The 56,704-nt window shown below is 43.4% G+C and carries 59 protein-coding genes and 2 riboswitches; of the genes, 37 read left to right on the forward strand and 22 right to left on the reverse strand.

Annotated features, from left to right (window positions below):
• From BM232_RS14975 to BM232_RS10485, 10 genes are all read left to right on the forward strand, one after another.
• Positions 1–197: hypothetical protein (locus tag BM232_RS14975; protein ID WP_218153331.1), on the forward strand; the 197-nt coding region annotated here is incomplete at its 5' end.
• A gap of 264 nt (positions 198–461) precedes the next feature.
• Positions 462–1,721 (forward strand): transcription termination factor Rho, encoded by a 1,260-nt coding sequence (gene rho / locus BM232_RS10445; RefSeq protein ID WP_091714373.1) that lies wholly within the window; start codon positions 462–464, stop codon positions 1,719–1,721.
• A gap of 33 nt (positions 1,722–1,754) precedes the next feature.
• A complete protein-coding gene (gene miaA / locus BM232_RS10450; RefSeq protein WP_218153332.1) occupies positions 1,755–2,675 on the forward strand; it encodes a tRNA (adenosine(37)-N6)-dimethylallyltransferase MiaA in 921 nt (306 codons plus the stop codon).
• A 70-nt stretch (positions 2,676–2,745) separates the two neighbouring features.
• The gene (hfq, locus tag BM232_RS10455; RefSeq protein ID WP_007144701.1) at positions 2,746–2,970 is read left to right on the forward strand and encodes an RNA chaperone Hfq; all 225 of its coding nucleotides are present in this window, start codon (positions 2,746–2,748) and stop codon (positions 2,968–2,970) included.
• A 10-nt stretch (positions 2,971–2,980) separates the two neighbouring features.
• Entirely contained in the window at positions 2,981–4,126 is a 1,146-nt protein-coding gene (gene hflX / locus BM232_RS10460; protein WP_091714375.1) for a ribosome rescue GTPase HflX, read from the forward strand.
• Between the two features lie 87 nt (positions 4,127–4,213).
• The gene (hflK, locus tag BM232_RS10465) at positions 4,214–5,410 is read left to right on the forward strand and encodes an FtsH protease activity modulator HflK (protein WP_091714376.1); all 1,197 of its coding nucleotides are present in this window, start codon (positions 4,214–4,216) and stop codon (positions 5,408–5,410) included.
• Positions 5,411–6,283 (forward strand): protease modulator HflC, encoded by an 873-nt coding sequence (gene hflC / locus BM232_RS10470; protein ID WP_091714377.1) that lies wholly within the window; start codon positions 5,411–5,413, stop codon positions 6,281–6,283.
• Positions 6,280–6,477, forward strand: coding sequence for a DUF2065 domain-containing protein (locus BM232_RS10475; protein WP_091714379.1), 198 nt, complete (start codon positions 6,280–6,282; stop codon positions 6,475–6,477). The genes hflC and BM232_RS10475 overlap by 4 nt, the downstream gene beginning before the upstream one ends.
• A gap of 6 nt (positions 6,478–6,483) precedes the next feature.
• A complete protein-coding gene (locus tag BM232_RS10480; protein WP_091714382.1) occupies positions 6,484–7,674 on the forward strand; it encodes an ATP phosphoribosyltransferase regulatory subunit in 1,191 nt (396 codons plus the stop codon).
• Positions 7,667–8,962 (forward strand): adenylosuccinate synthase, encoded by a 1,296-nt coding sequence (locus BM232_RS10485; RefSeq protein ID WP_091714385.1) that lies wholly within the window; start codon positions 7,667–7,669, stop codon positions 8,960–8,962. The genes BM232_RS10480 and BM232_RS10485 overlap by 8 nt, the downstream gene beginning before the upstream one ends.
• Positions 8,963–8,997: 35 nt before the next feature.
• Here BM232_RS10485 and BM232_RS10490 read toward each other — a convergent pair whose 3' ends face one another.
• Positions 8,998–9,861, reverse strand: coding sequence for an NAD(P)-dependent oxidoreductase (locus BM232_RS10490; protein ID WP_091714387.1), 864 nt, complete (start codon positions 9,859–9,861; stop codon positions 8,998–9,000).
• A 109-nt stretch (positions 9,862–9,970) separates the two neighbouring features.
• On the opposite strand from BM232_RS10490, the gene glyA reads away from it, so the two are divergent.
• From glyA to olsF, 15 genes are all read left to right on the forward strand, one after another.
• Complete coding sequence (glyA, locus tag BM232_RS10495; RefSeq protein WP_218153333.1) at positions 9,971–11,224, forward strand: serine hydroxymethyltransferase; 1,254 nt, start codon at positions 9,971–9,973, stop codon at positions 11,222–11,224.
• Positions 11,225–11,238: 14 nt separating this feature from the next.
• Positions 11,239–11,709, forward strand: coding sequence for a transcriptional regulator NrdR (nrdR, locus tag BM232_RS10500; protein ID WP_091714393.1), 471 nt, complete (start codon positions 11,239–11,241; stop codon positions 11,707–11,709).
• A 108-nt stretch (positions 11,710–11,817) separates the two neighbouring features.
• Positions 11,818–12,924 (forward strand): bifunctional diaminohydroxyphosphoribosylaminopyrimidine deaminase/5-amino-6-(5-phosphoribosylamino)uracil reductase RibD, encoded by a 1,107-nt coding sequence (gene ribD, locus BM232_RS10505; protein WP_091714395.1) that lies wholly within the window; start codon positions 11,818–11,820, stop codon positions 12,922–12,924.
• A gap of 3 nt (positions 12,925–12,927) precedes the next feature.
• Positions 12,928–13,548: a riboflavin synthase gene (locus tag BM232_RS10510; protein ID WP_091714398.1), complete on the forward strand. Its 621-nt coding sequence runs from the start codon at positions 12,928–12,930 to the stop codon at positions 13,546–13,548.
• 20 nt (positions 13,549–13,568) lie between these two features.
• On the forward strand, positions 13,569–14,690 hold the full coding sequence (ribBA, locus tag BM232_RS10515) for a bifunctional 3,4-dihydroxy-2-butanone-4-phosphate synthase/GTP cyclohydrolase II (RefSeq protein ID WP_091714400.1): 1,122 nt from the start codon (positions 13,569–13,571) through the stop codon (positions 14,688–14,690).
• Positions 14,691–14,692: 2 nt separating this feature from the next.
• On the forward strand, positions 14,693–15,835 hold the full coding sequence (lpxB, locus tag BM232_RS10520; RefSeq protein ID WP_091714402.1) for a lipid-A-disaccharide synthase: 1,143 nt from the start codon (positions 14,693–14,695) through the stop codon (positions 15,833–15,835).
• On the forward strand, positions 15,832–16,407 hold the full coding sequence (gene rnhB / locus BM232_RS10525) for a ribonuclease HII (RefSeq protein WP_091714405.1): 576 nt from the start codon (positions 15,832–15,834) through the stop codon (positions 16,405–16,407). The genes lpxB and rnhB overlap by 4 nt, the downstream gene beginning before the upstream one ends.
• Positions 16,408–16,462: 55 nt before the next feature.
• Positions 16,463–17,827, forward strand: coding sequence for a polynucleotide adenylyltransferase PcnB (gene pcnB, locus BM232_RS10530; RefSeq protein ID WP_091714407.1), 1,365 nt, complete (start codon positions 16,463–16,465; stop codon positions 17,825–17,827).
• A complete protein-coding gene (gene folK / locus BM232_RS10535; RefSeq protein WP_091714410.1) occupies positions 17,827–18,312 on the forward strand; it encodes a 2-amino-4-hydroxy-6-hydroxymethyldihydropteridine diphosphokinase in 486 nt (161 codons plus the stop codon). The genes pcnB and folK overlap by 1 nt, the downstream gene beginning before the upstream one ends.
• Positions 18,312–18,971, forward strand: a complete 660-nt coding sequence (locus BM232_RS10540) for a deoxynucleoside kinase (RefSeq protein WP_091714413.1) — start codon at positions 18,312–18,314, stop codon at positions 18,969–18,971. The genes folK and BM232_RS10540 overlap by 1 nt, the downstream gene beginning before the upstream one ends.
• Positions 18,972–18,973: 2 nt before the next feature.
• Positions 18,974–19,768: a 3-methyl-2-oxobutanoate hydroxymethyltransferase gene (gene panB / locus BM232_RS10545; RefSeq protein ID WP_091714415.1), complete on the forward strand. Its 795-nt coding sequence runs from the start codon at positions 18,974–18,976 to the stop codon at positions 19,766–19,768.
• Positions 19,768–20,622, forward strand: coding sequence for a pantoate--beta-alanine ligase (gene panC, locus BM232_RS10550; protein ID WP_091714417.1), 855 nt, complete (start codon positions 19,768–19,770; stop codon positions 20,620–20,622). The genes panB and panC overlap by 1 nt, the downstream gene beginning before the upstream one ends.
• Before the next feature lie 51 nt (positions 20,623–20,673).
• A complete protein-coding gene (gene panD, locus BM232_RS10555) occupies positions 20,674–21,054 on the forward strand; it encodes an aspartate 1-decarboxylase (RefSeq protein WP_091714420.1) in 381 nt (126 codons plus the stop codon).
• A gap of 21 nt (positions 21,055–21,075) precedes the next feature.
• Positions 21,076–21,588, forward strand: coding sequence for a YqhA family protein (locus tag BM232_RS10560; RefSeq protein WP_091714422.1), 513 nt, complete (start codon positions 21,076–21,078; stop codon positions 21,586–21,588).
• A gap of 87 nt (positions 21,589–21,675) precedes the next feature.
• Positions 21,676–23,394, forward strand: coding sequence for a bifunctional ornithine lipid synthase OlsF (gene olsF / locus BM232_RS10565; protein WP_091714424.1), 1,719 nt, complete (start codon positions 21,676–21,678; stop codon positions 23,392–23,394).
• On the opposite strand, the gene BM232_RS10570 is transcribed toward olsF, so the two are convergent.
• The gene (locus tag BM232_RS10570; protein WP_091714427.1) at positions 23,391–23,849 is read right to left on the reverse strand and encodes a YchJ family protein; all 459 of its coding nucleotides are present in this window, start codon (positions 23,847–23,849) and stop codon (positions 23,391–23,393) included. The two genes, olsF and BM232_RS10570, sit on opposite strands and share 4 nt — an antisense overlap.
• Complete coding sequence (locus tag BM232_RS10575; RefSeq protein WP_245752917.1) at positions 23,842–24,627, reverse strand: NAD(P)H-binding protein; 786 nt, start codon at positions 24,625–24,627, stop codon at positions 23,842–23,844. Before BM232_RS10575 ends, BM232_RS10570 begins: the two co-directional genes overlap by 8 nt.
• 107 nt (positions 24,628–24,734) lie before the next feature.
• Between BM232_RS10575 and BM232_RS10580 the strand changes: the two genes are divergently transcribed.
• A complete protein-coding gene (locus BM232_RS10580; protein ID WP_091714431.1) occupies positions 24,735–25,259 on the forward strand; it encodes a retropepsin-like aspartic protease family protein in 525 nt (174 codons plus the stop codon).
• On the opposite strand, the gene BM232_RS10585 is transcribed toward BM232_RS10580, so the two are convergent.
• From BM232_RS10585 to BM232_RS10615, 7 genes are all read right to left on the reverse strand, one after another.
• Entirely contained in the window at positions 25,251–25,529 is a 279-nt protein-coding gene (locus tag BM232_RS10585) for a hypothetical protein (RefSeq protein WP_091714433.1), read from the reverse strand. The two genes, BM232_RS10580 and BM232_RS10585, sit on opposite strands and share 9 nt — an antisense overlap.
• Positions 25,519–26,193, reverse strand: coding sequence for a lytic transglycosylase domain-containing protein (locus tag BM232_RS10590; RefSeq protein ID WP_091714435.1), 675 nt, complete (start codon positions 26,191–26,193; stop codon positions 25,519–25,521). The genes BM232_RS10585 and BM232_RS10590 overlap by 11 nt, the downstream gene beginning before the upstream one ends.
• A 5-nt stretch (positions 26,194–26,198) precedes the next feature.
• The gene (locus tag BM232_RS10595) at positions 26,199–26,657 is read right to left on the reverse strand and encodes a CopD family protein (protein ID WP_091714438.1); all 459 of its coding nucleotides are present in this window, start codon (positions 26,655–26,657) and stop codon (positions 26,199–26,201) included.
• 26 nt (positions 26,658–26,683) lie between these two features.
• Entirely contained in the window at positions 26,684–28,207 is a 1,524-nt protein-coding gene (locus BM232_RS10600) for a fumarate hydratase (RefSeq protein WP_091714441.1), read from the reverse strand.
• A gap of 10 nt (positions 28,208–28,217) precedes the next feature.
• The gene (locus BM232_RS10605; protein ID WP_091714443.1) at positions 28,218–29,927 is read right to left on the reverse strand and encodes a proline--tRNA ligase; all 1,710 of its coding nucleotides are present in this window, start codon (positions 29,925–29,927) and stop codon (positions 28,218–28,220) included.
• A 62-nt stretch (positions 29,928–29,989) separates the two neighbouring features.
• Complete coding sequence (locus tag BM232_RS10610; RefSeq protein WP_091714446.1) at positions 29,990–30,325, reverse strand: phenylpyruvate tautomerase MIF-related protein; 336 nt, start codon at positions 30,323–30,325, stop codon at positions 29,990–29,992.
• 11 nt (positions 30,326–30,336) lie between these two features.
• Positions 30,337–30,792 carry a DUF4124 domain-containing protein gene (locus BM232_RS10615; RefSeq protein WP_091714448.1) on the reverse strand — a complete coding sequence of 152 codons (456 nt, stop codon included), beginning with the start codon at positions 30,790–30,792 and terminating at the stop codon, positions 30,337–30,339.
• 57 nt (positions 30,793–30,849) lie between these two features.
• On the opposite strand from BM232_RS10615, the gene BM232_RS10620 reads away from it, so the two are divergent.
• Positions 30,850–31,689: an RluA family pseudouridine synthase gene (locus BM232_RS10620; protein ID WP_091714451.1), complete on the forward strand. Its 840-nt coding sequence runs from the start codon at positions 30,850–30,852 to the stop codon at positions 31,687–31,689.
• Here the strand turns inward: BM232_RS10620 and BM232_RS10625 are convergent.
• Entirely contained in the window at positions 31,670–33,043 is a 1,374-nt protein-coding gene (locus BM232_RS10625) for an MATE family efflux transporter (protein WP_245752914.1), read from the reverse strand. The two genes, BM232_RS10620 and BM232_RS10625, sit on opposite strands and share 20 nt — an antisense overlap.
• A 34-nt stretch (positions 33,044–33,077) precedes the next feature.
• Positions 33,078–35,087, reverse strand: coding sequence for a sodium-translocating pyrophosphatase (locus BM232_RS10630; protein WP_091714453.1), 2,010 nt, complete (start codon positions 35,085–35,087; stop codon positions 33,078–33,080).
• A 151-nt stretch (positions 35,088–35,238) separates the two neighbouring features.
• On the opposite strand from BM232_RS10630, the gene BM232_RS10635 reads away from it, so the two are divergent.
• The 6 genes from BM232_RS10635 to clpA all read left to right on the forward strand — a co-directional run bounded on the left by BM232_RS10635 (position 35,239) and on the right by clpA (position 40,675).
• Positions 35,239–36,027 (forward strand): sulfite exporter TauE/SafE family protein, encoded by a 789-nt coding sequence (locus tag BM232_RS10635; protein WP_245752915.1) that lies wholly within the window; start codon positions 35,239–35,241, stop codon positions 36,025–36,027.
• A gap of 165 nt (positions 36,028–36,192) precedes the next feature.
• Positions 36,193–36,732, forward strand: coding sequence for an inorganic diphosphatase (ppa, locus tag BM232_RS10640; RefSeq protein WP_091714458.1), 540 nt, complete (start codon positions 36,193–36,195; stop codon positions 36,730–36,732).
• Positions 36,733–36,805: 73 nt separating this feature from the next.
• Positions 36,806–37,651 (forward strand): phosphoserine phosphatase SerB, encoded by an 846-nt coding sequence (gene serB / locus BM232_RS10645; protein ID WP_091714461.1) that lies wholly within the window; start codon positions 36,806–36,808, stop codon positions 37,649–37,651.
• 75 nt (positions 37,652–37,726) lie between these two features.
• Positions 37,727–38,038: a Grx4 family monothiol glutaredoxin gene (gene grxD, locus BM232_RS10650; RefSeq protein WP_091714463.1), complete on the forward strand. Its 312-nt coding sequence runs from the start codon at positions 37,727–37,729 to the stop codon at positions 38,036–38,038.
• 8 nt (positions 38,039–38,046) lie between these two features.
• Positions 38,047–38,373 (forward strand): ATP-dependent Clp protease adapter ClpS, encoded by a 327-nt coding sequence (gene clpS, locus BM232_RS10655; protein ID WP_091714466.1) that lies wholly within the window; start codon positions 38,047–38,049, stop codon positions 38,371–38,373.
• Positions 38,374–38,410: 37 nt separating this feature from the next.
• Positions 38,411–40,675 (forward strand): ATP-dependent Clp protease ATP-binding subunit ClpA, encoded by a 2,265-nt coding sequence (gene clpA / locus BM232_RS10660; RefSeq protein ID WP_091714469.1) that lies wholly within the window; start codon positions 38,411–38,413, stop codon positions 40,673–40,675.
• A 344-nt stretch (positions 40,676–41,019) separates the two neighbouring features.
• Here the strand turns inward: clpA and cobO are convergent, their stop codons facing one another.
• From cobO to BM232_RS10710, 10 genes are read right to left on the reverse strand one after another with little or no spacing between them, the layout of a single operon-like run.
• On the reverse strand, positions 41,020–41,628 hold the full coding sequence (gene cobO, locus BM232_RS10665; RefSeq protein ID WP_091714472.1) for a cob(I)yrinic acid a,c-diamide adenosyltransferase: 609 nt from the start codon (positions 41,626–41,628) through the stop codon (positions 41,020–41,022).
• 9 nt (positions 41,629–41,637) lie between these two features.
• Positions 41,638–42,360, reverse strand: coding sequence for an adenosylcobinamide-GDP ribazoletransferase (locus BM232_RS10670; protein WP_091714474.1), 723 nt, complete (start codon positions 42,358–42,360; stop codon positions 41,638–41,640).
• Positions 42,360–43,421, reverse strand: a complete 1,062-nt coding sequence (gene cobT, locus BM232_RS10675; RefSeq protein WP_091714477.1) for a nicotinate-nucleotide--dimethylbenzimidazole phosphoribosyltransferase — start codon at positions 43,419–43,421, stop codon at positions 42,360–42,362. The genes BM232_RS10670 and cobT overlap by 1 nt, the downstream gene beginning before the upstream one ends.
• The gene (gene cobU / locus BM232_RS10680; protein ID WP_091714576.1) at positions 43,405–43,932 is read right to left on the reverse strand and encodes a bifunctional adenosylcobinamide kinase/adenosylcobinamide-phosphate guanylyltransferase; all 528 of its coding nucleotides are present in this window, start codon (positions 43,930–43,932) and stop codon (positions 43,405–43,407) included. Before cobU ends, cobT begins: the two co-directional genes overlap by 17 nt.
• A complete protein-coding gene (locus BM232_RS10685; RefSeq protein WP_091714479.1) occupies positions 43,932–45,395 on the reverse strand; it encodes a cobyric acid synthase in 1,464 nt (487 codons plus the stop codon). Before BM232_RS10685 ends, cobU begins: the two co-directional genes overlap by 1 nt.
• The gene (gene cobD / locus BM232_RS10690; protein WP_091714481.1) at positions 45,392–46,381 is read right to left on the reverse strand and encodes a threonine-phosphate decarboxylase CobD; all 990 of its coding nucleotides are present in this window, start codon (positions 46,379–46,381) and stop codon (positions 45,392–45,394) included. The genes BM232_RS10685 and cobD overlap by 4 nt, the downstream gene beginning before the upstream one ends.
• Complete coding sequence (gene cbiB / locus BM232_RS10695; RefSeq protein ID WP_091714483.1) at positions 46,374–47,282, reverse strand: adenosylcobinamide-phosphate synthase CbiB; 909 nt, start codon at positions 47,280–47,282, stop codon at positions 46,374–46,376. The genes cobD and cbiB overlap by 8 nt, the downstream gene beginning before the upstream one ends.
• Entirely contained in the window at positions 47,279–47,941 is a 663-nt protein-coding gene (gene bluB / locus BM232_RS10700) for a 5,6-dimethylbenzimidazole synthase (protein WP_091714486.1), read from the reverse strand. Before bluB ends, cbiB begins: the two co-directional genes overlap by 4 nt.
• Positions 47,938–49,227 (reverse strand): cobyrinic acid a,c-diamide synthase CobB, encoded by a 1,290-nt coding sequence (locus tag BM232_RS10705; RefSeq protein WP_091714489.1) that lies wholly within the window; start codon positions 49,225–49,227, stop codon positions 47,938–47,940. The genes bluB and BM232_RS10705 overlap by 4 nt, the downstream gene beginning before the upstream one ends.
• Positions 49,228–49,232: 5 nt before the next feature.
• Positions 49,233–49,814, reverse strand: coding sequence for a hypothetical protein (locus BM232_RS10710; protein WP_091714492.1), 582 nt, complete (start codon positions 49,812–49,814; stop codon positions 49,233–49,235).
• A gap of 55 nt (positions 49,815–49,869) precedes the next feature.
• A riboswitch (cobalamin riboswitch) is annotated at positions 49,870–50,064 on the reverse strand.
• Positions 50,065–50,165: 101 nt separating this feature from the next.
• Positions 50,166–50,358: riboswitch (cobalamin riboswitch) on the forward strand.
• Positions 50,359–50,419: 61 nt separating this feature from the next.
• On the opposite strand from BM232_RS10710, the gene BM232_RS10715 reads away from it, so the two are divergent.
• The 4 genes from BM232_RS10715 to BM232_RS14805 all read left to right on the forward strand — a co-directional run.
• Positions 50,420–52,246, forward strand: coding sequence for a TonB-dependent receptor domain-containing protein (locus BM232_RS10715; RefSeq protein ID WP_091714495.1), 1,827 nt, complete (start codon positions 50,420–50,422; stop codon positions 52,244–52,246).
• A gap of 128 nt (positions 52,247–52,374) precedes the next feature.
• A complete protein-coding gene (locus tag BM232_RS10720) occupies positions 52,375–53,565 on the forward strand; it encodes an O-succinylhomoserine sulfhydrylase (protein ID WP_091714497.1) in 1,191 nt (396 codons plus the stop codon).
• Between the two features lie 108 nt (positions 53,566–53,673).
• The gene (locus BM232_RS10725; protein ID WP_091714499.1) at positions 53,674–55,473 is read left to right on the forward strand and encodes a VWA domain-containing protein; all 1,800 of its coding nucleotides are present in this window, start codon (positions 53,674–53,676) and stop codon (positions 55,471–55,473) included.
• Positions 55,470–56,704 (forward strand): hypothetical protein (locus BM232_RS14805; protein ID WP_218153334.1); only part of this gene is annotated, 1,235 nt, incomplete at its 3' end. The genes BM232_RS10725 and BM232_RS14805, both read left to right, overlap by 4 nt.

Raw genomic sequence — 56,704 nt, forward strand, 5'->3', positions numbered from 1 at the left:
GGGAGTTCCCATGTGAAAGTAGGTCACTGCCAGGCTTTAATATAATAGAAAAGCCCGATTCGAATGAGTCGGGCTTTTTTATTGCCTGTCAGGTTTATACAGAGACTTTTTTGAGCGTGTTAACACCCCATATGACCGCCAATGGCTCCTGCATTGATGGCATCCGTCCATCCTTGAGCAGAAAAAGCACTTCTTAATATCACCTTAAGCTAAGTCCATTATTGTGGCGGCCTGTATTTATGGACCGGTATTATGCTTAATTACGCACTTGCTTTAGCTGATTTATACAAAACAATCTTTGAGCCAATAGAATATTTTATATATAAAACTAGACGCGACGGTTTATAGCTGTTATTCTTGGTTCCAGTTTTTAAAACCCCCTCCAAAATTAAGACAATTCAACTCATCAATCGATGTGTTTCAAGGCATTTCTATATAAAAATCCCATTCTTAGGTAATACATGAATCTGACAGAACTGAAAAAGCAGTCAGCTGCTGAATTAATGGAACTCGCTCTCTCCATGAATCTTGAGGGCTTAGCAAGAAACCGAAAACAAGAACTTATATTCGCGATAGTCAAAGCTCATTCTAAACAGGGCGAAGATGTTGTCACGACCGGTGTATTAGAACTGTTACCAGACGGTTTCGGTTTTCTAAGGTCACCGGAAGATTCTTATGTAGCTGGACCTGACGATGTTTACGTATCACCAAGTCAGATTCGACGATTTCACTTAAGAACCGGCGATACGATTAAAGGTAAAATCCGACCACCGAAAGATAGCGAGCGTTATTTTGCTTTAGTCAAAGTCGAAGAAATCAATTACGAAAAGCCTGATAAGTCCCGCAATAAAGTCCCTTTTGAAAATCTAACACCATTATTTCCGAACGAGCGTTTTACTTTAGAGCGCGGTAACGGCAGTACCGAAGACCTAACTGCACGTGTCATTGATCTTGCATCACCACTTGGTAAAGGACAACGTGGACTTATCGTGGCCCCACCAAAGTCCGGTAAGACTATGATCATGCAATCAATTGCACAATCAATTGCAACAAACTATCCAGATAGTGACTTAATTGTTCTATTAATTGATGAGCGACCTGAAGAAGTAACTGAAATGCAGCGCTCAGTCCGTGGTGAAGTGGTTTCAAGTACTTTCGATGAACCTGCCACACGCCATGTACAAGTTGCTGAGATGGTTATCGAAAAGGCAAAACGTCTTGTTGAACATAAACACGATGTTGTCATCTTGCTTGATTCAATTACCCGTCTTGCCAGAGCCTACAATACTGTAGCTCCATCGTCCGGTAAAGTCTTGACAGGTGGTGTTGATGCCAATGCTCTACAAAGACCAAAACGCTTTTTTGGTGCGGCTAGAAACATTGAAGAGGGCGGCAGCCTGACAATTATTGCTACTGCCTTGATAGAAACTGGCTCACGTATGGATGAAGTCATTTTCGAGGAGTTCAAAGGTACTGGTAATATGGAAGTATTACTTGAACGTAAATTGGCTGATCGTCGTATGTACCCAGCTATTAATGTCACACGTTCAGGTACACGTCGCGAAGAGTTGCTGACAACCGAAGAAGATCTGCAAAAACTGTGGATTCTGAGAAAGATCATTGCTCAAATGGAACCGGTAGAAGCAATGGAATTCTTAATGGATAGATTAAAATCAACAAAAACAAATGTTGAATTTTTCGATTCAATGAAACAGGGGTAAACGCTCTCTGTGCTTCCACCTGCCATATTTATCATGGGGCCTACTGCAGCAGGGAAAACTGACCTTGCTCTAGAGCTTGCAACGAGATATCCAGTTGAAATTATCAGTGTGGACTCAGCCCTTGTCTATAGAGGAATGGATATCGGAACAGCCAAACCGAATGCAGAGATATTAAAAAAATATCCTCATTATTTGGTTGATATCGCAGAGCCATCAGATACATACTCTGCAGGTCAGTTCCGAGATGATGCACTTCGTATTATGGCGGATATAACCTCAAGAGGAAAGGTGCCATTACTTGTTGGTGGCACAATGCTATATTTTAAAACGCTTCAGTATGGCATTGCTGATTTGCCGCCTGCTAATAGTCAGGTCAGAGAAAAACTAGATATTGAAATGCGCGAGCTGGGCCGTGAAGCTTTGCATGATAGGTTAAAAAAAATAGATCCTGTTTCTGCTGAGCGAATTCACATTAATGATCCGCAACGTTTGCAACGAGCACTTGAGGTTTTCGAGTTATCAGGTAAAACGTTAACTGAGCTAACGCAAAATGAACATGACAGCCTAGCTTACAATATTTCTAAAGTCATTATTTCACCATTCAAAAGATCGGTCTTGCATAATCGAATCGCAGAGCGTTATCAGAAGATGGTGGCTAATGGATTTATTGATGAAGTAAAGAAATTGTATCAGCGTGATGACTGTCATATGAACTTACCGTCAATACGTGCGGTCGGTTATCGTCAGGCATGGTCTTATTTAGACGGAAACTACGAGTACGATGAGTTTATTTTTCGTGCTATTGTCGCTACACGTCAGATGGCTAAACGACAACTCACGTGGTTGCGCGCTCAAAATGATGGTGTCTGGTTTGACAGTAGTGATGGATTACCTGTTGATGAAGTCAATCAATATCTTATCGAGCAGGTTCCACAGTTGATGAATAATGCTTGACGATTCTGTTAAGGCTTTTAGAATGAGTCATTCAGGCAGTTTAAAATAATAACAATATATGGAGTGAATGATGGCAAAAGCACAGACTCTTCAAGATCCTTTCTTGAATGCGTTACGGAAAGAAAATATTCCTGTTTCTATTTATTTAGTTAACGGTATTAAATTACAAGGTCAGATTGATTCGTTTGATCAGTTTGTCATCTTACTCAAAAACTCGGTCAATCAAATGGTGTATAAACACGCTATTTCAACGATTGTTCCGGCTCGTAATGTTAATATTAATCACGAAGAATAGGAGCTTTTGATTGTTTGATCGGCCGGATATTCAAACAGCTTTTGATGATTCATCAGAAAAAGAAGCTGTTGTCTTGGTTCATCTGAATTTTAATGATTCTGACTATGATGACTCTCAACAAGAGTTTATAGAATTAGTTGGGTCAACAGGTGCAAAGATTGCTGCAATAATTCAAGGTAAACGTCATCGTCCGGATCCCAAGTTCTTCGCTGGTAGCGGAAAGGTGGATGAGATCGCTGAACACGTTATGGCTGCCGATGCAGCCTTAGTGATCTTTAATCATGAATTATCACCTAGTCAGGAACGTAATCTTGAACAAAAATTAAAATGTCGGGTATTAGGACGTACAGGCTTAATTCTTGATATTTTTGCAAGAAGAGCGCGTTCACATGAAGGTAAGCTACAAGTTGAGCTCGCTCAACTTCAACACTTGTCAACACGACTAGTACGAGGTTGGACTCACCTTGAAAGACAAAAAGGTGGGATTGGTTTACGTGGGCCAGGTGAAACGCAGCTGGAAACGGATCGTCGTTTATTAGGGCAGCGAATAAAGTCGCTAAAAAAACGATTAGGAAAAGTTCAGTCTCAACGTGAACAAGGTCGGCGTTCTCGCCAACGTGGAGGCGTACCAGTTGTTTCTCTCGTCGGTTATACAAACATGGGTAAATCGACGTTGTTCAACAAAATAACGTCTGCAAAAGTCTATGCTGATGACAGGTTATTCGCTACGCTTGATCCTACTTTGCGTCGAGTTAAATTACATGATACTGAACTGCTTATCTTGGCTGATACAGTTGGGTTTATCCGTGATTTACCGCATGATCTTGTTGAATCATTCAGCTCAACTCTCGAAGAAACCCGTGATGCGGAGTTATTGCTACACGTAGTTGATTGTGGCGCTAATGATCGTGATGATCTTATTCATCACGTAAATGAAGTTTTAAAACAAATCGAAGCGGATGAAGTAAGACAGTTAATTGTCTATAACAAAATAGACAATGTTGAAGATATTTCACCGCGAATTGAAAGAGATGATGAGGGAAATATTCATCGCATTTGGTTATCTGCAAAAACGGGTGAAGGATTAGATCTGTTGCGAGAAGCCTTACAAGAATATTTTCCAGAAGAATCATTTTCAGAATATGTCGAAGCTTAGATACGGTTTTGGTTGCTTATAGTTACCATGTCCGTAAAATAGGCTTGTTTGAAGTAAATTCTCTGTTTTATCAATTTGGAGAGCTACATGGCTTGGAATGAACCCGGAAACGGTGATAAAGACCCGTGGGGTAATCGTGGCAATGATGGGCCACCTGATTTAGACGAAGTTATCCGAAATATGCAACGTAAATTAGGTGGCATTTTTGGTGGTAACGGAAATAATAACAATGGGAATAATTCTTCAGGCCGAGGTGGTTTTTTCGGTTTTGGACTAATTGCCGTAATCGCCATACTCGTTTGGATTGCATCAGGTATTTATATCGTTGATCCGGCAGAACGTGGTGTCGTTCTTCGCTTTGGTCAATACGAGACAACGACAATGCCTGGTCCTCACTGGCATTTACCTAGCCCGATTGAGAAAGTTGAAGTGGTGAATGTTGAAGAAATTCGTACTGCTGAAATTGGCTATCGCAGTGGTGGAAGCCGAGGTGGTGGCACCATTCATTCTGAATCATTAATGTTGACGAAAGATGAAAACATTATCGATTTGAAAATTGCTGTGCAATATCGTGTTCAGGATGCGCCTAAGTATCTTTTCAATGTTAGAAATCCTGATGTGATTCTTCGTCAGATGATGGAGAGTGCTGTTCGTGAAACAGTAGGCCGTTCTAATATGGATTTCGTTTTAACTGAAGGCCGTAGCGCGATTGCCAATAGTACTGAGCAGTTATTGCAAACAATGTTAGATGCCCATGAAATGGGGTTATTAGTCACTAGTGTGAATATGCAAGACGTGCAACCACCTGAGCAAGTTCAAGCAGCCTTTGCTGATGTTGTTAAAGCTCGTGAAGATGAAGTGCGTCAGAAAAATCAGGCGGAAGCATACTCAAATGATGTGCTGCCAAAAGCACGTGGTAAAGCATTTAGAATTGTGCAGGAAGCGGAAGCATACAAGAGTCAAATCATTGCAAAAGCTGAAGGTGATGCAAGTCGCTTTAGCCAAGTCGTGACTGAATACGATAAAGCGCCGGATATCACTGCAGAAAGACTCTATCTGGATACTATGGAATCAGTTTACTCAAAAAGCCAAAAAGTTATGGTTGATGTGAAAAATGGTGGCAGTAATGTGCTGTATCTACCATTGGATAGAATGAGTCGACGTGGTAACCCAACACAATTAGATTTGGATAGTTTTAATTATCCGTCTTCAACCTCAACTTCTAGTTCATCTTCTAATAAAAGTTCATCAAGCGATGACGCTCGTAGCAGAGGAGGTCGCTAAATGAGTTCTCGGTTAACATTGATTTTAATTTTGCTCGCCGTTGTGGTTGTTACTCTTTCATCATCTGTCTTTGTTGTTGATGAACGCCAAAAAGTACTGCTATTACGCTTAGGGCAAATTGAGAAGGCTGATTTTAAGCCTGGTATTCATTTTAAAGCGCCTTTTATCACGGAAGTACGTAAATTTGATGGACGTGAAATGGCACTTGATGCACCACCAGCCAGATATCTGACTGGTGAGAAAAAGAATGTAATCGTCGATTCATTCATCATTTGGCGGATAAGTGATGTTGCAACTTATTTCAGATCAATGGGTGGTGACGAAGACCGTGCTGCATCAAGACTTTCTCAAATCATCAAAGATGGCTTAAGAGCCGAGTTTGGTCGCAAAACGATTCAGCAAGTGGTATCTGGTGATCGTGTTGCAATGGTTCAAGATATTTTGAAAGAAGCTAATCGGGTTGCTGAGGGCTTTGGTATCTCAATTTCCAATGTTCGTATTAAACGTATCGACTTACCTCCAGAAGTCAGTTCCTCTGTGTATACCCGTATGGAAGCTGAGCGTGAACGTGTAGCAAAAGAACTACGTTCTCAGGGTGCAGAAGAAGCCGAAAAGATTCGTTCTGATGCTGACCGTCAACGCGCCGTAATCATTGCTGAAGCTAAACGCCAGGCAGAAGAATTACGTGGTGAAGGTGATGCAAAAGCGACTGACATTTATGCGAAAGCATATGGCAAAAATGAAGCGTTTTATTCTCTTTATCGCCGCTTATCAGCCTATAAAAACATCTTTAATAGTGATGATATGCTGGTTATTGAACCTAAAGGTGATTTTTTCAAGCGATTTAACGACGTTGAATTGCCTGAGAAGTGAACCAAGAATTCATTCATAGTTTATTGATTGCAACGGCATTAGTCCTCATTATTGAGGGCATAATGCCGTTTCTTAATCCAACTATGTTTAAACGTGCGTTATTACAAACTGTAAGCATGAATGATAGACAAATTCGTATGATTGGCTTGATAAGTATGTTTACAGGTTTGATTTTTTTGTACTGGATAAATTAACTCATAATGACTATCAAAGAGAGTTGGCTGTTACCCGAAGGTATCGATGAACTCATGCCTCAAGAAGCGGCACAACTTGAGAAAATGCACCGAACCCTGGTTGACTTCATGCGAAGTTGGGGCTACCAGTTAGTTGTTCCACCACTAGTAGAGTATCTGGACTCTTTACTAACGGGTACCGCTAAAACACTCGATATACAAACCTTCAAACTAACAGATCAAATGTCTGGAAGAATGTTGGGTATTCGTGCTGATATGACACCTCAAGTTGCCAGAATTGCAGCACATAAACTGCGTAATGAAGCTGATATTCTCAGACTGTGCTATATCGGAAGCGTGCTCCACACCTTACCAACTGGATTGGATGGCGCCAGGAATCCTATCCAACTTGGCGCTGAAATATATGGACATGCCGGACCTGAAAGCGATATTGAAAGTATTGAACTGATGGTGGCATTACTCAATGTTTCCGGTGCTGTTTCAAAGATGGCATTAGATATCGGTCATGTTGGTGTTTATAGAGGTTTAGCTGAGTTTGCCCAGTTAACAGATAGTCAGGAGCAAGAATTATTTTCTGCGTTACAGCGAAAAGCTTCAGCAGAAATAAACGCCTTGCTGCAAGCTTATGACATCAGCGCAGATGCAAAGCAGATGTTACAAGAACTCTCTGAACTCAATGGTGATCAATCTGTACTAGAGCGTGCTAAGAAAGTATTAAATAAAGCACCACAATCGGTTCAAGATGCCTTAACGACACTTGAACAAATAGCAAACGCGCTGACTCAAAGACTTCCAGATATTGCTATTAATTTTGATCTAGCTGAATTACGCGGCTATCACTATCACACAGGTGTTGTTTTTGCAGCCTATAAACCTAACTCATCGCATGCGATAGCAGCAGGTGGGCGTTATGATGATATCGGCGAAGCTTTTGGTTTGGCGCAACCAGCCACCGGCTTTAGTCTTGATTTGAAAAAGTTGGTCACTGAACTTCCAACTCAAAAACTTCACCAAGAAACAATTGGTGTGCAATGGTCTGAAGATACAAGCCTGCATACTGCTGTCAAAACATTACGTGAATCAGGTAAAGTGGTTATTTATCAATTCCCTGGTTCTGAAACTCCAACTACACACACATTGGTAAAACTAGATGGTCACTGGCAAGTGACTGAAACAGGAACACAAACTCGTGGCTAAAAATATTGTTGTAATTGGCTCCCAGTGGGGCGATGAAGGTAAAGGTAAATTAGTTGATTTACTGACGGATAATGTTTCCGCTGTTGTTCGTTTTCAAGGTGGCCATAATGCGGGTCATACCTTGGTGATTGACGGTAAAAAAACAGTCTTACACCTTATTCCATCAGGCATTCTTCGTGAGAACGTTCAATGTTTGATCGGTAATGGTGTAGTCGTCTGTCCTGAAGCTCTTCTGAAAGAAATGAATGAGTTAGAGTCAAACGGTATCCCTGTTCGCGAACGTCTGAAAATCAGCGCTGCCTGCCCACTTATCCTGCCTTACCATATTGCGCTAGACCAAGCGCGTGAACTGCGCCTAGGAAAAGCGGCTATCGGTACGACTGGCCGTGGTATTGGTCCAGCATACGAAGACAAAGTGGGCCGTCGTGGTCTGCGTGTCGGTGATTTGATGAATGAAAAATCCTTTGCTGAGAAGTTAAAGGAAGTCATGGAATTTCATAATTTCTCACTGATTAATTACTATCAGGTTGAACCTGTCAGTTATGAAAAAGTACTAAAAGATACATTAGCCATGCGTGATGTATTAATCCCGCTAATTGCTGATATCCCCGCAATGCTGCAGGCATATCATAAAGCAGGTGACAATGTGATGTTTGAGGGTGCACAGGGTGCATTACTTGATATTGATCATGGTACATACCCTTATGTGACTTCTTCTAATACCACAGCCGGAGGCAGTGCAACCGGTTCTGGTGTAGGTCCTTGTCACATTGATTATGTTTTGGGCATCACAAAAGCCTATGCAACACGTGTTGGCGGCGGCCCATTTCCTTCTGAGCTTTTTGATGAAACGGGTAAATACCTGGCAGAAAAAGGTATGGAAAAAGGTGCGACAACGGGGCGTGATCGCCGTTGTGGTTGGTTAGATATGGTGGCATTAAACCGCGCTAGCTGGATCAACAGTATAACGGGATTATGCCTGACCAAATTAGATGTTCTGGATGGCATTGAAACGATTCGTTTGTGTGTTGCTTATGAAAAAAATGGGCAACCAGTCGATATCCTGCCTTTAAGTGCAGATGAGTTTGACGGTTGTAAACCTGTCTATATCGACATGCCAGGCTGGAAAGAATCTACCTTGGGCATCACTCAATATGAAGAACTGCCTGAAAATGCACGTGCCTATATTGAAAAGGTTGAGAGCCTTGCCGGGGTACCGATTGATATAATTTCAACCGGCCCTGACCGCCGGGAAACAATTATCAGACGAGATTTATTCGAAGTCTAGATGTAAAAAAAGCCCTCAAACGAGGGCTTTTTTTATTATGATTCTTTGGGCGAAACAGCTGCCATCAATGCTGAATAATCTGTATTGTCCAGCCCCATATCCAGTGTCTTTTGTAGAAGTGACTCAATACCTTTGAGTGCACTTGTGTCCAAGCCAAGTTCGTTAGCCACAGACAAGAAAAGACGCGTGTCTTTTGCCAGATGTTTGGTTGGGAAGTTAGGTTCGGAGAAATCTCGATCAACCATACGTGTCAGTTTCTTATCGAAAGTCGGTGCGTAGAGCGCACTGTCACGAACGATTTTCATAAACTGCTCAGTGGCAATGCCTTCTTTTTCCACTAAGGCTAAACTCAATGCAAAACTGGCTGTCAGTCCGGCAATTAACTGATTCATAGCAAGTTTGACAGTAGCACCTTGTCCAATATCACCTATGTATTGTGGTTCATGGCCAATGAGCTCAAGTAAGGGTAATGCAGTATTAAAGTCAGATTTTTCACCTGCAGCCATTAAAATTAATTTGCCACTGCCTGCTTCTGGTAGGCTGCCTAGCACTGGACATTCAAGATATCGACCTCCTGTTGCCCTCACTTGATTGGCAAGTGTGCGCGACTCTTCAGGTGCAATTGTGGCCATTTGAATGATGAGACAGTCTTCAAAGGCTGAGTTATCAATATCATCCAGGACAGAGCTAATAGCTTTTGCATCACTTAAGAAAAGCAAACAAATATCAGATTGCTCAATCAGTGCTTGCGCAGATGTCGCTACAGCGGCACCTCTGGCTTTTAACTCATCACACTTTTCTAAGCTGCGATTGAAGACGACGAGGGGTTGATTCTCTGCTAATAAGTGATGTGATAGGGCTTGCCCCATCAGGCCTGTTCCTATTAATCCTATTTTCATAAGCTATGATTTAATCCTTATGCGAATAAAACTGTCACTATGCCATAGATGCCAGCGACGTTGTGAGATAGAATAATGTCCCATTTTACAGTAGATACAGGGGAATACTGTGTACAAGAAAAACATGACCATCGCTGGCTTTGACGATGACGTGTTCAATGCAATCGCTGCGGAAGATAAACGTCAAGAAGATCATATTGAACTGATCGCTTCAGAAAATTATACAAGCCCTCGTGTAATGGAAGCTCAGGGCTCATCTTTAACTAATAAATATGCTGAAGGTTATCCGGGCAAACGTTATTACGGTGGTTGTGAACATGTTGACACAGTAGAAGCCATTGCTATCGAACGTGCTAAAGAATTATTTGGTGCGGATTATGCCAATGTGCAACCACATTCTGGTTCCCAAGCTAACGCAGCGGTTTATCTCGCTTTACTACAAGCTGGTGACACCATTTTAGGCATGAGTCTGGCTCATGGTGGCCATCTGACACACGGTGCTAAAGTCAGTGCTTCAGGAAAAATCTATAACTCAGTTTCATATGGTTTGAATGCTGAAACCGGTGAAATTGATTATGACGAAGTAGAGCGTCTAGCTAAAGAACATCAGCCAAAAATGATTGTGGCTGGTTTTTCAGCTTATTCTCGCGTAGTTGATTGGCAACGTTTTCGTGATATAGCTGATGCGGTCGGTGCTTATTTACTGGTTGATATGGCCCACGTAGCAGGGCTGGTTGCCGCAGGACTATATCCTAACCCAGTGCAAATTGCTGATGTCACAACGACAACAACGCATAAAACATTACGTGGTCCACGTGGCGGCTTGATTCTGGCCAAAGCGAATCCTGAAATTGAGAAAAAACTGAACTCTGCTGTATTCCCTGGCTTTCAAGGTGGTCCTTTAATGCATGTCATTGCAGCTAAAGCGATTGCATTTAAAGAAGCGATGTTGCCAGAGTTCAAAACGTATCAGGAACAAGTGATTAAAAACGCTCGTGTTATGGCTGATGTGTTTATGACGCGTGGTTATGATGTTGTTTCAAACGGTACCGATGACCACTTATTCTTAGTGAGCTTTATTGAAGCGGGCCTGACTGGTAAAGATGTCGATGCCTGGTTAGGTGCTGCTCATATTACCGTCAATAAAAACGCGGTTCCTAATGATCCTCAATCACCTTTTGTGACATCAGGTATCCGTGTTGGTACACCTGCTGTGACAACACGAGGTTTTAAAGAAGAAGAGTGTCGCGATCTGGCAAACTGGATGTGTGATGTGATTGATGCGGCAGGCAGTGAGCAAGTCATTAACGATGTTAAGAGCAAAGTTAAGGCTGTTTGTGATCGTTTGCCTGTTTACTCTTAAGCTTCGGTAACACTATGCGCTGTCCCTTTTGTGGTGCAGATGATTCTAAAGTTGTCGATTCCCGACTGTCGGCGGAGGGCGATGCCATCCGCCGGCGTCGTATGTGTGTGGAGTGTAATGAACGCTTCACCACTTACGAAACAGCCGAATTAAGTCTGCCACGACTTATCAAACGTGATCGCTCTCGTGAGTTATTTGATGAAAATAAATTACGTGCAGGTTTTATGCGAGCACTGGAAAAAAGACCCGTCAGCATTGATGCGGTTGATAGCGCAGTTAAAACCATTACTCGTCGACTGTGGGCAACTGGGGAACGGGAAGTAGATAGTCGCTTAGTCGGTGACTGGGTAATGGATGCACTTCGTGAGTTAGATGAAGTCGCCTATGTCCGTTTTGCTTCGGTTTATCGAAGTTTTCAGGACGTGAATGCCTTTCGTGAAGAAATCGAGCGAATGGAAAATAAATCTGAAGCGGATGATAAATAATAAACATGTTCATCGGCACTGATATCTTCCTCCAACTGATACTCAGTGCTATAAATTTCGTTATGATGACTGTTAATCGCTATTTGTTTCAAATAAAGAGAATCAATCATGGCTTCTGCTGAATTTTATATGGCTAGAGCCATAGAACTTGCCAAGCACGGGCTTTATACCACTGATCCCAATCCTCGCGTTGGCTGTGTCATTGTCAAAGATAATGAGATTGTTGGCGAAGGCTGGCATCAGCGGGCGGGTGAAGGTCACGCTGAAGTGAATGCACTTCACCAGGCTGGAGATAATGCCAAAGGTGCTGATTGTTACGTTACTCTTGAACCGTGCAGTCATTATGGACGAACTCCTCCCTGTGCTGATGCCTTAGTTAATGCGGGAGTCAAGCGTGTCTTTATTGCGATGACGGATCCGAATCCTGTTGTGTCTGGCTCCGGCATACACCGCTTGCGAGAGGCAGGTATTGAAGTTCATACCAAGCTGTTAAGTTCAGAGTCTGAGAAGCTTAATCCAGGTTTTTCGCATCGTATGCGCTATGGGCGGCCATATATAAGAAGTAAAGTCGCTATGAGTCTTGATGGTCGCACAGCAATGGCTTCTGGCGAAAGTAAATGGATAACCGGACCGATGGCCAGACTTGATGTACAAAAACTGCGTGCACGTAGTTCAGCCATCATGACAGGTATTGGTACAGTACTTGCCGATGATCCGCAGATGAATGTGCGATTTTCTCAGTCAGATGACAATTGGTATCCTTCCGGACAGAAAGTCAGACAACCACTTAAAATTGTGGTTGATAGTGAAGGGCGCTTGCCCGCAGATGCTCAAATTCTTAAAGAAGGTAAAGTGTTGGTGATTACGGCGAAAGATATTGCTGTAACCGATGCGGCTGAATGTCTGGTCCTGCCTTCGTCTGATAATAATATTGATTTGAATGCATTAATGGCTGTTTTAGCTCAGCGTGAAATAAATGAGTTAATGGTAGAGGCCGGTGGTGTTTTGAATGGCGCTTTATTGAAAGCGGGCCTAATTGATGAGTTAATTATTTATATGGCACCTAAAATCATGGGTGATATGGCTCGTGGCGTCTTTCATTTACCTGATATGGTGTCTATGGCTCAGAATATTTCTTTAGAAATCGATGATATTCGTGCAGTGGGGCAAGATTGGCGTATCACTGCAAAACCTATATATAGCGAGGAATCTTAATCCATGTTTACCGGTATTATAGCGGCGATTGGCCAGGTCACCTCTGTTGCTCCAAGTGGTGGCGACATGAGACTAAAAGTAGCTACTCAGAAATTAGACCTATCGGATGTCAGTCTCGGGGACAGTATTGCTATTAATGGGGTTTGTCTAACCGTTGTTGAATTAGATGAATCTCATGTCAGTTTTGATGTGTCCAAAGAAAGTCTTGAACGCACAGCACTTTCACAAATTACAGCAGGGTCGTCGGTTAACCTTGAAAAAGCACTGGCTGTCGGCGATCGTCTTGGTGGACATATGGTCAGTGGCCATGTGGATGGTTTAGGTAAGGTCTTACAACTGACACCATCAGCACGCTCTGTTCAGTTTCGCATTGAAGTGCCTGCTAATCTGGAACGATATATTGCTGAAAAGGGTTCTATTTCTATAGATGGAGTCAGTCTAACTGTAAATGAAGTAGGGCCAGGCTGGTTTGAAATCAATATCATTCCGCATACCATGCAGGAAACCATTATTAAAGAATATAAAGCCGGCACTATGGTTAATTTAGAAGTTGACTTGATTGCCCGCTATTTAGAACGTTTATTACCTGGCCAGACGTCAGGTGTTATGAACGATACACAGTAAAATACGGTTATACGTCAAATATGCAACTTAATAGCACAGAAGAGATTATCGAGGATCTGAGACAGGGGAAAATGGTTATCATCATGGATGATGAAGATCGTGAAAATGAGGGCGACCTCATTATGGCTGCAGAAAAAGTAACGCCAGAAGCGATCAATTTTATGGCACGCTTTGGCCGTGGCCTGATTTGCCTGACGCTAACAGAAAACCGTTGTCGTGAATTACGCTTACCTTTAATGGTCAGTGATAACCAGACGCCATATTCAACTAATTTTACTGTATCAATCGAAGCCGCTGAAGGGGTAACAACTGGTATTTCAGCTGCCGATCGTGCATTGACTGTGCAAGTCGCTGTTGATCCTGCTTCAAGCCCTGAAGATTTGGTTCAACCAGGCCATATTTTTCCATTAAAAGCGCAGCCGGGTGGTGTGTTAACACGTGCTGGTCATACTGAAGCTGGCTGTGATTTAGCGCAGCTTGCAGGCTTATCCCCAGCCGCAGTGATTGTCGAAATATTAAATGATGATGGCAGTATGGCCAGACGTCCAGACTTAGAGACGTTTGCTCAAACCCATAATCTGAAAATTGGTACGATTGCTGACCTGATAAGTTACCGACTTGAAAATGAAATGACAGTCGAAAAATTATCTCAATGCCAGTTTCCTACAGAATATGGCGACTTCCAGCTTTTCAGCTTCCAGGATTCAGTGAATTCTCAAGTACACCTGGCCTTAACATATGGTGATATTGAAGCTGATGAGGAAACGCTGGTACGTGTGCATATGGCTGATCCACTTAGTGATATCTTAGGCTCAATTAGAGAAACGCCACATTGGCCAGTGCATCAGGTGCTGAAAAAAATACAAGAAACTGGCAAAGGGGTTTTAGTTGTATTGCGACTACCTGCACAGAATAAACAACTAGCCGCTAAAATTGCCCGTTATGAGCGCGAAGATCTCGATGAAAGTCCTTTACCGGTAAAAGGCGGCTGGGATTTACGTACATTTGGGGTTGGCGCACAAATTCTGTCAGCATTAGGCGTGAAGAAAATGCGCGTGATGGGCACGCCGACGAAGTTAACAGGTGTCTCAGGGTTTGGACTTGAGTTAGCTGGTTATCTGGAAGCTGACGAGACTGAGTAAGCATGCCTGAATTATTTGTAGTGGCAGGTGAGGCTTCTGGCGATGCCCATGCCGGCAGAATGTTAAAAGCCTTAAAACATCACCGGCCTGATATCGTTGTTTCCGGTATCGGTGGTGATACCATGCGCGACGCTGGCGTTGATATTGTCACTGATTTTGCTGAGCTTGCTGTGATGGGGCTGGTTGAGGTCATAAAACGCTATTCTCATATCAAAGCCATCTTTGATAAAACCGTCGAGCATTTAGCTTCAAATAAACCTGATGCCTTAATTTTAGTCGACTATCCGGGGTTTAATCTAAAACTAGCTAAAAAAGCCCATGAGCTGGGTATTCCGGTTATTTACTACATCAGTCCCAAAATATGGGCCTGGCGCTCTGGCCGGATTAAAGCCATAAAGCGCTACGTTGATTTGATGTTGGTGCTGTTTCCTTTTGAGCAGTCACTTTATGAAAAAGCCAATGTGCCTGTGAAATGTGTTGGTCATCCCTTGGTGGATGCCGTTCATTCAGCGTTGACTCCTGAGCAGGCAAAGTCGCATTTTTCACTTAATGCCAAAGCACCCGTGTTAGGTTTGTTCCCGGGCAGTCGTCGGAGTGAGGTGCAAGCATTACTACCGGTGATGTTAGCGACCGCCGAGCATATTCAACAGCGTGACAGCTCTGTTCAGGTTATCTTACCGTTGGCACCTGGATTGGATTGGACATTGATTGAGCCATTTTTGTCAGAAACCGCGGTAAAAGTGGAAGTCATTTCCGGTGAGTTTTATGATGTCATTCGCAGTTGTGATGCGATTGTCGCTGCATCAGGTACCGTGACTTTAGAAATTGCTTTGCTAGGCATCCCTCATTTAATTACTTACCGTGTTGCACCATTGACCTATCATATTCTTAAACGACTGGTGAAAATTCCCTATGTTGGTTTATGTAATATCGTGACTGGAAAAAATATCGTCACTGAGCTATTACAAAAACAGGTGTCGGTGGCAGAGTTAGCGCCAAGAGTGCTGTACTTTTTAACTGCAGCTGATGCCAAACACCATGCTGAATCTGTTCAACAGCAAGTGCTTACAGCATTAGGCCCTTCTGGTGGTGCAGACAATGCAGCTAAAGCGGTTATCTCATTTATTGATAGTAAATCGTCATGATAGATACTATTTATGTTGCCGGAGTAGATGAGGTCGGGCGTGGTCCTTTAGCCGGCCCTGTTGTGACAGCAGCCGTCATTCTTGATCCACAAAACCCTATACTCGGTCTGGCAGATTCAAAAAAGCTCACGGAAAAGCGAAGAGAAATGTTGGTTCCACTTATTAAACAGCACGCACTGGCGTGGGCTATGGGTAGAGCAGAGCCAGATGAGATTGATGAGCTTAATATCTTACAGGCGAGTTTACTTGCTATGAAAAGAGCGGTTGAAGCTTTATCTGTCGTGCCAGAACATGTGCTTGTCGATGGCATTCATGCCCCCAAACTTAATTGTCCTGTCACCACCATTATCAAAGGTGATCAGTCTGAGCCCGCCATCGCTGCAGCTTCAATTTTAGCTAAAGTGGCTCGCGACCAGGAAATGGTGGCACTGGATGAGGTGTATCCTGGCTATGGTTTTGCACAGCATAAAGGTTATCCAACCAAGCAGCATCAACAAGCACTTCTTACTCTAGGTGTAACAGATATACACCGACGCTCATTTGGCCCGGTCCGGTCTGCCTTATCATCATGATGCTCAATTATATAAATCATAGAAATGTTAATGAGCATGGTATTATTCAAAACTTATGCTGTCGTTAAATAAAATCTTCAACAAATTGGTGAGAGGCAAAAACGGTCAAAATCCGCAACAAGCGCGTGAACCGTTAATTATCCCTCGTAGCGAACACACGATTTCGCGTAAACAGATTAGTCAACACGCACTCAAGGTACTGTATACCTTGAAAGAGGGGGGCTATGAAGCTTACTTGGTCGGTGGTTGTGTTCGTGATTTATTGCTTGGATATGAGCCGAAAGATTTTGATGTCGCCACTAATGCATCTCCGGAACAAGTGCATAGCTTGTTTAAACGTAGCCAATTGATTGGTCGGCGATTTAAGCTGGTGCATGTCAGGTTTGGACGTGAAGTTATTGAGGTAGCTACCTTCCGTGCTCCTCCAGAAGCCAAACAGCATGTTGATACCCAAGGCCGTATCATGCAGGACAATGTCTTCGGCACATTAGAGCAAGATGCCTGGCGCCGCGACTTTACTATTAATGCCCTTTATTACAATATCAGAGACTTCTCGATTATTGACTACACGGGTGGTATGGCTGATCTTAATGCTGGCCTGATTCGTTTGATTGGGGACGTTGAAACACGCTATCGGGAAGATCCTGTCCGTATGCTGAGAGCCTGTCGCTTTTTGGCTAAGCTTGGCTTAAAACTGGATAAAGAGACTGAGCAGGGTATTTTTGACTGGGCTCATTTGATTAGAGATATCCCACCGGCACGACTGTTTGATGAAACACTTAAACTGTATCTAAGTGGCCAGGCCGCCATGACACATGATTTACTCTGCCATTACGGTCTGTTTGAACATCTTTATCCACAAACTGCTGCTTTGCTACATGAAGAACAAGATGGTTATCCAAGAACGATGCTGATGAAAGCATTAGAAAACACGGACATCCGTATCTCTGCCAATAAACCTGTCACTCCGGCATTTTTATTCGCAGCGATTTTATGGGAACCTGTAAGACAACGTACCGTATTGCTGATGACCAACGGTATGCCAGAAATTCCAGCGATGCAACGAGCTTCATCCGAGATTATTGGTGAGCAAATCCAACGTGTTGCTATTCCAAAACGTTACAGTTTAGTCACTCGTGATATATGGACTTTACAACCACGATTGTTAAAACGTCAGGGTAAAAGAGCATTCAAAACGTTGTTACATCCAAAATTTCGTGCAGCCTATGACTTTTTAGCACTTAGGGCAGACGCAGGGGAACCGCTGGCCGAACCCGTCGAATGGTGGACAAAGTTTCAGACTGAAACAGCAACACAGCAACAAGCCATGGTTGATTCTCTTGGTAACGAAGCCAGTGTGAAAAAGCCTCGCCGTCGTCGCCGACGTCGGCCTTCAGCTAAAAAAACGGAACAGAATTAATGCGGGTGTTTATCGGACTGGGCAGTAATTTAGATGACCCGCAAACACAAATTCTGACAGCGATTGCTGATATAAAAAATCTGGATGACACTCATCTGCTGAGCCAATCATCGCTTTATCATAGCCCGCCAATGGGGCCTCAGGACCAGCCTGATTATGTCAATGCGGTGGTGGAAGTCGATACAGCATTGCCGCCACATCTATTGCTTGATAACCTGCAAAAACTCGAACAAAAGCACGGAAGAATAAAAAAGCGACATTGGGGTGAGCGTACGCTGGATCTAGATATTTTGCTTTATTCTAATCTGATAATTGATGATGAAAGATTAAAAGTGCCACATCCGGGCTTAACAGAACGTGCTTTTGTGGTGTACCCATTAGCTGAAATTGCTGCTGATATCACTATTCCTGGTAAAGGTGATTTAGCAACGATAAAGCAAAATTGTCCTTTGGATGGATTGAGAAAAGTGGAAATGCATAAATAATGAATCACTCGCTAACACATCGTTATATTGTGGTTGAAGGACCGATTGGCGTGGGTAAGACCCATTTAGTGAAACGGTTGGCCGAGAGTTTTTCTGGTTCGGTTTTACTTGAGCAACCTGAGCAAAATCCGTTTTTAGAAAAGTTTTATCTTTACCCAAAACAGTCTGCTTTACCCACACAGTTGAGTTTTTTAATGCAACGGGTCAAGTTAGGTAAATCGTTAAATCAGGATGATTTATTTAACGATCTGCATATTGCTGATTTTATGGTGGAAAAAGATAAGTTATTTGCTCAAATTTCCTTGGATGACGATGAGTTAGCTTTATATAACATGGTCTATGATAATTTGACCTTACATCATAGAACACCGGATTTAGTTATTTATCTGCAAGCATCATTACCGGTGTTGAAGTCGCGTATTGCTCAGCGTGGTATCAGTTATGAGCAACACGTGGAAGAAGGTTATCTGAAACGTCTAGCTGACACTTACGCCGATTTTTTCCATTACTACGATGCATCACCACTTTTAATTGTGAATGCAGAGCAGATCGATCTGGTGAATGGTGATCAGGACTATCTGCAATTACTGGAACAGATCTGTAATATTCAAAGTGGTCGTCATTATTACAATCCCTTGCCCGTCTCAGAGAAGAAATAATCATGAGCCGAATTAGCCTTAAACATCTGCGTCAAATGAAAGTGGCGCAGGAAAAAATTGCTGTTTTAACAGCCTATGATGCCAGCTTCAGCTATGCACTTGAAAAAGCTGGTGTGGATGTACTTCTGGTAGGTGATTCGCTAGGCATGGTCATCCAGGGGCAGGAAAGTACTGTCCCCGTCAGTGTTGACGATATTATTTATCACACAGCCAATGTTATCCGTGGCAGCGATAAATTATTTGTCATCGCCGATATGCCATTTATGAGTTATGCCAACCCAGAGCAAGCTATCAAAAACGCTGCTCGGCTGATGGCTGAAGGTGGTGCGCAAATGGTCAAACTGGAAGGTGGTGCTGTCATCACCGAAACAGTGAAACAGCTCACGGCACGTGGTATTCCTGTCTGTGGACATTTAGGCTTATTACCGCAGTCGGTTCATCGCTTAGGTGGGTATATTGTGCAAGGCCGTGAGACAGAAGCGGCTGAAGAACTGATTGCTGATGCGATTAGTTTGCAAGAAGCCGGTGCCGACATGCTGGTGTTGGAATGCGTGCCTGCAACGCTGGGAGCCGTCATTACCAAACAGCTGGATATTCCGGTGATCGGAATTGGTGCTGGTAGTGACTGTGACGGCCAAGTGCTGGTGGTGTATGACATGTTGGGGTTAACGCCTGGCAAACGACCAAGATTCAGCCATGACTTCTTAGCAGATACAGGCTCTATTCAGACAGCCATTGAGTTATATGTGAGCGCGGTTAAATCTGGCGCATTTCCTAATTCGGAGCAGCAATTCTAATGGCGATTGCAGAAAACCTGAGTGCTTTAAAAACACGTATTAAAAGCTGGCGTCAGCAAAATGAAGTCATTGCTTTTGTCCCTACCATGGGCAACCTGCATGAAGGTCATTTGTCTTTAGTACAAAAGGCCCGTGAACTGGCCGATAGGGTTGTAGTGAGTATTTTTGTCAATCCATTACAGTTTAATGATGAACAGGATTTATCCAATTATCCGCGCACATTGAGTGATGATGTGCAATTACTGAGTGAACTTGATTGTGAGTTGATTTTCACGCCAACTGAAGAAATGATGTATCCGAATGGGATGGCATCGCTAACAAAAGTTATTGTGCCCGGGTTTGATGATAAATTATGTGGTAAAGGTCGTCCTGGCCATTTTGATGGTGTCGCAACCGTTGTGACGAAATTATTCAATATGGTTCAGCCGGATATTGCGATTTTTGGTGAGAAAGACTACCAGCAGTTAATGTTAATTAAGAAGCTGGTCACTGATTTGAACTTAACGGTGGATGTCATTGGCGTACCAACAAAACGTCAGGATAGTGGGCTGGCGATGAGTTCCAGGAACACTTTGTTAAGCCAAAAACAATTAGTTCAGGCACCATTTTTATACAAAACACTGCTGGCAACTAAACAAGCGATTGAAGAGCAGGGCGAGACTGACTTTTCTTTATTGTGTACACAAGCGAAACAACAGTTACAAAAAGCGGGTTTAGAACCTGAGTATGTAGATATTCGCCGCGCAGAAGATTTAGAACTTGCCAGTGCAGATGACAAACAACTTCGTATTCTTGCGGCTGCCCTACTGGGAAGCGTACGATTAATAGATAATATCGCTTGCGACCTTGCCTGATTTTTCTTAAAAAGCGATAATATCAAGCTATTTCATAAGAACATTCTGGCTATGCAACTGACCTTTTTAAAAGCAAAATTACATCGTGCTTGCGTCACTCATTCCGAGTTGGAATACGAGGGCTCGTGTGCAATTGATGGAAAATTACTGGAAGCGGCCGGTATTCACGAATATGAGCAAATCCAGATTTATAACGTCGCCAATGGCGAACGCTTTACTACCTATGCTATTCGTGCAGAAGATGGCTCAAATATTATCTCTGTTAATGGTGCGGCAGCTCATAAAGCCTCTCCCGGAGATCGTTTAATCATTTGTGCTTTTGCCACACTGGATGCCAAAGAAGTCGAAAACTTTAAGCCAACACTGGTGTATCTCGACGAAAAAAACGATATCACACACATGCGTCACGCTATTCCTGTTCAAGCTGCATAAAAAGAAACGAGTACTAAATCAATGGAAAGATTGTTTGAAAAAGCGCTCTGGAATAGTCGTTTTGTTGTACTCATAGCCGTTATTGCCAGCCTGCTTACCGCATTAGCCATGTTTTATATGGCAACGGTTGATGTCTATTATTTACTTTCTCATCTTGGCGAATACATGTCACCTGATCTGATTGGTGATGCCAGAAAGGATTTTCGTGCTGAAACTGTGGCTCACGTCGTTGAAGTGATTGATGGCTATTTGCTGGCGACCGTACTTTTTATCTTCTCTCTGGGCTTGTATGAACTGTTTATCAGTAAAATCGAAGAAGCAGAAGAGAGTGAGAGCTCGAAAGTATTAGCTATTCACAGTTTGGATGATCTAAAAGCACGTTTAGGCCGTGTTGTTTTGATGATTCTAATTGTTAACTTTTTCGAACATGCCATTAGCATGGACTTTCACGGTCCGCTTGATTTGCTAGCACTCGCTGGTGGTATTGGCCTTATCGCATTGGCTTTATACTTCTCCCACGCTGACGATCATTAATCGTCACAAAAACGTCATTAAAATGTTATAAGACTGTCATGTCTTCTCTCTATGCTTGCAAGCTATCTGCAAGCATAGAGAGAAGACATGCTCAATATCGAACAAGCTGTTCAACAAAAATTTCCTAAATTTGAACATTCCCGTCCGTGGATAAAAAAATCGACGATTAGTTTTCTGCGTAAAATTACCCACGAGCAGGAAGTGAATCGTTTTCTGGATTTACACCAGGATTTAAAAGGCTTCGATTTTATCGAACAGGTGCTGGACTATTTCAACTTCAGTTATAGCATCAGTCATCGTGATCGCAATAATATTCCGGCAACAGGACGCGTGGTAATTGTCGCTAATCATCCCCTTGGTGCTCTGGACGGTTTGTCATTATTAAAATTAGTCGGCGAAGTACGCCGTGATGTGAAAATCGTCGCTAACGATATGCTGATGAATTTTAACGCGGTCGATTCCTTATTCTTACCCGTCGATAATTTATCTAAATCCACCCGGAAAAGTAGTATTTCCCGCATTATTGATTGTCTGAATAATGAAGAAGCCGTGATAGTTTTCCCTGCTGGTGAAGTGTCGCGTATTCGTCCTAGTGGCGTTCGTGATGGTAAATGGAATACCGGCTTTCTGAATTTTGCCAAGAAAACCAATTCACCTATTTTGCCCATTTATGTCGGCGCTAGAAACTCTTCCTTGTTTTACAGTGCATCCATGGTCTATAAGCCACTTTCAGGCATGATGTTGGCGCATGAGATGTTTAATAAAAACTCAAAGAACATCACTATGCGCGTCGGCGAGGCTATTCCTTATAAGCAGGTTGATCAACTCCCGCTGGTGAAAGCAGAAAAAGCCAAATTATTACGCCGCCATTTGTATCGTCTGGCAAAAGGTAAAAAACCGTTATTTATAACAGAGCAAACCATTGCTCACCCTCAGGACCGACGTAATATCAAACGTGAGTTACAAACGGCCGAGTTATTGGGGCAGACAGCAGATAATAAAAAGATTTATTTGTTTGACTATCAACCCGATTCAGCCGTGATGCATGAAGTTGGTCGTTTACGTGAGTTTACTTTTAGACAGGTCGGCGAGGGTACAGGAAAAAGGCGGGATATTGATCGTTATGATCGCGATTACCGACACCTGATTCTATGGGATGAAAACGAATTAGAAATCGCTGGCGCTTACCGAATTGGTGAAGTGAATAATATACTGGCACAAACAGGCAGCCGAGGAATTTATAGTCAGGAGTTATTTTCATACAACCATGATGCTATGCAGCCATTTTTTGAAAAGGGAATTGAGCTGGGCAGGAGTTTTGTCAGTCCAAAATATTGGGGCCGACGTAGCCTGGATTATTTATGGTATGGCATTGGCGCTTATTTGAAACGATACCCTGATATCCGCTATCTATTTGGGCCCGTGAGTCTGTCAAATAGCTATCCTGATTTCGCTAAGTCATTAATCGTTGCTTATTATCAACACTATTTCCCAGATGATAAACACTTAGCGATAGCGAAAAATCCGTATATTGCTGAGCGGAGCCTGCAACAACAAGTGTTGCAAACCTATTGCGGTACAGACGCCGAGGCTGATTTTACTGCCATGCGTGAGCAGCTGACGCATATGAATGTCACTGTCCCCACCTTATATAAACAGTATGCCGATGTCTGTGAAGACGGTGGGGTTCGCTTTATCGATTTTAATATCGACGCTGATTTTGGTCATTGTATTGATGGTCTGGTGATGGTGGATTTGGATAAACTAAAACCTGCCAAAAGAAAACGTTATCTAGGTAATGACTAACCGTGACAACGTTTTAGTTTTTTGCCACTACCGCAGAAACAGGGATCGTTTCTGCCTAGTTTGATCGCCGGCAGAATAATCCCATCATGATAGAACCATTCACCACTTTCACAGGTAAAACGTGAGCGTTCGTGTAGTTGGCCCACCGGGCTATCTTCATAAAACGCAACAAACTCCACCTCAGCCAGTTCATTTTTTTGCTGGTGATCCAGTACCTTCAGTCCTAACCATTGCGTGGTGTTAATCGTATTTTGCAATAGTTCTCGTTCGTCTAAGCGTCGTTTTGATGGGTGCAACGTGGCAATTAAATAGTCCACTTCACCCAAATAAAAAGCACTGTAACGCGAGCGCATCAGTTGCTCAGCATTTTCTGCACGTTGTTGTTTTTTATGAAGCGGTTGGCAGCATTCACTGTAAGGACGCTGGCTGAGACAGGGACATAAATGGTTATTCATAAGCACGAGCTGGAATGGTCATTAAATCTGGATACTGAAATTGATAGGACAGTAATGTTTTAACTTTATCGTTACTGACGATTTTATAGGATGGCGTATTATCCTGGTTAAAGTCTGGTACAGCCTGGTTCAATTGCTCAGCGGCATGTCGATAAAATTGTTTCTTACTCGGATGCGTGTCTGCACAACCATTGAGAACCTCTCCCCAGACTTGCTGCTTCAATAGCTGTTCAATGATGCCGATGCAGTCATCAAGATGAATTAAATTAACCGGGGCATCTGCTTGTTGCACCTGTTTACCGTTCCTGAAGAAACGCCCTGGATGACGTTCTGGGCCTATCAATCCACTAAAGCGAATAATGCTGGTGGTAAACAGCGAAGATTGCCTAAACAGGGATTCGATTTGCCACAGGATGCTATCTTCATTCTCAAACTGAGGCTCTTCTCTAACCCAGTCATTAGTATTTTGGTAAACCGAACTGGAGCTGATAAATAACACTTGTTTGATTGGGCTGTGTTCAATCTGACTGATCAGCTGCTCAAATGCCGCTTTATTTTTATTGGTGATATTAATAATCAGCGTATCAGCGTTCAGAAACTGACTAAAATCAGCTGGTTTTTCTATATCGATTTGGTAGGCATCAAAACCTTGTTCAATCAATAAAGACTGTTTTTCTGAGTCACGTGTAGAAAGTTTGATGGTGGTATTTTCTGTTTGTAATTGTCTTGCTAAGCGTAAGCCTAACCAGCCACTACCGAGGATACTGATCGTATTAATGACACACCTCTAATTGAATTATTAAGATGGCGACACCATATCAAGCATTAGTCATATTGTCATGGTTGTTTATACTATGACGATAAACCTAAAGGGAAGAGCAGGGTATGAGTGCACCTGATATATCAAAAATGTTTTCCAGCAAGATCGTCACTATATTGTTCTGGCTGTTTTTAATGGGGTCACTCACCTTATTTTTTAACGGCTATATTCAGCAGCGCGATAATCCTAACCAAGCATTGGTAGCCGCAAATTCAGGCAGTGGTGAGGTGACATTAAAGCGTAATCGTGACGGACATTATCTGGCCCCTGGCTATATCAACGGTCACCCGGTTAATTTCCTGCTGGATACTGGCGCGACTAATGTCAGTATTCCCGCTGCCATTGCAGAAGCTGCCGGATTGAAAAAAGGAACCACTTCAATGGTGTCGACAGCGAATGGTGTTGTTCCGGTATTTCAGACCGATGTCGACACGGTTCGACTTGGTGGTATTACCTTAGAGCATGTTGATGCGAGTATTAACCCGCATATGAGTGATGGTGTGGTTTTATTAGGTATGAGTTTTATGAAACATCTCGATATTACTCAGCGTAATGGTGTTATGACGCTGCGTGTACCGGTATCAGGATAGGGCAATCTTAACCACTTTCATATACTCAAAAGTCATGCGAGCAATGACTTCTTTATCCGGGTAATAGACGATATCTACCCGTGCACCCTTTAGCGATTTATACCGCCGTTGACGTTTGTATTTATAGGGAATGTCCTGACCTTCAATGGTAATGGTATTCAATACCCATTCACCTTCTTCACGCTGAACATGAGAAGACACTTTTTGCATAGTGGCGTGGATTAAATGGTCATTTTCAGCCAGCCATTTTTTTGTTTTTCTAACTTTCATGTTGGTAACGTTGATGCAAAATGCTCACACGTTCTACATAAACTTTAGTCTCTGAATAAGGGGGAATATCGTTATATTTTTTCACGGCATTGGGTCCTGCATTATAAGCAGCTGTGGCAAGGCGAATATTGCCTTTGAATAAAGATAGCAGCTCAGCCAGATATTTAACACCGCCTTCTATATTTTGTTCGACATTAAAAGGCTTATCCACGCCTAAATCTTTGGCGGTGTCGGGCATTAACTGCATCAAGCCTTGAGCCCCGGTTCTGGAAATCGCTTTTTTATTGAACGCCGATTCCGCATGAATAACGGCTCTGACCAAGGCGGCATCAACATGATATTTTTTGGCATAACGTTTTACTTCGTCAGCATAGGATGAAAAATCCAGTTTAATGGTGTGCCAATTGATTTTTGATGAGGGATTACAGGCATAACAACTGTATTTTAAAATCTCGAAATGACCATGTTTGGGTTTCTGATCTGAGAAAACAAACCCTTCACCTGTTTGTGATTTATAAATGACAGTTTGCGATGTGGCTTGTCTGACATTACTGAACTCAACCGAGCCATCGGGGGTTTGAATACGCTGAATAGTATCTGCTACAGTCAACTGACTCAAAAACATCATCAGACTCAGCAGGGACCATTTCATCAGCGTATTCATGATGTCTAACCCAGCCAGTAACGCCCAGAGCTGGCAATGACGATAGTGATAATGCCTAATATCAGATTAAGCAGAACGAGTTTGCGTATTTGCGTTAAGGCAGTAGCGCCTGCAATCCAGTCACGTCCAGCTACAGCTCGTTTGAGTTTTTTGAATGGGTTAAAAAACACATGCATAAAAATAAGCATCATAAAGATGCCAACCAGTAACATTATGTGTACATAAATACCAAGGCCACCCATACCACCTAATAAAGAAATCATCCAAATACCGGTAATAAGTAAGGCGACTATAGATGGCCAGACCCAATTAAAGAATATTTTTAATGAACCCGCCCATAGCGGCAGGCGTTGTTCCTGAGTGAGAAATTCAACTGCTGCAGGTCGAAGAGAGGTGTAGGCGAAAAACATACCCCCTACCCAAATCACGGCAGCTAAGAGGTGTAAAGGTAATGCAATCATCATAAGCAGACTCTCTTTAATATGTAATATTAATTATTGTTTATAGGTATATCGGCAATTTTAATTTTCCATTCACTCGGTCCTGTTTTATGCACCGAATGACCTTCACTATCAACGGCCACAGTGACCGGCATATTTTCTACGTAAAATTCGCGAATAGCTTCCATGCCCAGTTCTTCAAATGCCACCATACGTGATGATTTGATGGCTTTTGACACTAAATACGCTGCGCCACCAATTGCGATCAGATAGACGGAATGATGTTTTTTGATGGAAGCAATAGTTTCATCACCACGCTCTGCTTTACCAATCATGCCTAATAAACCAGTTTTATCAAGCATCATGTCAGTAAACTTATCCATCCGGGTTGCGGTTGTTGGGCCTGCTGGCCCAACAATTTCGCCTTTAACCGGATCAACAGGGCCGACGTAATAGATAAAGCGATTTTTGAAATCAAGCCCGTCAGGTAATGACTCACCATTATTCAGTAAATCGGCAATTTTTTTGTGCGCGGCATCACGTCCTGTTAATAAATGCCCAGTCAGTAATAGGGTTTCACCAGGTTGCCATGCTGAAATATCGGCAGCTGTTATTTTATCTAAATCGATATGGCGGGTATTTTCTGCTGCTTCCCAGGTGATATCTGGCCAATCATCCATGGAAGGTGGTTCAAACTCAGCAGGTCCAGAGCCATCAAGAGTAAAGTGGATATGACGGCTGGCGGCACAATTTGGAATCATAGCGACAGGTAAAGAAGCCGCATGGGTTGGATAATCACTGATTTTGACATCAAGCACAGTGGTTAAACCACCTAGTCCTTGGGCACCAATACCGAGTTGATTAACCTTTTCATAAAGTTCGACACGAAGCTTTTCTGTGGCAGTTTCTGCACCACGATCTATTAATTCCTGTATATCAATGGGATGCATTAATGATTCTTTCGCCATTAACATCGCTTTTTCTGCCGTGCCACCAATACCTATACCTAACATGCCTGGCGGACACCAGCCGGCGCCCATGGTGGGTACGGTTTTTAAGACCCAATCAACCAGATTGTCACTTGGATTCAGAATGGTGAATTTGGCTTTGTTTTCTGAGCCACCACCTTTTGCCGCAATTAATACCTCGACTTGATCACCCATCACCAGTTCGGTGTTAATAATAGCCGGGGTATTATCGCCTGTATTTTTTCGTTGGCCGATGGGATCGGAAACGATCGAAGCCCGCAATACATTATCTGGATGAAGATAGGCACGACGCACACCCTCATTCACCATATCATCAAGGCTTTTTGAGGTTTGCCACTGCACATCCATACCCACTTTGACAAAGACATTGACGATGCCAGTGTCCTGACAAATAGGGCGATTGTTTTCTGCACACATCCTGGAATTCACCAGAATCTGTGCGATAGCATCTTTTGCTGCGACGGATTGTTCACGCTCGTAAGCTGCCGTCATTGCCTGAATAAAATCTTTTGGATGATAACAGGCAATAAACTGCAATGCGTCTGCAATGCTGTCGATAAAGTCAGTCTCTTTAATGACTGTCATGCATTCAACCTCAGCTTAATTTTTGTTTGACGATGCTGACCACATCTTCAATCGCAAACTCTTCGCCATCACCGCTGCGACGGTTTTTGTATTCAATCATGCCATTATCAAGTCCACGTTCGCCCAGAATTAAACGATGTGGAATACCAATCAATTCCATATCTGCAAAAGCAACACCAGGACGCAGACCACGATCATCAAGTAATACGTCAACACCAGCAGCAAGTAGTTGCTGATAAACTTCTTCAGCTTTTTCTTTAACCCTTACTGATTTATGTGCGTTAACAGGGACTAAAACTACCTGATAAGGCGCAATCGATTCTGGCCAGATAATGCCGCGCTCATCATGATTTTGCTCAATTGCTGCAGCGACAACCCGTGATACACCAATACCATAACAGCCCATGGTGACAATTTGTGATTTGCCGGATTCAGTCAAAACAACGGCGTTTAATTTACTGCTGTAGTTTTCACCAAGCTGGAAGATATGACCCACCTCAATACCACGTGCGATTTCTAATGTGCCTTGGCCATCTGGACTTGGATCACCAGCGATAACTTTACGTAAGTCTGCTGTTTCAGGTTCAGGTAAATCACGTCCCCAGTTCACACCGGTTAAATGTTTGTCATCCTGATTGGCGCCACAGACAAAGTCGCTGACAAAAGCGGCTGCATGATCAACGATAACTGGAATGCTTAAACCAACAGGACCGACTGAACCAATATTGGCATGGCTGATTTCAAGTACTTTTTCAGGGGTAACAAACGTCAGTGGTGCAGCGACCAGAGGGTGTTTTTCAGCTTTAATCTCATTAAGTTCATGATCACCACGAACAACCAGAGCCACAACTGAACCTTCTTCAGCGCCTTCAACTAATAAGGTTTTCAAACATTGTGAAGCTGGTTTATTGAGATACTGACTGACATCATCAATAGTGTGTTGCGCAGGTGTTTCAACCACGGTCATAGTTTCTGCTGCCGCTGCACGTTCACCTTGTGGTGCTATGGCTTCTGCTAGTTCAACATTAGCGGCATAATCACTTTTATCACTAAAGGCGATAGCATCTTCACCTGAGCTGGCTAAGACATGAAACTCATGTGATGCATTACCACCGATACTGCCAGTGTCAGCCTGAACAGCGCGGAACTGCAAACCAATACGGCTGAAAATACGTGTGTAAGTCGCATACATATTGTCATAGGTTTCTTGTAAAGAAGCCTGATCCAGATGGAAAGAATAGGCATCTTTCATCAGGAACTCACGGGCACGCATCAAACCAAAGCGAGGACGAATTTCATCACGAAATTTAGTCTGGATCTGGTAAAAGTTCACAGGTAACTGTTTGTAACTACGAATTTCCTGACGTACCAGATCGGTGATCACTTCTTCGTGAGTTGGTCCATAGCAGAACTCACGATTATGACGGTCAGTGATACGCAATAATTCAGGTCCATACTTTTCCCAGCGTTGGCTTTCCTGCCAAAGTTCAGCGGGTTGTACCGAGGGCATTAAGACTTCCTGCGCGCCAGCTTTATCCATTTCTTCGCGGACAATAGCTTCGGTTTTTCTGAGCACTTTCAATCCCATGGGTAACCATGTGTATAAGCCTGATGCCAGACGACGGATAAGTCCGGCACGGAGCATTAATTGATGGCTGACAATTTCTGCGTCTGCTGGTGTCTCTTTTAAAGTGGAAATAAGCAGGTTAGAGGCGCGCATGTTTTTTTATTTTTCCTGTAATGATAATAAGTTGCCTTGAGGCAATGATTAATTGATAAACGTTAAAAAGTACTGTGATTCCAACCCCAGTTTTGTCGCTCTGAATCAGTCATGCTGATATAGATACGACCACCTTCAACTTTTAGGTTCTCACTGATGAGTGTACATAAGGTATCCGAGAAGGCCTGACGATCACCAGGTAAACCGAGTGCTCGGTAATCAAGCATCGCTGCGGGTGCATCACTGCCAGCAAAGGACATATCGGCTTTATCATTCAGCACAATCATCACATAACTTTCAGGTTTACCTGATGCTTTGGCAACGGTTTCACTGGCCTGTTTGATAAATGATGATTTGTCGTTAACTTCTTGATTAGTCGTAATATTAAGGTATGGCATTTTGCTTCTCCTTATTGACAGTGTTGTTTAATATTGTTGCTCAATTCTTGTATTTTCTGTTGACGATCTTCTTCTTTGATACGTTGTAAATTGCCATCTTCATCATAAAAGCGTCCACCCGGATGGTTTTGATAGGCGGTGAGGGCGTCTTTGGCATCCTGACATTGTTTTTCAAGCTCAGCTTCTTGTGCCGCTTGTTGTTCTGCCTGCTGCTGTGCTTGCTGCTTTTCCTGCTCAGCGGCTTTTTGCTGTGCGATCAACGCATCTACTTCTCTTTGGGCTTGAGCTGGGTCGACGGATGGTGGCGGTGGTGTTTTGATTAATTCAGCGGGAGCAGACTCAGGCGCTTGCTGACTGTAATGCACCTGGCCCTGGTCATCGACCCATTTATAGATATCAGCGCTGGCGGTGCTGCTAAGCGTCGCAGACAGTATAATCAGACTTAATTTGAGATTATCTCTTAACATTACATACACCAAAGCACTAAACTACGTTAATTCTACGCCAAAGCCAGCCATCATAAAATGTCTTATCACACAGACCGTTTTGAAATTCATTTACCTATTGAAAAATCAGGCGCCAATGCTGTCGATCTATTAGCGGATGCCTGTGCACTTTCTAAGCAACATTTAAAACGCATTATGCTTAAAGGTGCGGTCTGGGTCAGTGTCGGAAAAAAAACGCAGCGACTGCGCCGAGCCAAACGTTTATTAAAAGCAGGTGAAACCTTGCACCTCTATTATGATAAAGCGGTCTTAGAGCGTGAAACGGCTGAACCAGAACTGATAGCGGATTACGGACATTATAGTGTCTGGAACAAACCCTATGGCGTATTATCTCAGGGCTCAAAGTGGGGCGATCATTGCACGGTCACTCGTTGGGCAGAACAAGAGCTCAAACCTCAGCGTAATGCCTTTGTTGTGCACCGACTTGATCGGGCAGCTAATGGCTTAATCGTGATTGCCCATGAAAAACAGGCAGCAGCGAAATTATCGGCGTTATTTCAACAACGTGATATCGAGAAGCGCTATCGAATCTGGGTTGAAGGTGAGTTTTCAGCTAAGGCAACTGTCGATAAGCCGATAAGCGTTGATGAACCTATTGATGGCAGGCATGCTCGTAGTCATTTTGTGTTTATGGAATATGACTCAGCTAAACAACAGACTTTATTAGATGTATCGATTGAAACAGGACGTAAACATCAAATTAGACGTCATGCTGCCAGTCTGGGATTTCCGGTGATCGGCGACCGGCTTTACGGACAGCGTAAAACCAATGAAAATCTGCAGTTGAGTGCCTACTATTTGGCCTTTACTTGCCCGTTTACACAGCAACACAGGGAATTTAATCTGTTAGCTGATTAGTATCATTTTTCTGTATGGTGATGCGTTGGAATATACTTGGTAGATAAAGCGCTTGAGATATTGCTCGGGCAATAAACAGCACCATCAATGCCGCCCATAAGCCATGGTTTTCGTAACCCTGCAAAAAATACCAGGCTGGCAGATAACCGATAAACACTGAAAACACCATTGCGTTTCTCATTTCTTTACCAAGCGTCGCACCTACAAACAAGCCATCAAATAAATAGGACCAAACAGCGAGTAATGGCGCAATAATTATCCAGATACTATAGTGCTCAGCAAATGTTGCAACGGCCGGGATATCGGTTAACAGACTGATAATGTTTTGGTGGAATAAACTATAAACAAGACTAAACAATGCGGCGACAGCTAACGCCCATTGTCCATTCATAATAAGACTGGCTTTCAGCATAGCTTTATCTTTGCGCCCGATAGCCTTACCCGTCATCACTTCCGTGGCATTGGCAAAACCATCTAAGACATAAGCCATAAAGGTAATAAAATTCAAAAGCACCATATTAGCGGCCAGAACCACATCACCATGTTGAGCTCCCTGATTGGTGAAAAAGGCAAAACTGAAAATTAAGCACAAGGTTCTCAGCATAAAATTGCCATGTATGGCTAATTGATGCCGTTGTTTTACAAACTGTTGTATGGCCTGTGGAATATGAATATTTCGCCACTGAAAGCCTCGTTTACTCAATAGATAAATGGCAAATATCAAGCCGGTTAATTCAGCAATCACAGAGGCTAATGCCACACCGTTTGCTTTCATTTCCAGACCATTTACAAATAACAGGTCAAACACGATATTGGTGATATTAATCACAATTGCCATAGCTAAGGCTGAACGCGAGGCACTACTGCCAATTAACCAACCCATAATTGCATAATTGAGTAATGTGGCGGGTGCACTCCAGATTCGAACAAAAAAATACTGTTCAGCCTGCATTAGCACATCGGCACTGCCATCTATTAAGCTGAAAGCAATCTTCGCAATTGGCCATTGCAATAACAGTAACACTAAGGCAATAGCAGAAGCTAAAAGCGCGGATTGGACTAACACTGACTGCGTTTGCTGTTGGCTGCCATGCTCACTGACCTGGGAAGTCAGACCGGTTGTCACCATACGCAGAAAACCAAAGCCCCAGAAAAGAAAGGTGAATACCATACTGCCGAGCGCTACAGCGCCCAGATAAATAGGGGAATTAAGGTGACCCATCACAGCGGTATCAACCAGGCCCAGTATAGGCGTCGATAAATTTGCCAGAATCATGGGACCAGCAATGGCCCAAATTTGTTGGTGTGATAGTGTTTTTTTCAATCTTGCATCCAGAAAATAAAAAGGCCACATCTTGGTGGCCTTTGAGTCGCTCTTGTGAGTCAGGTCAGAGGAGAGGGGCTATCACCAGACTGACGATGGCCATGACATTGATCAGAATGTTCATAGCTGGACCAGAGGTATCTTTCAATGGGTCGCCTACGGTATCACCAACCACAGCGGCTTTATGTATCTCTGAGCCTTTACCACCGTGATGACCTTTCTCTATATATTTCTTGGCATTATCCCATGCACCGCCGGCGTTAGCCATCATCAAAGCCATCATGACACAACAGATAAGTGCACCGGCTAACATGCCTCCCAATGCTTGAGATCCTAAGCCAAAACCAACAATGACAGGAGCTAATACTGCTAATAAGCCCGGTAAAATCATTTTGTTTAAAGCCGCTTTAGTCGCAATGTCCACACAGCGAGCAGTATCTGGTTTAGCCGTTCCCTCTAATAAGCCGGGAATTTCCTTAAACTGACGACGAATTTCACGAATCATATCAAAAGCAGCGTCGCCCACGGCTGTCATAGTGAGAGCACTCACCAGAAAAGGGAATATGCCTCCGAGGAACATGCCCATCAGTACCAGTGGATTGTTTAACAATAAAACAAAGCTGGCATCACCATGACTGATGGTTTCGATATAAGCACTGATAATCGCTAATGCCGCCAGAGCCGCTGCACCTATTGCAAAGCCTTTACCAATGGCTGCTGTGGTATTACCTAATTCATCAAGGGAGTCAGTAATGTCACGGGTTTGTTTACCCATTTCTGCCATTTCAGCGATACCGCCGGCATTATCGGCAACAGGGCCATAAGCATCAATAGCCATGGTAATTCCGACAGTTGCCAGCATGCCGACTGCTGCTATAGCAACACCATAAAGTCCTGCTGCATAACTGGCAGAAAAGATAATTGCAGCAATGGTGATCACTGGAATAGCTACAGATTGCATGCCTAAAGCAAGTCCTGAAATCATCACAGTAGCAGGCCCGGTTTCACCGCTTGCAGCCAGTTTTTTTATCGGTGCACCGCCCGTGTAATATTCGGTAACCAGGCCAATAATAATGCCACCTAAAGCACCGGATAACACAGCAATCCACAATTCACTGACGCCTCCCATCAGGCTAATCAGCCACCAGGCAGCGAGTATAAAAAGCAGTGATGCGCCAATGGTGCCAATTCTTAAAGCAACGTTAGGTGCTTGTTGGGAAAATAGCTTTACACTAAGAATGCCTAATATCGAGCAAATAAGCCCTGCAGAGGCTAAAGCCAGTGGCAGAAACATTAATGTTGATTGTGTGTCGGCCAGCTGCTTGATGGCAACAAGTCCCATCGTTGAGGCTATGGTTATACTGGCGATGATAGCGCCGCAGTAAGACTCAAAAATATCAGAGCCCATACCGGCAACATCACCCACATTGTCTCCTACATTGTCGGCAATAACACCGGGATTACGGGGATCATCTTCAGGAATACCGGCTTCGACCTTACCCACTAAGTCCGCCCCAACATCGGCTGATTTGGTATAGATACCACCACCAACTCTTGAAAATAAGGCGACGGATGATGCGCCCATGCCAAAACCATGAATGATATGTGTGGTTTGAGGATCATGGCCGTAGAGCAGGTAGAGGAAACCTAATCCCAGCAAGCCCATAGCTGCCACAGTGAGTCCCATGATTGAGCCACCAGAAAAGGCCACGGACAAGGCTTCTGCTATTCCTCGGTTTTGTGCGGCGACTGCTGTTCTGACATTGGCTTTGGTTGAGGCATACATGCCAATAAAACCTGCACATGCTGAGCAGATAGAGCCGATAAAAAAAGCAAAGGCACTTGGCCAACCTAAATTTGAGAATCCCAGCGCTAAAATAGACAATAAGCAAAAAATCGCTAATCGTGAATATTCTGCTTTCATAAACACCATAGCACCGAGATGAATCTGATCGCCTATATCAACGACTTTGCCGGTGCCCGCTGGTTTTTTCAGGATAGAGATATAAAGAAAAAACGCACAAAGTAAACCAAAAACACCAAGAATGATTGGAACATAGCTGAGCGATGCCATAAAATTCCCTCTCTTGATTACAAACTGTGTGTATGAAACGCGTTTATTATGGTTTTTATATCTTTTATACGCGCCTGAGATATCCAAGTAAAGTCAAAGACTTATCATGCTGGCTTGTCCGGTTGAACCGAAATAAAGAGTACCCCTTATAATGGAATGGATTGGCTATGTAGTTGCAGGTATGGTGTCTGGCTTATTGGCTGGTTTATTTGGCATCGGTGGTGGACTTATCATTGTGCCTATTCTCATGCTGGTGTTTGGCTGGCAAGGCATGTCATCTGAGATAGCGATTCATGTGGCTATTGCCACCTCTTTAATGACGATAAGTGTTACTTCGATCTCATCCATGCTGGCACATCATAAATATGAAACAACGCAATGGCACTTGGTGAAGAAGCTGGCTCCAAGTCTTGTTTTGGGTAGTTTTGCCGGCGCCTATATCGCTAGTTCCATGCCCAGCCATATCTTAAAAATCTGGTTTGGTGTGTTTGCACTCTTGGTAGCAATAAAAATGTGGTTGCCGCCACCTAAATCTGTTTCAACTAAGTTTTTAGCCGCGCCGAGTATTTTTTCTGCGGGTTTAGTTACCGGTATTGTCTCGGCTATGGTGGGTATTGGTGGTGGTTCATTAGTTGTGCCATATCTGGTGATGAGTGGAATATCAATGCAACGTGCGGTCGGAACGGCGGCAGCCTGTGGTTTACCGATTGCTCTAAGTGGTGCGCTTGGTTATATGGTCATTGGTTCACAACTGGAACATATCGATGGCCAGTGGCAAAGTGGTTTTGTTCACTGGCAAGCCTTTTTAGGCATTATTGCTACCAGTGTGTGGATGGCTCCTCTCGGAGCGAAGCTAGCAAAAACGTTGCCTAGTCACATTTTGAGCCGTTTATTCTCAATATTTCTCTTTATACTGGGAATCTTCTTTTTAGCCCGCTAAGTCAGTGGTCATTCTGATTCTTTAGAACAGTTTGTGCGCGAGATATTTTCTGACGGTGATTTTGAGAGTAAGAAGAATGCGTATTCACTGGCTGAGAGTTTAACCTGACAGGCTTTTCTTCTATAATCAGCGACTTTGTTTATTTGCTATCTGGAGCATAACCTTATGAATCTCGACCGTGTTGGTTCAGGCAAAAACTTGCCGACAGACATCAATGTCATTATTGAAATTCCTTCACATTCTGATCCTGTGAAATATGAAGTGGATAAAGAAACCGGAGCGCTTTTTGTTGATCGTTTCATGAACACAGCGATGTTCTACCCATGCAACTATGGTTATGTGCCACACACTTTATCTGATGACGGTGATCCGGTTGATGTGCTGGTGGTCAGTCCATATGCCCTAATCAGTGGTTCTGTAGTGAGCTGCCGTCCAGTTGGTATGTTGAAAATGACCGATGAATCTGGTGAAGATGCCAAAATCATTGCTGTACCCCACGATAAAATGTACGACGATGTTCGTGATATTAATGACTTACCAGAACGTCTGTTGAATCAACTTTCACATTTCTTTGAACACTACAAAGATTTAGAAAAGAACAAATGGGTTAAAGTTGAAGGCTGGGTAAGTAAAGCTGAAGCAGAAACTGAAATTGTGGCCAGTGTAGAACGTTACAAATCAGAACCTGTTAAGCCCCAATTTTAAAACTGACTGATTTACAATGATTCGGCGAGCTGAAGTTTCAGCTCGCCGTTTTTTTATCTAGTGCGGAAAAATTATGACAACACTGGTACTTCAAGGTAAAAGCCTCACGCATGAACTGGCAGAGCAGATCGCCCATCAGTATTCTGGTCAGTTTAACTGGTATAAACACTATGCGACGGTGACTCACGTATCTAATATAGATGCTGAGGCTGTTCATCAGCTTCGTCAGCAATACGATTTCGATATTAATCTGATACCCGAACAGTTTGATTATCGTGCCGCTAAACTTTTAGTGACAGATATGGATTCAACCTTGATTACCATTGAGTGTATTGATGAAATCGCTGATTTTATGAATTTAAAACCCGAAGTTGCTGCGATTACAGAATCGGCAATGCGTGGTGAAATAGACTTCGAAACTTCACTTCGCAAGCGTGTGTCCCTATTGAAGGGCTTAGATGTTGCTGTACTTGAACGTGTTTATGAAGAGCGTTTGAAACTGAGTCCCGGTGCTGAATTGATGGTGTCTACATTAAAAGAACATGGCTATAGTTTAGCCTTGGTATCGGGTGGTTTCACTTTCTTTACTGATCGCCTGCAACAGCGTTTAGGACTGGATTTTGCCCAGGCAAATAAGCTGGCAGAAAAAGATGGCAAACTTACCGGTGAAGTGGATGGTGATATTTGTGGTGCACAAACCAAAGCTGATTTTCTGCTCGCATGTTGCGAAAAAATAAATATTTCTGCTGAGCAAACGATAGCAGTGGGTGATGGGGCTAATGATTTATTGATGATGGCGCCAGCCGGTTTGAGTGTGGCATACCACGCTAAACCAAAAGTGCAGCAACAGGCGGCGACGGCGATAAATCATAATGGTTTGGATGCAATTCTTGGTTTATTGCAGCTTGAATATAACTAGCCTAAGCTTGAATTATAAAAAAGCATCCCCATCTCAACAAACACAATAAAATTCTAAAACTACGAGGATTGAATAATGGAAGTAATGGAAAAAATCAAACAGGCGATTGAGTCAAATCCTGTTATTTTGTTTATGAAAGGGACGCCTGAATTTCCACAATGTGGTTTTTCCAGTCGAGCCTCTCAAGCAATTTCTGCCTGTGGTGCAGAATTTGCTTATGTCAATGTATTGGCTGAGCCAGATGTCCGTGAAAATTTACACCGTTATGCAGACTGGCCAACCTTCCCACAGTTGTATATCAACGGGGAATTAGTCGGTGGCTGTGACATCATCATGGAAATGTATGAGAACGGCGACTTGAAAAAAATGATTGATGAAGTGAGCTAAAAAAGGGCATGAGTCAGGAAAATGATCACGAATGGAACAACGACAACGAATATGCCGTTGCTCCAGAAAAGCCAGACTTGAAGCAACCACCCAAGTACCGGGTGATTATGCTAAATGATGACTACACGCCAATGGATTTTGTGATTGAAGTCCTTGAAAACCTTTTTGGCATGGGGCGTGAGCGTGCAACACGCACTATGCTTCAAGTGCATACCGAAGGTAGTGCCTTGTGTGGTATTTTTACCTATGAGATAGCTGAAGCGAAAGTCGAACAGGTCAACAGCTATTCTCAAAGCCACGGACATCCATTGCAGTGTACGATGGAAGAGGAATGACCTAGTTCGATATCCAACCAATAAGGTGGAACGTAACATGTTAAGTAAAGAGCTCGAACAAACCCTCAGCCAAGCATTTAATTATGCTCGCCAACGTGCTCATGAGTTTCTTACCGTTGAGCATCTCCTGTTAGCCCTGCTGGAAAATGGTCAGGCATTGGCCGTATTGAAAGCGTGCGAAGTAGATATTACCGTTTTACGACAGGAATTAAGCGATTTTCTGGCTGATAATCTACCGACACTCGCTGAGGATAGTGAGCGCGAAACTCAACCAACACTGGCATTCCAACGTATTTTACAACGTGCGGTTATGCATGTTCAGTCATCAGGCGGTTCTGAAGTGACTGGAGCAAATGTTCTGGTTTCGATCTTTTCTGAACAACAATCTCAAGCCGTTTATTTACTGCAAAAGCAGGATGTCACACGCCTTGATGTCGTTAATGCGATTAGTCACGGCGATGTTGACGATAGTGCTGCCGCTTCAGAGTCAGAAACCAAAGTAGAAAGTGAGGATGTTTCCGATGAGGATAAAAGTCCGCTAACGCTATACGCTGAAAATCTGAACGCAGCAGCCATCAAAGGCAAAATTGACCCTTTAGTTGGACGTGCTAATGAATTAGAACGTACGCTGCAAATCTTATGTCGCCGTCGTAAAAATAATCCTTTATTTGTCGGTGAAGCAGGTGTTGGTAAAACAGCCCTTGCTGAAGGTCTGGCAAGACGGATTGTCCATGGTGATGTGCCTGAAGTTTTAGCCGAAACCACTATTTATTCACTAGATATGGGTGCGCTCGTTGCCGGTACAAAATACCGTGGTGATTTTGAAAAACGCCTGAAAGCGTTATTACGTGAATTGAAAAAGCAGCCTCATGCAATTTTATTTATCGACGAAATCCATACCATGATTGGCGCAGGTAGTGCTGGTAACAGTACAATGGATGCGGCGAATTTATTAAAACCACTATTAGCCAGTGGTGAACTGAAGTGTATTGGTTCAACGACATATCAGGAATACAGAGGTATTTTTGAGCATGATCGCGCTTTGGCTCGTCGATTCCAGAAAATTGATCTGCCTGAACCAAGTGTGGCTGAAACTGTTGAAATACTTAAGGGACTCAAACCGGGTCTAGAAGAACACCATAATGTGCGTTATTCCAACGCGGCTATTGAACAGGCCGCTGAGTTGGCTCATCGCCACATTAATGATCGCTTCCTGCCAGACAAGGCAATTGATGTCTTAGATGAAGTAGGGGCTGCACAACGTATCGTACCTAAATCAAAACGTAAAAAATTGATTGGGGTGAATGATGTGCAGGCTATCGTCGCAAAAATTGCACGTATCCCTGCGAAAACAGTGTCCAATGCTGATAAAGATAATCTGCGTAAACTGGAAGATAATCTTAAACGCGTTATCTTCGGTCAGGATGAAGCTATTTCTGCTCTGGGTTCAGCGATTAAAATGGCGCGCTCAGGCCTGGGCCATCCAGAGAAACCGACTGGTGCTTTCTTGTTTGCTGGTCCAACCGGTGTTGGTAAAACCGAAGTGACTCGTCAGTTAGCACACAACTTAGGTGTGGATCTGATTCGTTTTGATATGTCGGAATATATGGAAAGCCATACCGTATCAAGACTGATCGGTGCACCTCCTGGTTATGTCGGCTTTGATCAAGGCGGGCTGTTAACGGATGCCATTATTAAACAACCTCATGCTGTTTTATTGTTGGATGAAATTGAAAAAGCGCATCCGGATGTGTTTAACCTGTTACTGCAAGTGATGGATCACGGCACATTGACAGATAATAATGGTCGTAAAGCGGATTTCCGCCATGTTGTTCTGGTGATGACCAGTAATGCGGGTGCTGCTGAGATGAGTAAACCATCCATTGGTTTCACCAAACAGGAAAATCATTCATCTGATGGTAATGAAGCGCTCAAACGTACCTTTACACCAGAGTTCCGTAACCGTCTTGATGGCATTATTCAGTTTAAACCACTCGATAAGGATGCAATCCTTCGTGTAGCGGATAAAGCAGTATTAGAGCTGGAAATGTTACTTGAAGATAAAAACGTCACTATTGAGGTAAATGACGCTGCTCGTCAATGGTTAGCTGAACATGGCTATGATGTACAAATGGGCGCTCGTCCTATGGCGAGACTGGTTCAGGAGAAAATCAAACGACCACTGGCAGATGAACTGTTATTTGGTAAATTGAGTAAAGGTGGTGGACATGTCCGCGTGACATTAAAAGATGAAGATATTCATCTGGAAATGGACAGTGCAGCCGAAGCCGTCAAATCCTGATTTATCTATTAAAATAGTGAAACAAAAAAAGCCCGGTAGTGAACACTACCGGGCTTTTTGTTTTGTGCTGGTCGATCACTCTATGTCAACACTTTTCTACAGAGTTATACACTTGTCATCTTTCTGTAAAGTACGTATTAAAAAGTTCCCGTAAGCGACTGATTTTTAATGACGAGATTATAAGTTATTGATTTGTATGTATAAAATTATATGGTTATTTTTTAACCATTTTGAGAAGAGCCTTTGTAGGAGAGGCACTTAGCGACTAACTCCAAACTTAATCACAGAGTTATCCACAGAAAATGTGAGTAACTTTACAGTTTTATGACAGGGTAAAAATGCGCTTATAATTCGATGCCTTTCTGTGCTTTTATACCGGCTCGGAATGCATGTTTAACATCCTCAATACGACTAACTGTATCGGCGGCTTCTATGACGCTGTCAGGGGCTCCTCGACCGGTGATAATGACATGTTGCATCTCTGGTCGCTGAGCGATGTCATTCAAAACCGTTTCTGCATTGAGATATTTCATTTTTAAGACGATGTTCAATTCATCTAATAACACAACATCAATTTCTGGATCGTTAAGCATAGCTTTGCAGATTTCCCAGCCTTTTTCAGCTGATGCAATATCCTGTTCAAGGTTTTGTGTTTCCCAGGTAAAGCCATCCCCGACGACATGGTAAGACACTTCTTCAGGAAAACGGCGGAAAAATGATTCTTCCCCTGTGCTGAACGCACCTTTGATAAATTGAACTACACCGACTTTCATATCATGACCAAGAGCTCGGGCAACCATACCAAATCCTGATGAGCTTTTACCTTTGCCGTTACCTGTAATGACTAGTAATAAGCCTTTGTCTTTTTCTGCTTTTTGAATTTTTTCATCGACCACACTTTTATGGCGTTGCATACGTTGTTTATGACGTTCACTTTTTTCAGTATCAGACATTGGACTTTCCTAAAACACAATTAAAAACAATAAAAAGCTGATTTCCAGCAATTCGACCATCGCGCCGGCAGTATCACCGGTAAAGCCATCCAGACGATGCTCCATCGCGTAGCGAAGTAATAAGAATACGATCAAACCCAGTAACAGCGGTGTGAAACCAAGGCAGAAGAAAGCAATGACAGTGGTGATAATTAGCATCCATTTCACTTCGTTCACTGGCAGGTAGTTTTTTAATACCGCCCCAATGCCGTTAGGTCTGACGTAGTCAGTTGTGAGGAATAATAAAGGCATTGCTGTTCTGGCCAGGATAATGCTCCAGATTAATGCATACGTTTGGCCTGAAGAAATAACGATTTCCAGTAAGGCCAGTTTGAGTAATAACGACAACCCTAAGACAATCACTGCAATCGGGCCTGCTGCAGGATCTTTCATAATCTCCAAGCTGCGTTGTTTACTACCTATTCCACCAAGCCATGCATCAGCTGAGTCGGCAAGACCATCAATATGTAGGCCACCAGTTAACAGTACCCAGGCACTAAGTAATAAAGCAGCACTGAGCAAACTATAAGAAACAGGTAAAAAGGATATAACGCCGGCTAGAATTAACCCGATAATCAGGCCAACTACCGGATAAAAAATTAAGGAGCGTCCAAGCTGCTGATCACTTGCATTGGCATAGCTAACAGGAATAATCGTGAGAAATTGAAGCGCTATTTGAAAAGATAACCACATTATTTATCTCCTTTACTAATATTGGCTTGTTCAAAAGTGGCCATACCATTATGTAAAAGGCAGGCTTGACGAAGTAGAGGAACAGCTACCGCAGCACCACTGCCTTCTCCCAGACGCATATCCAGCTTAAGTAATGGTTTAGCGTCTAATGCATCTAAAACGACTTTGTGACCTGGCTCAGCACTTTGATGACTGTAAATAAACCAGTTTTTGCAGCCTGGCTGTATTTTCTCAGCCGTTAATGCTGCCGTAGTACTGATAAAGCCATCTATAAGCACTGGAACACCTTGTTTGGCACAGCTTAAATAGGCACCGACCATCGCAGCGATTTCAAAACCACCCAAGGATTGCAGCAGGGTTAAAATATCTCCTTCCAGCTTGTCTGCGTGTAGCTTAAGTGCACGCTGGATAACCGTCAGTTTATGCTGAATACTTTGTAGATCTAGTCCTGTGCCGGGACCCACGAGGTCAGCAGGATCACATTTCAAAATGGCTGAGGCCAAAGCCGTGGCAGTAGAGGTATTACCAATACCCATTTCACCGGCAATATAGAGTTGGGTATTTTCTATATCACTTAATACATTATCACGACCAATTAATATGGCTTGCTGGCATTGATGCTCAGTCATGGCCGGGCCATCGCAAAAATTAGCGGTACCAGCGTCGATGCGTTTATCTAATACACCAGGAATATCTTCTAGCGTGTCTACTGTACCGACATTGATTACATCGAGTTTTGCAGTTAACTCCTGAGCTAATACATTGATAGCAGCACCGCCACTGGCAAAATTTCTTATCATGGCCGCGGTGACTGACTGAGGAAATGCTGAAACACCTTCAGCCATGACCCCATGGTCTGCTGCATAAACAGTGATATGTACATGCGTCAGGTCAGGTATTTCACTGGCCTGTAAACTGGCAATTTTGACTGCTAAGTTTTCCAGCTGTCCGAGAGAGCCGGGCGGTTTAGTCAACTGCTGCTGACGTGCCAAGGCTTTTTGTTCATGCGTCTTATCTACTAATTTAACAGGTTTTTTGAGCCATTCAGCAAAGCTGTTCATGCAGTTGTCCTTTTAATATATGAGGTAGACCCGCCACAGTTAAGATGACGTTATCGCTGATTTTGGCGATACGTTGATGTAATACACCAGCCTCATCGCAATAACGACGTGTTAGGTCACCCAAAGGCATCACGCCCATATTGGTTTCATTGCTGACCATAATGATATGTTTATCAATGAATTGCAGAATATCTAAAAAAGCGGATATTTGTTCTGTCAGCAGATCGCCTTCAGCTAATAATAGGTTGGTCAGCCACAAAGTTAAACAATCTACCAGCACGACATCTGTTGTTGCTTGTTTTATTGCATCTCCGATATAAAGCGGCTCTTCAATGGTTGGCCAGTTGTCTGGTCGTTGCTGCTGATGTTGTTTAATCCGTTCTGCCATTTCATCATCATGCGCCTGAGCTGTAGCAATATAGGTGACGGATTCACTTGTGGCTGATGCCCATTGTTCAGCTAAGCGGCTTTTACCTGATTTGGTGCCACCAAGGATTAACGTTGTCGCCATCATGCGTCCTCAAGTATATGCAGCAATTTTTCTGTATCAACATGTGTAGCAATCATTTCTGCGAGTTTATTAATGTCATTTTCACGAAGTTGCCAGTAATCAACAGACTCAACATCCTTAATACCTGCCCAAGTCAGTAACGCTTGTGCAGCCTCGTCTTGTTCAAATAAACCATGCAGATAGGTGCCGATAATCTGTCTATCATCACTGATGGCACCATCTGGGCCATGCGACAGGCTCATAAGAGGCGATTCCAGCGTTTTTCCTGTGCTGATACCAGCATGTATCTCATAGCCTGAAATAGTGACAGGCGCATTATTGATAAGTAATTGCCCCTGATTTTGCCGTAATGTTTTATCGCCAGCCAGCGTTGTTTCCATATCCAGCAGTCCAAGGCCGTTACTGCTGCCAGGTTGACTTTCAATACCCTCAGGATCATGAATAAAATTGCCGAGCATTTGAAAACCACCACAGATACCTAATACTTTGCCACCATAACGACAGTGTTTATCTATAGCTTCGGCCCAGCCCTGATCAAGCAGCCAGTCAAGATCAGCTCTAACATGTTTACTGCCGGGCAAAATAATCAGATCGGCTGCTGGGATGGTTTCATCAGGGCCGATAAACTGTAAATTGACTTGCGGATGCAATCTTAATGGGTCGAAATCAGTATGGTTACTGATGCGGGGTAACACCGGCACGATAATATTAAGCTGTTTATCCGAGCCCGTTATTTGTTGGGTATTCACCGCATCTTCTGCTTCTAAATGTAAGCCATGTAAATAAGGCAACACACCTAAAACTGGTTTGCCCGTTTTTTCTTCCAGCCAGTCCAGTCCAGACTGTAATAAACTGATATCACCGCGGAAACGGTTAATAATAAAACCTTTAATGCGTGCCTGTTCTGATTCAGATAAACACGATAATGTACCGACCAAGTGGGCAAACACACCACCGCGATCAATATCAGCAATCAAAATAACCGGGCAATCAACCGCTTCAGCAAAACCCATATTAGCGATGTCCCGATCACGTAAATTTATCTCTGCCGGTGAACCTGCACCTTCCACAACCACCAGATCATAATTAGATTCAAGCCGGTGATGTGAATCCAAAACTGCTTGCATCGCTATTGGCTTATAGTCATGGTAAAAGCGGGCTTCCATATTGGCGATAGCTTTACCGTGGATAATGACCTGAGCGCCGGAATCACTATTAGGTTTAAGTAACACCGGATTCATATCGATATGAGGAGCCAGATGACAAGCTTGTGCTTGCACTGCCTGAGCCCGGCCAATCTCACCACCTTCTGCTGTTACCGCACTATTGAGTGCCATATTTTGTGGTTTAAAGGGAGCAACACGATAATTCTGCTGCACAAACCAACGACATAAGGCGGTGACCAACGTGCTTTTGCCTGCATCAGATGTGGTGCCCTGAATCATTAATGTTTTCTGTTTCATAACACTTCTCTCAGGGATTGCAGGGCTTTTTCCAGTCGCTGCCATTGCTGCTCATTGGCCGGTAAACCAAAACGCAAACTGGCAGGGGAGCTAAATAAGCGGGTTAATACCGCTTGTTTTGCCAGATGTTGATGGATCACGCTGGCGGCAGGATGTGTGACCCACTGAAATAAGTCAGTACCGCCAGTAGGACTAAGATTATAAATACTGAGCAACTGAGCCAAACGTTGAGACTGGTTTTGTAGTTGTTCAATAGTACACTGTTGCCACTGACGATCCTTTAATGCCTGTGTGCAGATATATCGAGAAGCCGTAGCAATTGGCCAGGGGCCAAGATGTTCTTCTACCTTGTCGAGAATTGTTTTCTCCGCGATCAAAAAGCCAACACGACAACCTGCCAGACCAAAGAATTTGCCTATGGACCTTAGGATAAGTAGTCCAGGCATGACTGGCAGACTAGAAAGACTTTTCTCAGGTGTTGTGTCAATAAAAGCTTCATCGATGACCAGCCAGCCATCACCTTGTTGTAATTGCTGATGCCATTTTAATAGTTGTTCTTTGCTATATTGCCTGCCACTTGGATTGGTTGGATTGATGATAATTAATACATCCGTATCCTGAAGCACAGCATCAATATCTTCATGAGCAATTGCTTGAACATCATGACCGGCTTTTTGCCAACTATAAGCATGCTCTGCATAACAAGGTGCTATCACTTTTACTCTGCATGGCCCACGTAATTGCGGTAAATATTGGATAGCAGCCTGACTGCCGGGAAGTGCGATTAAAGATGGATTACCGTAATAGACTGCCGCTGAGTTGAGTAAATCATCATCCTGCTCTGGTAAACGGGTCCAGACAGATTCGGGTAATGCCGGAATGGGCCAGCCATTAGGATTGATCCCAGTTGATAAATCCAGCCAATGCTGGTGGGCGATACCATATTTTTTAATGTAGTGATTGAGTTTGCCACCATGTTCAAGCATAGCTGATACCTGTAATTACGGTGATGGCAGCTATCCACAGCAGCAAGCTATCAGTGACTAGATGTAAGGCGCGAGGAATATCATCTGCATTGGCTTCGCGATTTAAGCCAAGCGTTGGACGATCGTGCCAAACACCGTGATAACGTGCCAGACCACCCAGCTCTATTTCCAGCGCCCCAGCGCCAGCGGCCATAACTGGGCCAGCATTTGGACTATCCCATTGTTTAGCTTGCTCTCTCCAGCAATGCAGTCCAGAGCGGATATTGCCTACCAGAGCATAACTGAGCGCCGTTAATCGTGCTGGAATATAGTTCATCAGATCGTCAATACGTGCGGCAGCACGACCAAAATAGAGGTAACGTTCGGTTTTATAACCCCACATTGCATCCAATGTATTACTCAGTCGGTAAATAACGACACCGGGTAAGCCAGCTACAATAAACCAGAATAAGGCTGAAAAAATCGCATCGCCGCCATTTTCTAATATCGACTCAATACTGGCTTTAGGAATATGTAAGGTCTCTCTATCACGGCTAACGATATAGCTGGTCAAGGTTTTTGCCTGCTCAATATCACCTTGTTTTAACGCGCTGATAATCGGTGTCACATGATCGTATAAGCTACGATGCCCGATACATAGGTAGAGTATGATAACGCTGAATATCAGGTTAAGTGATGGAATTTCACTGATACAAGAAGCGATAAAAGCAAAAGGGGCGACCAGCACTAACCAGCCAAGCAGGCCTTTAATAAACTGCTTTTTGATGCCGTCATTAGCGTTGTACAGTCTGTTTTCAATATTTTTGGTGAGTTGACCAAAACCAACAAGCGGGTGACGGCGGGTTGGTTCACCGAGTAACCAATCAAGCAGTAGGGCAAGAATAATAAACAGTAAGGTCATAAACTGGCCGGTTTATCCCACTGGTTTTCATATAAAACAGAGTCAAGTTCAATACCCTGACGCCAGTTTTCCATTTGCAACATCGGCTCTGGATAAAATTCCTTAACATGACCCAGGCACAGGATGGCGACAGGGGAGGCGCCTGAAGGTAGTTTGAGTAAGTCTGCCAAGGCTTCTGGTTCAAAAATAGATACCCAGCCCATACCCAGACCTTCGACTCTGGCGGCCAGCCACATGTTTTGAATGGCACAGGAAACGGAGGCCAAATCCATATTCGGCATGGTTCTTCTGCCAAAGATATGTTCTTCACGCTTATCACATAGGGCGACAACCAGGATTTCGGCACAATTATCCATACCCTCGACTTTTAAACGCATAAACTCATCTTCACGTTCGTTCATGGCTCTAGCCGTCTCAATGCGTTCCTGTTCTACCAGTGCTTTTATTTTTTCACGAATAATGGAATCGGTAATGCGAATAATTCGCCAGGGTTGCATCAGGCCTACACTGGGGGCTTGATGTGCGGCCATTAATAAACGTTTGAGCTGTTCCGGTGCAACAGGATCTGGTCGAAAGTGACGCATATCACGACGTTCGGCTATTGCCCGGTAAACCGCTTGTTGTTCTGTCTGTGAAAACTGATGAGGGGAATCACTCATGGTGCCAACCACGCTGCAATAAGATGAGGATTAGAGTAAAAGTAAAAATGGATATAGCTGGCGGTCAGACGCTGTTGTTGATAGACCGCTTCACTGACTGACTTGCCATTAGGACACTGTCCGCTTATTTCTGATACTAGTTCTGTGCTGAGTAAAGAATGATGATAGGTATGACCTCTAATTACTTGATTCTCAACGGTCACTTCCTGTAAACCAAGCGCGGTTAATCTGGCTTGAAGCTTAGCTCTGGCTGGCAAAATACCACACATCGTTGCAGTGATATCTGTTTTATCCGTCAGTGTTTCGCAGAGGTACAACATCCCGCCACATTCAGCGAGAATAGGTTTATTTGCATGATAATGCTGCTGGATAGCTTGTTGCATCTGCGTATTGACGCTTAATTTCGCCAAATGTAATTCAGGATAGCCGCCGGGTAAATACAGACTGTCGATGTCAGGTAGCTCGTTATCATTCAGAGGAGAGAAAAAAACAAGCTCAGCACCTAATGCCTTCAGACAATCCAGATTTGCCTGATAGAGAAAAGAAAAAGCAGCATCTTTGGCTATGCCAATTCTCACACCTTCAAGTAATGATGGCAGAGGCGAAGTATCACTAAGTGGAAAATCGATGTTCGGCAAAGATACTGAATCATCAAAATCAAATGCCTCAAGCGTATGGCCCAGACGTTGTTCTAAATCTGTAATTTCACTGGCTTGTTGTAAACCTAAATATCGACTGGGTAGGGCATGTTCCGTTTGTCGGAATAGAGTAGCAAGACAAGGAAGTGATGGAGGCAAGGCATTTTTGAGCATATTGGCATGACGTTCACTGCCGACTTTATTGGCGATAACCGCCGCCACTTTTGTATCTTGCCGATACTGATCCAAACCTACTGCAATAGCAGCAAAGGTTTGTGCCATGGCACTGGCATCGATAACGGCGAGAATGGGTATACCAAAAGCTGCTGCCAGATCAGCCGTGGACGGTTCGCCATCAAACAGTCCCATCACACCTTCAATCAGGATAATGTCAGCCTGCTCAGCGGCTTCAGCTAGCAGTTGCTGACTATGTTGTTTGCCAACCATCCAAAGATCAAGCTGATAAACAGGGTGACCTGACGCCTGCTCTAAAACCATTGGGTCCAGAAAATCTGGACCCACTTTGAATACGCGAACATGTTTATTTTGCTGCCGGTAATGCCTTGCTAATACAGCTGTGACCGTAGTTTTACCTTGGCCAGATGCAGGTGCAGCAATAACAACAGCAGCGCAAGACTGCGACTGCATATCTATTAGTGCTGCTGATCAGCTCGTCGTGCCGTTGCTGTGAAATGCATAGACACATGGCAAATCATCGCAATTACCAAATAGAAACTCATTACCGCCAGATTTTTAGGGAAGTACTGAATAAAACGTTGTGTATATTCAGTGAATGTTGGATCCGGGTAACGACCAGAGAAGAAGTAAAAACCACCACCACTGAATAATGTTGCTGCAGTGGCTGCTACCAAGACACTACCAATAAGTGGTAATAAGGTGGCAACATTAAATTGGTATTTCGATGCATACCAGCGGCCAGCCATCCATAAGCTGCCATAAGCAGGAATCAGAAAACCGTAAGCAGGGGATACGCAGAAACTATTGCTCAATTCACCGCCACCCAACAACACACTGGCAATATCGAGACCAGCAGCCATCACTAAAAATACGGGAAACCAAGCTGCTGAACTGAGGTAAATACCAGCTAAGAAAAAGATAGCCCATGATGCACTGGGTAATGCCTCGACAGAAGCAAAATGATGACCTCGGGTCATAAACATTAAGACAGCTAAAAGGCCAGCAATAATAAGTTGCTGAGAACGAGATAAGGACATGATGTGATTCTCCAGTGTGCCCACCCGCACACAATAGGTTTTGAATTTGCCAAGAGGCACGATTTATTTTCAGGCCGGTCTCCGGACTTGTGAGTTTTGCCTGATAAACACCTTCCCATACAGCTCTGTACAGTGGCATAACGTTTATCTCATCTCACTTACCGTTGCGGGGGCAGTGTCGGCATTATCATCTCGATGCACCGACTTCCCGTTTACTCGCGTTAGCAACACCTGAAAGTCGGGATAGAATAAGGATTAATGCGAGATATTGTCAATTTGACGTGTAGGCAAAAAGCCGTACTGTCGATATAGTTGAAGAGCGCAAGTTTGACGGATGAAAGTGAAGCCATTACTATGCGCGGCTCTTCAGGTGCTCTGTTTATGCAGAGTTAAACGGGAAGTTGGTGAAAAATCCAACACTGCCCCCGCAACGGTAAGCGTTGAAAAACACATCATTAAGCCACTGCGAATGTCGTGGGAAGGCGATGTGTCAGGCGATAGCCACAACGTAAGTCCGGAGACCGGCCTGAGGTTTCATAACAACACAATGTGTTGTGACCCTATTAACCCTGGATCGCGGGTGAGCGTATCCTCAGGAGACAATTATGACCTTGTTTTCAAAGGCTTTGCCTTTGCGTGCTTGCACGCGTCTATCAGCATTCACGCTGATTTCTTCTTTACTTTCCTTACCAGCCATCGCCAGTGATGAACTTGATTCCATCACGGTCACGGCGAACCGTATGCCTACTGAAAATGCATTGGCGCCGACTACAGTGATTACAGAAGCTGACATCGAAAAGCTTCAAATTCAAGACCTTGCCTCATTATTGTCACGTTTTCCAGGCATTGATATGACTCAGAATGGTGGTTTGGGTAAGACGAGTGGTGTGTCTATTCGGGGAACAAACTCCGATCATGTTCTTGTTTTAGTCGATGGCGTCAAATGGTATTCCGCTACATCAGGCTCGTCAGCGTTACAAGACTTTCCTGTCAGCCAAATTGAACGAATTGAAATTGTCAGAGGCCCGCGTGCTGGACTTTATGGTTCAGAAGCTATTGGTGGTGTGATTCAAATCTTCACTAAGAGTGGTTCAGTTAGTAAGCCAACGCCTTATTTTAGTGTTTCTGCTGGTACAAAGAATACACTTCGAAGCAATGCTGGAATAAGTGGTGGTAACGACACTACAAAATATAATCTTGGCTATAGCTACGACACGACAAATGGCATTAACACGCAAAAAGGTAAAAACCCAGATCATGATGGGTACCGTAATCAAAGTGTATCGTTAAAAGTTAATCAACAGTGGATGGAAAATTGGTCAACAGATCTTAATCTGCTTCGTGCGAATGCCCGTAATCACTACGATGGCTATAGCGTAAATAAAAATTACGTTACAGATACTGTGCAACAAATTCTGGGACTAAATAATAATATTTCAGTGAACGATACATGGTCTATGAGTTTTGACCTCTCTGAGTCGCGTGATCGTTCACAAAACTATGTCGATGATGAGATAACAACGAATTACAATACTCGTCATCGTTATGCGGGGTGGATAAATCACTTTCAGTTAAATACTCAGCACCGTGTCAATATTGGCCTAGAGTATGAGAATGATAAGATTGATAGCTCTGATACTTTCGTCGAAGACTCTCGTGACAACAAAGCTATTTTTGTAAGCTGGGAAGCTGAAGTCGATAAAAATACTTGGCTTATGAGTGCCCGGCATGATGACAATGAATCATTTGGTCATGAAACGACGGGAACGGCTGATTATGGTTTCCAGTTAAGTGATGATTTAAGGTTGACAGCCAATGCTGGCACGGGCTTTAAGACTCCCTCATTTAATGATCTTTATTATCCTCTAGACGGTTCTGGCTACAAAGGTAATCCAGACCTGAAACCAGAAAAATCAACCTCATATGGTATTGGTATAGAAGGCACACCTAGCTGGGGACATTGGGCAGTCAATACTTATAAGAATAAGATCAGAAATTTGATCGTTTGGGATAAATCGCCTTCTAATGTCAATGTGGCGAAGATCAAAGGAATTGAGTTTGAAGTCACAACAACCTTGGCAGATTGGCAAGTCTCTGCAGATGCTTCATTTTTACAACCGGAAGATGATAAAACAGGCAATGTTTTACCCAGAAGAGCAAAACGTTTAGCTAATCTTCACCTGGATCGGAATTGGGGAGACTGGTCTACAGGCGCAAGCTGGAAGTTAAGAGGGCAAAGCTATGATAAAGCCGATAATGTTAAACGTCTTGGAGGTTACGGACTGTTAGATTTGCGTGTTGCTTATCAAGTTGATCCAGACTGGACTGTCAGGTTAACGGGACAAAATATGTTAAATAAAGACTATGAAACCGTTGAGGACTATTACAGCCTAGGTCGTACTGTGATGTTGTCGATCAGTTACCAACCTTAAAATTATTTAGATTCAATAAAAATACCCGAACATGTTTCGGGTATTTTTTTGTCTGAAACTCAGGATTCATCTGGTCAGTAGCCCACTAAAAATATAGAATTGTCACATCTTTTTTATATTGAACTTCCATGACAGATAAATATGACAATAAAGGCTTTGCTACCAAAGCCGTTCGTGTTGGCCACAGAAGAACTGCCGAGTCAGAACAATCAGAACCTATTTTTCCGACATCCAGCTTTGTGTTTGAGAGTGCAGAACAAGCTGCTGCCAGATTTGGTGGTGATGAAAAGGGAAATATTTATTCACGCTTCACCAACCCCACAGTTCGCACTTTTGAACAGCGTTTAGCTGCTTTAGAAGGTGGTGAAGCCTGTGTTGCTACATCGTCAGGTATGTCAGCGATCTTATCGACAATGATGGCCTTATTATCTGCAGGTGATCATATCGTTTCGTCGATGAGTATTTTTGGTACTTCTCGTGTTTTATTTGATAAGTATTTATCTAAATTTGGTGTTAGTACGAGTTATGTAAAACTCACCGATCTGGATGACTGGAAGGCGGCGATTACACCAGAAACAAAAATATTGTTTTTGGAAACGCCATCCAATCCAATGAATGAAATTGCTGATTTGGAAGCGCTTTCGAAGCTGGCAAAAGCCAATGACTGTTTATTAGTCGTCGATAATTGTTTCTGTACACCAGCATTGCAAAGACCATTGGAATTAGGGGCTGATATCGTTGTACATTCGGCAACAAAATATATTGATGGCCAGGGACGTTGTATTGGTGGCGCCGTCGTGGGAGATGCCAAACGCGTAGGTGAAGATGTATTTGGATTCCTGCGTACCGCTGGTCCTACTATGAGTCCATTTAATGCATGGACTTTCCTTAAAGGTCTGGAAACGTTGGATTTAAGAATGAAAGCGCATTCAGCGTCAGCACTTGAAGTAGCGACTTGGTTGGAATCTCAGCCATTAGTGAATCATGTCTTTTACTCAGGCTTGCCTTCGCATCCACAGCATGAGCTGGCTAAGAAACAACAGTCGGCATTTGGTGGCATTATTGCCTTTGAAATTAAAGGTGGAAAGAAGGATGCCTGGACCTTAATCAACTCACTGGAATGGCTTTCTATCACAGCGAATTTAGGTGATAGCAAAACAACGATCACGCATCCAGCAACAACAACCCATGGGCGTCTGTCAGAAGAAGCACGTGCCGCATCGGGGATTTCTGATGGGATGTTACGACTTTCTATTGGTCTTGAAAGTGTTGATGATATTAAAGCGGATCTAGCCCGGGGTTTTGCTGCCATTAAATAACGGCACAAAACCTGCATAGCCCTGCCTACATTGGAGTAGCTGTCAAAAAAATGTCTTTAAAAAGCCTAAAGACAGAGCCTGACAGCATAATGAACAAGGTAGATTGCTATGTTAGATTTCTTAAAGATCGCATTGCCATTAGTGTTGCTGGCAACCATGCCAGTACGGCAGGCACAAGCGGCTGAAACACCCAGTAGTGATGTTCGTGTTGTGATAGACGTATCAGGCAGCATGAAAAAAAATGACCCCAAAAACCTTCGGGCACCAGCACTCAGAATGTTAGTGGGGCTGATGCCAGATGATGCTAATGCTGGGGTCTGGACCTTCGCTAAGATGGTGAATATGCTGGTGCCATGGCAAAAAGTAGATGACGACTGGCGCCAAAATGCTATTGAGAAATCCTCAAAAATACATTCTCTAGGTCTGTACACTAATATTGAATTAGCACTACAGAAGGCCACCAAAACCGGCATCAAAAATGATCCTAAGCAGCGTCAAAGCCTGATTTTATTATCAGATGGCTTTGTCGATTTACAGCCTGGCGATAAAGCCAGTGAAGCATCACGGCAACGCATTTTGAATGATATTGTTCCCAAGCTAAAAGCGGCGAATCTGGCCGTTCACACCATTGCCCTGTCAGATAATGCCGATCATGAATTACTAAAAGCCATTTCTATGGAAACGGATGGCTGGTATCAACAGGCCAATTCGGCTGATGATTTACAGCGTATTTTTTTGCATATGTTTGAAAAAGCCACACAACCAGACACCGTGCCTCTGACTGACAATCAATTCAAAATCGACAGTAGTGTCAATGAAATGACAGTGCTCGCCTTTCGTAAAGCTGGCTCTGCAGAAACTCAACTTAAAACACCTGACGGTAAAACCCTTACTGAGCTCGATCAGTCAGAAAAAATGCGTTGGTTACACGAAGATAGCTTTGATCTGATTACTATTGAAAAGCCTGCCATCGGTGAGTGGAGAATTGACGCCCAACTTGATCCTGATAACAGGGTGATGGTGGTAACAGATATGAAACTGGAGACCAGTGATTTACCGAATAATGTACTTAAAGGTGAAAAATTTGATTTTCACGCTACATTAACTGATCACGGTAAAGCCATTACCCGAAAAGATTTTCTTGAACTCGTCGATGGCTCACTGAAGCAAAACTCAGAGCAGGGAGAGAAGCGATTATCGATGATACTGGATCCTCAAAAAAGTCAGTTTAATGCCACCTTAGGTGAGGAGTTTACTGCCGGTAGACAAGATGTGATTGTGACGCTGAAAAGTGCCACATTTGAACGTCAGAGACGCCAGAGTATCAATGTTATAGCAGCCCCTTATTATGTTGAGACTGAGCGCTTACCCGGCGACAGTCGAAGTCATCGGATTCAAGTTCAGGTTGAACCAACACTCATTAAACCGGATTCTTTGTCGATAAAAGCATTATTAAGGGAAGAAAATGGTAGCGAGTGGCCCTACGATATGCAGAAAACCGATACGAATAATTGGCAACTGACATTAACTGAGCTGACCAAAGATGCCAAATATGACTTGTCACTTCAGTTACGTGGTGAAACGCCTGAAGGACGACCTGTGTTTTTACAGGCAGAACCGATTCAATTAAAAGATGAATTAGCTGCTGAAGAGCCCGTTGACTTATTTGACGAAGAACTGACACCTATCCTAGATCCGATTACCGGTGACGATGAGGCCAATATCGATATCATGCCATTGGATGATGATCTGATGTTAGAAGACAGTGATGGTAGTTCAGACAGCTCCATGTCAGATAACACCAAACTCCTGATCGGCAATGCCATTATTGTCTGTTTATTGATTGCTGGTGTGATTTGGTGGCGTAGACAGAATGCAGCCACTATGGCGGTAGGAGATACGCTTTGATAAATCTAACCGACCCGATGCTGGAGTTTTTGGCTTATGAACTTGCGCTTATTTTTGCCATTATTGCAGGCATCTTACTGATAAGTAATCGAAAAAAACAAAGTAAAGTACATAGTGCCAGTAGTAATGCTGTAAAAAAGATTAAACGCAACAGGGAAGTCAGAGAACAGAACCTGAGCCAGGTTCTGCAAGAAAAATATGGTTTGAGCGATGAAGCACTGAAAGCTGAAGTCAATGATTTTCTTGAGCGTGAACGCCGTATTCAGAAGAGTCTGGTAAAAAACTATATCGAGCAGGACTCCAATGCATTTCTGAATATTCCGGACCTGATTGAACAAGCCGTTGATGCTGCCTTAAATATTGAACCTGTTGGTTCGCATGCTGTATCGCGTCAAGAAGAAAAAAGTGCACTAAGCGAAGCTGATTTACAACAACAAATCGATCATGCTGCTCAAACAATGGAGAGATTACTCGGCCAGTATCAACAACTCACCGGAGCTGCTATTGCTGGTGCGGCAGTCTTGCCTGAAACAGCGGAAAGTGATGTTGTCATTGATGAGGATAATGCCGAATCAAATGATACTGCAGAAGCTGAACAAGCTACGGAACAAGGTGATGAGCAAGCCTTTGGTGATGACCATGTCGAAGATGTGGTGTTCGATGATCAGGCTGATATCGAAATTTCTACCACTGAGGAAGAGGAGCTGGTTACCCCGGTTTCTGATGAAAATACTGACATCGAAACAGAAGTGGTATCCGAGTCATCACCAGAAGAATCAGTATTAAGTAATGATGAACTGGAAGCCTTGTTGGACGGTGAAGATTTTTCACTTGAAGATGAAAATGCAGAACCATCTGAGCCAGAAGAAACAAGTGAAGTTTCAGACAGCGAGGGTGCAACTGAACCTGCCTATGTGGTTGAAATCAATGGTGATGGTGACGAGCCCAATTCAATTCAACAGGAACTGACAGAAGAAGAACTCAAGCGGTTTACTGAAATCAGTGATGATATTGAAATTCCGGGTGCTGTAGATGAGATTTTGGCATCTCTGCAAGATTCGGATGAGAATGAGGCAAAGCCCGCCACAGCTGAATCTGTAGAACAAATTGAAAACGAAGATATTGATACTTTACTGGCTCAACAAGAAACTATTGCAGAGCCAGAGCCAGAGCCAGAGCCAGAGCCAGAGCCAGAGCCAGAGCCAGAGCCAGAGCCAGAGCCAGAGCCAGA

It is taken from the genome of Methylophaga sulfidovorans (assembly GCF_900114205.1).
Taxonomy (GTDB): Bacteria; Pseudomonadota; Gammaproteobacteria; order Nitrosococcales; family Methylophagaceae; genus Methylophaga; species Methylophaga sulfidovorans.

Excerpts from the sequence above, each read along its gene's own strand:
- clpS (WP_091714466.1), top strand. The coding sequence starts at position 38,047 with ATGAGTCAGGAAAATGATCACGAATGGAACAACGACAACGAATATGCC.
- bluB (WP_091714486.1), bottom strand. The coding sequence starts at position 47,941 with ATGAGTGATTCCCCTCATCAGTTTTCACAGACAGAACAACAAGCGGTT.
- panB (WP_091714415.1), top strand. The coding sequence starts at position 18,974 with ATGAGCCGAATTAGCCTTAAACATCTGCGTCAAATGAAAGTGGCGCAG.
- cbiB (WP_091714483.1), bottom strand. The coding sequence starts at position 47,282 with ATGACCTTACTGTTTATTATTCTTGCCCTACTGCTTGATTGGTTACTC.
- cobU (WP_091714576.1), bottom strand. The coding sequence starts at position 43,932 with ATGGCGACAACGTTAATCCTTGGTGGCACCAAATCAGGTAAAAGCCGC.
- BM232_RS10630 (WP_091714453.1), bottom strand. The coding sequence starts at position 35,087 with ATGGCATCGCTCAGCTATGTTCCAATCATTCTTGGTGTTTTTGGTTTA.
- BM232_RS10685 (WP_091714479.1), bottom strand. The coding sequence starts at position 45,395 with ATGAAACAGAAAACATTAATGATTCAGGGCACCACATCTGATGCAGGC.
- BM232_RS10490 (WP_091714387.1), bottom strand. The coding sequence starts at position 9,861 with ATGAAAATAGGATTAATAGGAACAGGCCTGATGGGGCAAGCCCTATCA.
- BM232_RS10635 (WP_245752915.1), top strand. The coding sequence starts at position 35,239 with ATGGAATGGATTGGCTATGTAGTTGCAGGTATGGTGTCTGGCTTATTG.
- BM232_RS10725 (WP_091714499.1), top strand. The coding sequence starts at position 53,674 with ATGTTAGATTTCTTAAAGATCGCATTGCCATTAGTGTTGCTGGCAACC.
- BM232_RS10670 (WP_091714474.1), bottom strand. The coding sequence starts at position 42,360 with ATGTGGTTATCTTTTCAAATAGCGCTTCAATTTCTCACGATTATTCCT.
- olsF (WP_091714424.1), top strand. The coding sequence starts at position 21,676 with ATGCTCAATATCGAACAAGCTGTTCAACAAAAATTTCCTAAATTTGAA.
- cobD (WP_091714481.1), bottom strand. The coding sequence starts at position 46,381 with ATGCTTGAACATGGTGGCAAACTCAATCACTACATTAAAAAATATGGT.
- BM232_RS10715 (WP_091714495.1), top strand. The coding sequence starts at position 50,420 with ATGACCTTGTTTTCAAAGGCTTTGCCTTTGCGTGCTTGCACGCGTCTA.
- BM232_RS10480 (WP_091714382.1), top strand. The coding sequence starts at position 6,484 with ATGACTATCAAAGAGAGTTGGCTGTTACCCGAAGGTATCGATGAACTC.
- hflC (WP_091714377.1), top strand. The coding sequence starts at position 5,411 with ATGAGTTCTCGGTTAACATTGATTTTAATTTTGCTCGCCGTTGTGGTT.
- serB (WP_091714461.1), top strand. The coding sequence starts at position 36,806 with ATGACAACACTGGTACTTCAAGGTAAAAGCCTCACGCATGAACTGGCA.
- BM232_RS10710 (WP_091714492.1), bottom strand. The coding sequence starts at position 49,814 with ATGTCCTTATCTCGTTCTCAGCAACTTATTATTGCTGGCCTTTTAGCT.
- BM232_RS10540 (WP_091714413.1), top strand. The coding sequence starts at position 18,312 with ATGAATCACTCGCTAACACATCGTTATATTGTGGTTGAAGGACCGATT.
- rnhB (WP_091714405.1), top strand. The coding sequence starts at position 15,832 with ATGATAGATACTATTTATGTTGCCGGAGTAGATGAGGTCGGGCGTGGT.
- BM232_RS10605 (WP_091714443.1), bottom strand. The coding sequence starts at position 29,927 with ATGCGCGCCTCTAACCTGCTTATTTCCACTTTAAAAGAGACACCAGCA.
- BM232_RS10595 (WP_091714438.1), bottom strand. The coding sequence starts at position 26,657 with ATGATGATTGCATTACCTTTACACCTCTTAGCTGCCGTGATTTGGGTA.
- ribBA (WP_091714400.1), top strand. The coding sequence starts at position 13,569 with ATGCAACTTAATAGCACAGAAGAGATTATCGAGGATCTGAGACAGGGG.
- BM232_RS10580 (WP_091714431.1), top strand. The coding sequence starts at position 24,735 with ATGAGTGCACCTGATATATCAAAAATGTTTTCCAGCAAGATCGTCACT.
- BM232_RS10615 (WP_091714448.1), bottom strand. The coding sequence starts at position 30,792 with ATGTTAAGAGATAATCTCAAATTAAGTCTGATTATACTGTCTGCGACG.
- BM232_RS10570 (WP_091714427.1), bottom strand. The coding sequence starts at position 23,849 with ATGAATAACCATTTATGTCCCTGTCTCAGCCAGCGTCCTTACAGTGAA.
- BM232_RS10600 (WP_091714441.1), bottom strand. The coding sequence starts at position 28,207 with ATGACAGTCATTAAAGAGACTGACTTTATCGACAGCATTGCAGACGCA.
- BM232_RS10510 (WP_091714398.1), top strand. The coding sequence starts at position 12,928 with ATGTTTACCGGTATTATAGCGGCGATTGGCCAGGTCACCTCTGTTGCT.
- rho (WP_091714373.1), top strand. The coding sequence starts at position 462 with ATGAATCTGACAGAACTGAAAAAGCAGTCAGCTGCTGAATTAATGGAA.
- ribD (WP_091714395.1), top strand. The coding sequence starts at position 11,818 with ATGGCTTCTGCTGAATTTTATATGGCTAGAGCCATAGAACTTGCCAAG.
- folK (WP_091714410.1), top strand. The coding sequence starts at position 17,827 with ATGCGGGTGTTTATCGGACTGGGCAGTAATTTAGATGACCCGCAAACA.
- panD (WP_091714420.1), top strand. The coding sequence starts at position 20,674 with ATGCAACTGACCTTTTTAAAAGCAAAATTACATCGTGCTTGCGTCACT.
- BM232_RS10590 (WP_091714435.1), bottom strand. The coding sequence starts at position 26,193 with ATGAATACGCTGATGAAATGGTCCCTGCTGAGTCTGATGATGTTTTTG.
- BM232_RS10585 (WP_091714433.1), bottom strand. The coding sequence starts at position 25,529 with ATGAAAGTTAGAAAAACAAAAAAATGGCTGGCTGAAAATGACCATTTA.
- pcnB (WP_091714407.1), top strand. The coding sequence starts at position 16,463 with ATGCTGTCGTTAAATAAAATCTTCAACAAATTGGTGAGAGGCAAAAAC.
- BM232_RS10560 (WP_091714422.1), top strand. The coding sequence starts at position 21,076 with ATGGAAAGATTGTTTGAAAAAGCGCTCTGGAATAGTCGTTTTGTTGTA.
- cobT (WP_091714477.1), bottom strand. The coding sequence starts at position 43,421 with ATGAACAGCTTTGCTGAATGGCTCAAAAAACCTGTTAAATTAGTAGAT.
- BM232_RS10625 (WP_245752914.1), bottom strand. The coding sequence starts at position 33,043 with ATGTGGCCTTTTTATTTTCTGGATGCAAGATTGAAAAAAACACTATCA.
- BM232_RS10620 (WP_091714451.1), top strand. The coding sequence starts at position 30,850 with ATGTCTTATCACACAGACCGTTTTGAAATTCATTTACCTATTGAAAAA.
- BM232_RS10720 (WP_091714497.1), top strand. The coding sequence starts at position 52,375 with ATGACAGATAAATATGACAATAAAGGCTTTGCTACCAAAGCCGTTCGT.
- BM232_RS10705 (WP_091714489.1), bottom strand. The coding sequence starts at position 49,227 with ATGCAGTCGCAGTCTTGCGCTGCTGTTGTTATTGCTGCACCTGCATCT.
- hflK (WP_091714376.1), top strand. The coding sequence starts at position 4,214 with ATGGCTTGGAATGAACCCGGAAACGGTGATAAAGACCCGTGGGGTAAT.
- nrdR (WP_091714393.1), top strand. The coding sequence starts at position 11,239 with ATGCGCTGTCCCTTTTGTGGTGCAGATGATTCTAAAGTTGTCGATTCC.
- BM232_RS10610 (WP_091714446.1), bottom strand. The coding sequence starts at position 30,325 with ATGCCATACCTTAATATTACGACTAATCAAGAAGTTAACGACAAATCA.
- hfq (WP_007144701.1), top strand. The coding sequence starts at position 2,746 with ATGGCAAAAGCACAGACTCTTCAAGATCCTTTCTTGAATGCGTTACGG.
- panC (WP_091714417.1), top strand. The coding sequence starts at position 19,768 with ATGGCGATTGCAGAAAACCTGAGTGCTTTAAAAACACGTATTAAAAGC.
- miaA (WP_218153332.1), top strand. The coding sequence starts at position 1,755 with ATGGGGCCTACTGCAGCAGGGAAAACTGACCTTGCTCTAGAGCTTGCA.
- grxD (WP_091714463.1), top strand. The coding sequence starts at position 37,727 with ATGGAAGTAATGGAAAAAATCAAACAGGCGATTGAGTCAAATCCTGTT.
- ppa (WP_091714458.1), top strand. The coding sequence starts at position 36,193 with ATGAATCTCGACCGTGTTGGTTCAGGCAAAAACTTGCCGACAGACATC.
- clpA (WP_091714469.1), top strand. The coding sequence starts at position 38,411 with ATGTTAAGTAAAGAGCTCGAACAAACCCTCAGCCAAGCATTTAATTAT.
- lpxB (WP_091714402.1), top strand. The coding sequence starts at position 14,693 with ATGCCTGAATTATTTGTAGTGGCAGGTGAGGCTTCTGGCGATGCCCAT.
- cobO (WP_091714472.1), bottom strand. The coding sequence starts at position 41,628 with ATGTCTGATACTGAAAAAAGTGAACGTCATAAACAACGTATGCAACGC.